Below are 52,892 nucleotides of genomic sequence, written 5' to 3'. Positions count from 1 at the left end.
TCACCGACTTCCTTTGCTGGTTAACAACCTTTCCTCAATTAACTTGGCCTTGACAATATACCGGTGTGTCGGGTGTTTGAACGGATGACAGGTTATTAACGTGATGATGTTTTCATTTTTACTGCTATGTAAGACTGATAGGTCTGCTGGTTTGACGATTTTTTTGGCGATCATCCGGTAGATCAGCTTTTCTTTTTTGGTTTCAATCGTGATAAGGTCTCCGGTTTTCACTTCTGTCAGCCGATTGAATTGCTTGCCGTACGTATAGCTTCGGTGGGCTGCGATCGCCGCATTTCCTTCTTCACCGATTGGAGTGGTGCCGGAAATGTGTCCTGCTGCAATCTTCATGTTGGATAGGCTGGCTCCTTCCAAGATCGGCAAGCGGAGATGAATTCTTTTAATTTCAAGAGTTCCGAGCAAGCTGTTCGGTAAGGGGTCTTTCCTGGCCGGTTTGGTTTCTTTTTTCGTTGCAGTAAGAACAGGACCCAGCTTTTTATAGCTGCTGACTGCCTGTTTGGTTGGCGGGTGATCCCATGATTGAAGTAAGTGGTTTTCCTTGTTCGTATAATAGTAGTTTTTTAGTTTTGGGTAACACATCGTAATGATGCCTGTGAGTATAAGTAGATATGCGATCCACTTCATCACTCAGTCCTTTTGAAAAGGATTGGGAATGATGGATTTCTTCATGAGGAGCAAAATAAGACCGGATGAAAAGATAAAGAATCCTAGAATGATAATTGGATAAGGACTTGTTTCACCTGTTTTCGGTAATGTAGATATGTCTGGGTTGCTTGATGGCGGATCAGTATGTTTTGACGGCGGTGTGTTGTTGTCTGTTGTGGTGTCATCTTGATCGGTTGGTGGACTCGTATCAGAATCGCCTGTTAACAAGACAAGTTCAAATTCTGTCTTCAGCCCCTGAAATTCATTGCCTGATTCCCAGGGAAATGAGATGGTTGCAGTAAGCTCTTCTTCTTTACGCGGTTCAAGTTTTCGTGGTTTCAATTTATGAAATTGACTCAGTGGTCCATCAAATAGAACAATAGATTTGTCTTTTAACAAAAGATGGAGCTGGTTGTAGAGTTTCTTTGAATCTTTCTTGTATTGAGCTCTCGAACTATACGAAAAAGGAACGTTGCCTTTATTTTTTAAAACAATCGTTCGAGTGGCAGAATCTCCCGGTTTCATGTTGTTAACATTGAATAGGGATCCGGAAGGGGATGTGGCAAGGTCAATTTTTACAGATGTCTTAGAAGCCCCTGTATTGCCTACTGGGTAAATAATGACGATTGTTAGCAAAATAATGGAATAAATTAGAACCAGCTTGAAAGCAGTTAGGTTTGTCTTCAATATTCTCCCACCTTCTGCAAGAGGCTAGATTAACTATTTAATAAAAATTAATTTTGAAAAAAAAAGGTGAGATTTTCTCACCTTTTTTTCAAATGACCAACCTATTTATCTAGCTTCACCATTACCTTGTTGTGCATTAAATTTCCAAGTAAGTGATAAGGAGTCTCCTTGGAATTTGTTTTGATCCTGATTATTATCAACAAAAGTAAACATTACATAGAATGTATCTTTTGTCATAGCTTTTAGTCCGCTCTTCTCTCCACGGAACCAGCCTTTTTCAACAGCATCTGGATCATTCATATTTTTTAGATCAGCAAGCGTTGTACTGTAAATAACATCATTAATTTTGTCAGCATTGTACAAGAAGTCAACTTTAATGTGTTTACCGAAATCTTCTCCTGCATTATCTCCTTTAGCATCCACTACAGAATAAGTGGTATCTAACAATACTTTTTTGATGTCAAGAGTACCATCATTTCTTAAGTCGAAAGAACGAATCATAAAATCTCCCGGTTTTAAATTACCAACGTTGATAACAGTACTAGGGTCTGTATTGATATCAAGAGTACCGGCTGCAAATGTGCTTGTTGCCTGAGCTGAATCACTGAAAAACGCATAAGTCCCCCCACCTACTAAAGACAATCCTAATGCTGCTGAAGCTACCCCTAAACCTAATTTCTTTTTCAAACTCATTTTAATTTTCCTCCCTATCCCCATTTCAATGGGTATGTAGTGTTTTTTATATTGAACCTGCAAAGATTTTTCTCTGCAGAGTTGCAACCATTAATTGCTTGCTGGCGGCGGTGTATCTTCTTTTTTTGTTACTTCCACTTCCCTTATGGCTTTCCAGATGGTGAGCACAGAGTAGATGAGAAGAAGAATTCCGGGAACGATCATCAATAAAGTGGTTCCTTTTTGGGATTGAGCAAATTCCATCCCGTATCCCACATAAGGAACGGTGAACCCTTTGTATTGTGCGACTACATTGTTGGCAAGCACTGGCTCCAAGTCAGGGGCATCATTGTTATCGCCCTTTGTTACATAACTTGTGTTCGCCCCGCTGCCTTTTACTTTGTAAATCCTGTGGGTAATCAATTTATCTTCAGAAGCCTTGAAGGTGATGACGTCGCCTTTTTTGAAGCGGGTCATGTCTCCTCCTGGCTTAACTGCTATGATTGAGCCTGTATGGATACCTGGTTCCATTGATCCTGATAAGACTGTTTTTAGTTGATATCCCAGAAAGTTAGGAGTTCCTCCTGATGCTTTTGACGAGATGACTACAAATCCCATAAACAATAGAGTTGCAAATAATACAGTTGTAACAATATTACTTAGCCATTTTTTAATTTTGATTGTCTTCATTACTATCACCTTCCTTTGGTTCTGGAACTGCCACTTTTTGATCTATCGATTTTTGCTCGGCATCTTTATTTACATTTTCTTTGTCCTGTTCAGCTTCATTGGTGTTACTATCTGTTGCTGGGTCAGGTTCTTTCGTTTCATCCTTAGCTTCCGCGGGCTTTTCAGCTGGTTTTTCCTCTGTTTTGTCTTTTCCTGAATCGTCAGATGCCGGTTTTTGTTCCTTTTCTGTCTCGTTCTCTACATTTTCTTTTTTGGCATCTTTATTTTCATCTTTACTTTTATCTTCCTCAGTATTTTGTTGGCTGCATCCAGTTACAGTAATGCCATCACTCCAAAGTTCTCCGTTACCCGGATGTCCTGGTCTCTGGAACGCTTTAAACATATAAACGCCATTTTTCGTTGGTAAATATGTAAGGGTTTCTTTTTGGTTCTTCGTTAGGGCATCCATTTGTCCGGTGTCGACTTTATTGCCACCCTTTGGATTTCCTTTTTCAGCCCACCAAACTTCGTATTTAACGGGGCCTTGCATTATTTCACCCTTATTTACTATTACAGCGCTAATGTTGCTGCATGAAGAATCTTTAGAGGCAGATAGAAACTCCAGTGAGCTTTTATCCCACTTCCCATCATCGGTCTCCCAGGTCCCGGCCTGTATAGTTCCGCTAACATTTGATGTATCATTAAAGTAGGCATTTGTAGTTCCGGTCAGGCCGTAAAGGGAGTACATGAGTGAATAAAAAATAATGCCAACTTGTAAACTTAGAACAAATACCCAATTCTTTTTTCTGAATTTCCTCAGCCGTTTGCTTCTGATGTTGTCTCCCTCCTTTTCCTAAGGACTTAGACGTTTCTGAGAACCTTGTAGTTCTTTTTAACGAACAACTTGTGTTCAGTATAGAACGAATTTACTATTTAAAAAACCTGTAAATTTGGTTATTTTTGTTCTTTTTAACGTACAAATGACCTAGTTATCTTCATAAATCGCTCGTTTTCTTAATTTTTCGTTATTTTTAAAGAACAAATCGTTCATTTTATAGAACGAATGTGATTTTGCTCTTGAAATCCCTGCTCAATCGCCTAGTATGGAGGTAGGAGGAAACGCTTACTATGAAAAAAATAACAATCATTTCAAGTATCTGTGTTGTCATTTTGCTGCTGGTCCTTATTCCTGTTCTAAAAAACAAACCGGCTCAGGAAAGCAAAACGGAGCCTGCAAGCAGCGAGAGGCAAAATAAGGACAGCATTAAAAAAACAACGGATAAACCGCCAAAAAAGACGGAACCTCAAGAAACCGTCCATACGGCTACGATCGGCGCGGTTGGGGATATTCTCATTCATGACCGGGTATACAATAAAGCGAAAAAACGTGACGGGTCCTATGACTTTAATCCGATGCTGAAAGAGGTAAAACCCTATTTGGAGAAGCCGGATATTACGGTGGCAAATCAGGAGACAATGATTGGCGGGGAAAAGCTCGGTTTATCGTCCTATCCTTCCTTCAATTCGCCTCAGGAAGTCGGGGATGCACTGAAGAAGAACGGTGTGGATCTGGTCACGATTGCGAACAACCATACACTGGATCGTGGAGAGAAAGCCATTTTAAGCGCGATCAACCATTGGAACGAGATTGGCATGCCGTATACAGGTGCTTTTCAATCATCCAAGGATCAAAGGATCATCCGTATTCTGAAGCGAAAACAGATCACCTTTTCTTTTTTGAGCTATACCTTTGGAACGAACGGCATCCCTGTACCTAAGGGCAAACCGTATCTTGTTAACCTGATCGATGTGAAGAAGATGAAAGCAGACCTTCATCAGGCAGAAAAAATTTCTGATGTTGTGGTGATCAGTCTCCACTTTGGGAACGAATACGAGAGGATGCCAAATGAGACACAAAAAGAACTTGTCCAGATGGCAGCGGATTCAGGAGCAGATATCATCATCGGGCATCATCCTCACGTGCTTCAGCCGGTTTCCTGGATAAAGAAAAAGAACGGAGAGCGGGCATTCGCAGCATATTCTCTTGGCAACTTTTTTTCCGGACAGACAGGCCCTTATAAAAACATCGGGGGTATGATGGATATCAAGGTGAAGAAGATTCAAAGAGGAAATAACGTTAAAATTGAGCTTGAAAACCCTGCATTTCTTCCCACCTGGGTTGACCGATCATGGCATGTTCATCCGATGCAGGACGTAAAAACGCAGAAAAAACAGTATCGTGAAATAAAAAAACATATGAACCAATATGTGCCTGAACTGCAGTTTTCATTTTAATAAAAAAAGGAGACCCGGTCTGATCTTAACTTCACCCCTATAAAATTGGGGGAAGATCAGGCTAGGGTCTCCTTTTTATGCTTCGCCTTTTGATTTCGGGCTCTTTGTATCGCGCTTTGGAATATCATCTGCGAACTTATCGTCAGAGAACTCTACGTCTGTCATGCTTTCTGTCGGGGTTTGATTGTTCTTGGCGGCAGCATCTTTGGAATGTTTTCTTTTAGCCATCTGGTATCGTTCCTCCTTTTAAATTCCTATATAGTGTGTGAAGAAATGGAGGATCTGATTCCAAAAGAAAAAGCATTCCGAGTAGGAACGCTAATCGCCAATGGCTTTGCTGACACAATGGTCGCAAACGGCTATTTGTCTTTCTTCCCAGCTGATAAGCTCATTGTTGCAAACCATGCAATGCTCGGACTGCATAGCCCGTTGATCTCCTTGCTGGTTTTCTTCGTTCACAAAGTCCATGATGGAATCCGCCTCCTTCTCCCCTAGTATATTCAAAAAAGAAGACTGCTTATTCTATACTATTGTTTGATATTTCTGACAAAATTCCTGCTTCTTCTAACATTATTTTTAAAAAATAAGCTATGTTAATCCATGTTGTTGTTTTAGTGGGGGTGATTGAACCGCCATATGAAAAGCAGAAGGGTATAAGCCAGCTTTTTCCCATCTGTTTTTCAGGCGCTTCATTTGTTTCACAAATCAGCCGGCTCTCCTTTTGCCGCCTTCTGTTCAATAAAGGAGAAGCTCTCCTTTTTGCAGAATGTTTTCTTCTTATACAGGAGGAATAGGATATGACCCGACTTATAAACAAAACAACATTAAAAACAAGACTGAAAAATTATATGACGGCGTATGACCGATTAGGCTATTTTAATGGCTCTGTGCTTGCAGCATATAAAGGAGAAATCTTGATTCATGAAGGATATGGTTCGGCCAGCCGGACGTTCAACATTCCGAATTCACCTCAAACCCGCTTTCCGATTGCTTCCCTGACCAAAAACTTTACGGCAGCGGCTATCCTTTTGCTTGAGGAGCAAGGTTTAATGAAACTCGATGATACCGTGGCACTTTTTATAGCGGGGCTCACCTATGCTAAACAAGTGACCATACATCAGCTTCTTTCCAACACATCTGGAGTTTCCGATTTTACCTCCCTGCAGGATTATTGGACAAAAGAGATGAGGCTTCCCGCAGATCTTACTGGACTGATCCATAGAATCAAAGACAAACCTCTTGAATTTGAGCCTGGTTCTCAATACAGCTATTGCAACTCAAATTACATTTTACTGACAGCAATTATAGAAAAGGTTTCAGGACAATCCTATGCCCATTTTCTTCAGGAAAATCTGCTAAAACCGTTTGGCCTTAAGAACACCGGTGTATTGGACGGAAGAACCATAGTTCAAAATTTGGCATCAGGTTATACGGTAAATAAAGACTTTGTGCATCCTGATTATATTGATATGAGTTTTCCACTTGGGGCATATGGTATGTATTCTACTACTGAAGATCTGTTTAGGTGGACAGAAGCTTTGTTTTCCGGAAAGGTATTGAATAAGAGGTCGCTAAATAATATGCTCACACCCTGCGAAGGCAATTATGGATATGGCTGGGGTTTTGATAAAATTGGCCAAACTGCGGCCGCCTGTCATTTTGGTGATGTGAACGGATATTGTGCTGAAATGCTGAAAAGCCTGGATGGTGAGATCACGGTGATCGTCATGAGCAATTTTAATTTAACCCCTATTACAAAAATCAATCGTGACCTGGCAAAAATAATACTGCATGAAGAAGTACGAAGTCCCGTATTTTACGAAGAACGAATTAGGGAGACTGAGATTTCTGCAACTGCACAAGGAACGTATTCTTCTAAAACGAATGATGCCTCTTTAACGCTTGAACAGGATGGAAGGACATGGCTCCTAACCATTCCAAAAAGGTATGGAGTTCCATATACAATCCCGTTACTTCTTGTATCTAAAACTGATGCTGATTATGAATTCATCTCCAGCTTCACACCTGAAAAAGTTAAAGTGATGATGAATGAGGAGAACAAAGAAATCGTGGTAATCCACGAGGACACGGACGGAATAAAAACTCATTATACAAAATATAAAGAAGCAGCTAATGGGTAAGCTGCTTCCTTTTGTTATGTTATTTATAGGTTGGTTTCAATTGTCGTTGATAAAGAGTGATCAGTTCATCAAGCTCTTGGCTGATTTTTACGATGGCAGGGTCTGAATAACTGTTTGCCGATCGGCATGACTGATATAACTTTTCCTTAACTTTCTCCATCTGATCACAGACGGATTGAAGATTACAGTTCACGGGCACTTCTTTCCTTTCCTTACCGAATAGAGCATAAACTACCTTTAATTACAATATCGGTCCATCTGGGAAAATTTACATGTATTTTTTAAGGTTTTTATAAATATTTTTGATATTTTTTTCTTACATGATCATTGTTTCTTAGTCCCAGCTAAAGCGCTCTTCCTTCCAAGGATCTCCATACATATGATAGCCATTTTTCTCCCAAAAACCTGGCGTTTCCATCGGCAGAAATTCAATGGCACGGAGCCACTTCGCACTTTTCCAGAAATAGAGATGCGGAACCACTGCACGGAGTGGATACCCATGCTCCGGCGTTAACGTTTGTCCATTGTGCGTATGAGCCAGCAAGCTGGTTTCCTTTAAAAAATCATCCAAAGGAAGATTGGTTGTCCATCCTTCTTCTGCATGCAAAAGGACGTACTTGGCCAAGGGATGAATACCAATGTCTTTTACAATTTCTTTAACAGCCACTCCTTCCCATACGTTATCCAATCTGGACCAGCCGGTGACACAATGGATATCATTCGTGGCCGATGATTTCGGAAATGCCATAAGCTCCTCGTAAGTAAAAGTTGTCGGGTTCTCCACCATTCCGTAGATTCTCAGATCCCATTCACTTAAATCCTTGTAGTAAGGAACATTACCATAATGAAGAACAGGCCAGCGGGTTGTAACATTCTGATTCGGCGGCACCCTCTCATTATCCTTTTTCTTCGGTATTTTTCCAAAAAACATGTGATGCACCTCCAATAATATCAATATGTAAACCTTATTTAAAAATTAGGTTGACAATAGTCTGTCCTCTGAATTACCATCAATATAGATAAATTACCACATGAGGTGAACCTAATGAAGTTTAGAGCGATTGATCTAACACTGGCCGCCATGTTTGCGGCATTGATGGCAGTAGGAGGTAATATTACAGCATGGATTCCTGCCCTCGTCTTTGGGCAAGTGCCTGTCACCCTTCAAACCTTCTTTTGCATTTTGGCCGGTCTGCTGCTCGGAAGCCGTCTCGGCGCTGTATCGATGATCGTATACACACTTGTCGGTCTGGCTGGTGCTCCTGTGTTCGCAGGATTCTCCGGGGGGCCTTCCATCATTTTCAAACCAACCTTCGGCTTTATTCTATCATTCATTCTTGCCGCTTATGTAGCAGGAAAAATTCTTGAGATGGCGAAAAAACCAAGCCTGCCGGTTTTCTTTCTCGCTTCCTTTGCCGGTTTGATCGTCAACTATTTTATCGGCACTACTTTTCTCTATGCCGCGCTGACAAACTGGGCAGCTGTTGAAGGTGTCACCTATCTTGGCACTTGGAAAGGAATGCTTCTGTTCCTCCCAAAAGACGTGATCCTGACTGCAGTTACCGCTGTAATCTCACCGCGAATTTATAAGGCAGTCGCTAAAAACCGCCGCAGCACATCGAATTCAAACGCAGCTTAAATACAAAGAGGTACCTCCTGAATGCGGGTGGTACCTCTTTTTTTATGCTGCTTAACCCAACATCCAGTAAGAAAGTTTTGTCAAAAAAAAAATTTTGACAATTATATGATGAATCGAATATATTATAACCAGTGGTTAGTAACCAATGGTTAGGAGTGATGTTTTATGGCAAACAAGCAAGAACTGCGTTCGGAAGAAACCAAGAAAAACATCCTTGAAGCAGCTGGAAAACTTTTTGGCAAGCGTGGATATGAAGTAGTAACGATAAGAGAAATCGCAAAAGAAGCCGGATGCTCGCACACAGCTATCTACCTCTATTATAAAGACAAAGAATCGCTGCTCCATCATTTAGCGATGCCGCTCTTACAGGAGCTTAAACTGCAGCTGGAGGATATCTCTCATCGCCAGGATGCGGGCGATTCCGCTAAATTAAAATCCATCTGCCGGACCTTTATTGAATTTTGTCTCTTGCATCAGAGTATGTACACCACATTTATCACTGCCAGTTCTTCCAGAGTGGATGAACAAAATCCAAAACTGCAGATCAACAAAGTCCGGATTGAACTTTTCCAGCTGTTAATGAGTGTATTGAAAGATGTGCTCGGTATTTCTGATAATGAACAATCCCTTGCCTTTGCCCGTATCCTTTTCTACAACCTGCACGGCATTATTAGTACCTACCTCAATCATAAAGAGCCTCTTCAAGAGCTCCTTGTTCGTCTATCACCCACCTTTGAACAAAGCGTAGAAGCCCTTTTTCTCGGTTTTCATGAAATCATAAAACAAGGAGCGAATAACCATGAAAGTTGAACAGATCTCCCCTCATATTTGGAGCCTGAAAACATGGATGATCATACCGATCCATGTCTGGGCTGTTCGCGGTAAAGAAGGAATCACTCTTGTAGACGCAGGAATTCCGATGATGGCGAAAGGAATATTGAATACGATAAATCAGCTGAATGCCGGTCCTCTGCAAAGGATATTGCTGACACACGGCCATTCGGATCATACCGGATCTATTTCAGCCATTCTGAAGGATCATGATGTTCCGGTATACGCCCATTCACTTGAAATTCCTTATCTGGAAGGTGACCTTTCCTATCCCCGCAGAAAGAAGGCTGTTGCATCGGTCTCAAAGGGCATTACCCAGCCCTTGTCTGCTGGAAACGAGGGTGAACTGGAACTCATTGATGGAATAAGACCCTACCTGACTCCGGGGCACTCTCCCGGCCACACTGTTTATTACCACGAAGAAGATCAGGTCCTTCTTGCAGGTGATCTGTTCACTTCCAAGAAAGGAAGGCTTAAAAAACCGATGCCGATGTTTACGGCTGATATGGAGGAAGCCTTCAGGAGCAGCTCCATCGTCAGCCAGCTCAACCCGAAACGTCTTGAGGTTTGCCACGGAGACAAAGTTCTTCATCCCGAAGCACAGATGGCTGACTATCGTATAAAGGCAGGAATTCAATAAGAAAGCGGGGAATCATCATGGCCATATTGGGGCCCTTTCTTTTAGGTGTGCTTTTTTTATCAGAGCTCTTTGTATTGGGAGCCTTTGGATACTGGGGATTTCACATGGTCAGCGGATTTTCGAAGTATGTTCTCTGCCTAGCTGCTCCGCTTCTGGTTGCAATCTTTTGGGGAATGCTTCTTTCTCCAAAGGCATCGATTCCGATCCCTATTTCTTTGCGTACCCTGCTTCAGCTCACTGTGTTTGCTGCTGGTGCCATTGCGCTTTATACCTCCGGACACTCTAAATCGGCCCTTATTTTTTTCCTGATCGCCAGCATTGATCTTTTGCTCATACGGTTTTTTAGATTATAAATTCTTTAGTCCCTATTTTCTTCATAAAAAATCCCGAATAATGAACGTTTTTTAGTGTCCATCATTCGGGATACAGTACATACCTAGGCTAGGTTAGAATACGTTTCTTAATAACGCTACGATAGTAAATACAATAATTAAAATAGGTATCGCTAAAATGATGTACCAAAAAATGCGTGCTGCCAATGATTTCTTTTCGCTCATAGAGAACCCCTTTACGGTTGTAGCATAAGTATTGTCCTCATTTTAATCAATATGCAGCAGTTATGTCCATTTCCTTGCACCCGAAAAAAAGAGCCCTTCACCATTTTGAAGAACTCACAAAAAGAAATTTAGGATTTATGTGTTTCTAAAAACTGCTTGCCGTACTCTCCATGGTGATGGATGGTAGCGTGTTCAATCTGAACGGTTGTATGTTTGAGTTTGTATTTGTCCTTCAGCATCTCATTAATGGCAAGAATGACACAGAACGGCTGAATGTTTTCATTAATGAAAACATGGGCGGTAAGAGAATGGTGATCACTGGTCACCGTCCATAGATGTAGCTCATGAACATCTTCTACCCCTTCTACTTGATAAATATCCGCTCGGATCGCTTCTAGATCCAAACCTTCTGGAACAGATTCCATTAGGATCATGTAGGATTCTTTTATAATCTTGTAGCCGCCTGTAAAGATGATCCCGCCGATGATCAAGCTGATCAGAGGATCAAAGAAATATAGATCGGTAAATTTAATGAGAATAGCAGAGATAATAACCCCGATTGAGCTCAGCAGATCTCCGATAAAATGCCAGAGAGCACTTTTTACATTTAAGTTTTCCTCTTCCTTCATGCTTCGGCTTAGGACAATGGTCAGCACAAGGTTCACGGTGAAGCCGATCACTGCGATGATCAGCATCAATTTAAAATCGATTGTTTCCGGCTTGATAAAACGCTTGATGCCTTCAATAAAAATACCAATGGCAATGATAGCCAGGGCAAGCCCGTTCAGAAAGGAAGCGATGATTTCAAAACGCAAAAAACCAAAAGTGAATTTGGCATTCGGCTGCCGGGTAGCGAGGTAAATGGCCAGCATGCTTAAACTGAGTGCCAGCACATCAGAGACCATGTGGGCAGAATCCGATAATAGTGCAAGTGAGTTGGAGATCAGCCCGCCGATTACTTCAACGATCGTAAAAAACAGGGTCAGCAAGAGGGTAATCCACAACGTCTTCTTTGACCGGCTCTGCACTTTTACATGTGGGAGATGGTGATAATCGTAATCAGCCATTGAACAATCCCCTTTCCTTTATGTATTTTAAAATTATTATAAAGTAATAATAATTATATTATAATACAACTCCTGGAATCCTGCAATCCTCTTTTTCTTTTCAGAGTATGTAAAAAAGCATGACAGGTGCCATGCTTTTTCTTGCTGTATTATTTGAAATTCATCGCCAGCCTGGCCAATGTCCGTACCATGACCCCGGTAGCCCCTTTTGGACCGAGGTTCGAAGGCTTGGAGGAATACGCTGTACCCGCAATGTCCAGATGGACCCAAGGGGTCTTCCCAGCGAATTCCCCGACAAACAGCCCACCGGTAATCGCGTGGCCTAACCGTCCTGTGGAGTTATTCAGATCGGCTACATCACTCGACCTCAGCATATCCTTAAAGGGCTGATGGCTTGGCAGAAGCCAAAGGAGCTCTCCTTCATGTCCTGCAGACTGGCTCACCTGTTTGAAAAACACTTCGTCGTTCGTAAGAGCTCCAGTTGTACAATCTCCCAACGCCACTACGACACCACCGGTTAATGTAGCCACATCCACCAGATAGTCAGCACCCATTTCTTTTGCATAGGTGATGGCATCCGCAAGAATCAGTCTTCCTTCTGCATCAGTATTACGGACTTCAATCGTTTTACCGCTGAGTGAAGTAAAAACATCTCCAGGCTTCATCGCCTTTCCGTTAATCAGGTTTTCACTGGACGGAATAACAAAAAGGATGTTGGTCTTTGGTTTCAGCCGCCCCACTGCTTCCATCGCTCCAAGCACAGATCCGCTTCCTCCCATATCACTTTTCATTTCATGCATGTTGGCACCCGGCTTGATGGAATAGCCGCCTGAATCAAACGTCAGGCCCTTGCCTACAAGGGCAAGAACATGATCCCACGTGTCCCGGCCTTTGTATTTCACTGTGATCATTTTTGGAGGCTCATCGGAACCTTGTGACACGGCAAGGAGCGCTCCCATGCCTAGCCGTTCCATATCCTCCCTCTCTAGAATCTCATATTCCATCCCGTATTTGATGGCAATCTCCATCGCTGCCCGAGCGAGGTCTTTCGGAGTCAATAGGTTGCCGGGAGTGTTCACAAGATTGCGTGCTGTATTGATTCCTGCACCAAAAGCATGGCCTGTCGAAAGCCCTGCACCTGTCTGGCTGTCCGAACTATATACCGTAATTTCTGTCAGCTTTTTATCTCTTTCATTGGAACGTTCCTTATAGTTTTCAAAGGCATAGCTTCCCGCCACGACTGCTTCTGCAAAAGCGTGGGCAAGTTTCTCAGAAGACAGTCTGTCGTTTTCAAAGGTTTCCAGAACGATAGCGGCTTTTTCCCGCTTTTCCCGCTTCAGCATCTGAACCGCTTTCCCGAACGCCTCTCTTATGCTCTCATAAGTTGCTTCCGCCCGCCTTCCCAATCCGATAAAATACAGCCGTTTGGCTCCCACGATGCCAAACGTATGGAGCTTTGTGACTGATTTTGCCATCACGGAAACATCCCCTTCCCGCAAAAGCTCGGTGATATGGCCATTAAAGGCCTCATCAAGTACGGCAGCAATTCCATCCAGTTTTTTGTGATCGGACCAGATGCCGATCAACAACGCATCTTCCGCATTGTCTTTATTCCAATTTGCCTTTACGGTGAACATGCACATCCTCCTTTTGCACGGTATGCTAATGTCAGTTTATTCTTCTTCAAGGTCATTTAGTAGCAGGATCAATTCTGGCAAAGCCGGCAGTTTATCCGCATCCTCAAAAGCGACACTGTCCATCTCATGAGGTATTCTTTTCAAACAGGCTTCAATAAAACGATACACCTCTTCAAGATCTATCCCCCAATAAAAAGGCCGATACTCTTGGAGGTAGTTGTGGGCGGCATGCATCATGGCTCTTGCTCCTTTTACATTTCCATACTCATAATGGTAGATCGCTACCGTCATCTGCAGCAGCCCTTTTAGAAAATAATTTCTCTTATCCGTCATCCACATTTCCTCCAGCAGATCATGGCACGTATAATAATCTCCCTCATTGAACGAAATGAAAAACTCATAGTATTCCTTCGGATAATCCATCTGTTCTCCGCCATCCCTTCCCTATTATGATAACAGAAGGCACATTATCTCCTTTCGAATGACGTCATTCATGGCAGAACTATAAGATTGCAAACAACAAAAAAAGGGTATTATGAAAGCATTAGAACAACCTTATCTCGATACATTGTAGAAAAAGGCTGCGAGGAGACGATCTATGGACCTATTTTTCAATTTTCCTTTACTTGCTTCCTTATTAGGAATATTAATGGCTCAATTCTTGAAAATACCGATTACCTACCTGGAGACAAAACAAGTGAGATGGGATTTGTTTATCAGTACAGGAGGCATGCCTAGTTCTCACTCCGCTGCTGTTACAGGGCTTGCAACAGGAGTTGCTCTCAGAGAAGGCCTGGGCAGCTCTATTTTTGCCGTTGCTGCTATGTTTGCCATTATTGTTATGTATGATGCGAAAGGAATTCGATGGCATGCAGGAGAACAGGCTGCCGTATTGAATAAGTTAGTAACTGATTTCCGGGAACATGTGGAAGTCAGCCAGGCAATGAAAAAAACTGACGTGAAAGAAAAGCACAAACAATTAAAGGAGCTTCTGGGACACCAGCCGGATGAGGTATTCTATGGCGCACTGCTCGGAATTATCCAAACACTGATTGTATACTGGCTTTTCTTCGTTCTTTAAGGGGTGACGATTCATGAGATTGATATCTATTTGTCCGAGCAATACAGAGCTTGTTGATTATCTTGGGTTAACTGAACAGCTGGTGGGGGTTGATGACTTTTCCGACTGGCCTGAACGAGTGCGCACCTTGCCTCGGCTCGGCCCTGATCTATCCATCAATATGGACATGGTCGAGGAACTTAAACCGGATCTCGTGATTGCCTCCTTAAGTGTTCCTGGTATGGAAAAGAATATAGAAGAACTGAAACGGCGCAATCTTCCGCATGTAGTTTACAACCCCAATACGCTTGAGGATATCGCTGGGGATTTAAAAGATTTGGGCAGAAGGACCGGCGTGGAGAAGCGTGCCGACTATCTCGTTTCTCAATATAAAGAAACCATTAATGAATTTCAGTCGTTTGCAGCAGGAATAAAGGAGAAAAAAAGGCTGTACTGGGAATGGTGGCCTAAGCCTGTTTTCACACCAGGAAAGCTGAACTGGCTTACTCAGATTTCACACCTTGCCGGAGCTGAGAACGTGTTCGAAGACGTTGAGCTGGCAAGTGTTCAAACAACCTGGGATGATGTTATTAAACGTGATCCTGACGAGATCTGCATCGCTTGGGTAGGAGTAAGAAAACAGAAAGTAAAACCGGAACTTCTGGAGAAACGCCCTGGCTGGGCCGATCTTAGAGCAGTAAAGGAGAACAAGGTACATATCCTTGAAGAACATCTATTCTGCCGGCCGTCACCAAGGCTGATTGACGGTTTGAAGAAACTGCATCAAGTGCTGTGGAAACAGCCGGCTCGTACAGCAAAGTAATTCATAATACAATATAAAAGCTTCAAGCCAGCGGGCTCGAAGCTTTTTTAATACAATTGTTTTCGATAGAACTGCATGGATTTTTTTTCATTCCACGTTTTGAGCTCCTGCTCGGTCAATTTCCCGGATCCTTTTTGAATCACGTAGACCTTTAACGTCTTTTTGCCCCATTTTTCATAGACGTCTTTCGTCGTCTCATAGTATAGGTCTATTCTTTTTCCCTTTATGGCTGAACCCGTATCAGCCACTACGCCAAACCCGTAATCGGGAATGAACAGAATGGTGCCGATGGGAAAAACAGCAGGATCTGCGGCAATCGTGGAATAAAGATCACGTTTTACCTTTAACCCCGATTTTGTGATCCCATAAGCGGGATGAGCTTTATTTTTTCCAGTGGACTCTATCCCTGCAGTATAGCCTGTAGCTGTTACCGTTACTGAGGGGTAGGGAGTTACATCAAAATGATCAAGTGGGGATGCTGCTGTTTCTGCTTCCGGCTCTGTTGTTACAGTAAACTCCCTATCCCAGAATGATGGGACATTCTCAAGGGCCCCGGCAATATACTTTGCCAATTCAATGTTCAATGAACGCAACAATCCATCCTGCTTACCTTTCTGTTCGGAAGATGCCCAATCTGATACATCATTAGCCTCGACACCCGAGATTGAGTGCAAGGTCGTAAGCAGAGCAAGGATAAACATAGCTGTCATCATAAGCCGTTTTATGGCAGTAGGTATAAAACGCAAACTTTCACTCCTCTCTAAAACGTAGTATTTTCCAAGAAAAGTGAGTTTTATACCGCAGAAGGGGCTTCAGCCCGGCAATGAGCATAAAAAAAAGAACCTTCTATTAATCATAGAAGATTCTAGAACATTTGATAGCCTCTGACGCGCAGCATCTTGATGGCCATGCCGGCAAAAATCGCTCCGACCATTCCGCTAACCAGGATACAAATGTCTACAGCCTGAAGATGGATAAAGTCCTCGCCGAGTTCTGCAAAACTTTTTCCGGGACTTGAAAAGTATTTAAAAAATTTCACATGATCAATAATCATAATCACGACAACCGGATAAATAACAGCCATAATCCATGTTGAACGCAGAAGCATGTTTAAAAGGAAACCGATTCCAAAGAAAAGAACGATAAATAATAGCATGGAAATAAATAATTGCGGTAAGTACATTCCTTCACCCCCATATTCAAAGCTAGTTTACTGAAATAGGGGATTAAAGTCAATATAAGGATAAAGAAAAGGGAGCACCGCATCACGGTGCTCCTTCCTTATTTATCTCTCCCTTTTTCCGCTTCCACAACACTCTTCACAAGTTTCAGAGCCACCTAGAAGAAGCTGGAAATACCCCTTACCTTCACAATATTGACACTTTTCCTGTGCTTTTGTTCTTGTTGACGATTTCATAAGATGACACTCTCCTTGTTTGAATTTTCTGATAATATATCAAGAATCCAAAAACTTGAAAAGGGAGCATTTCCGGCCATATCACCCATGTAAGCGTAAACATTTTAATTTATCATTAAATATGTCCAAATTCCATACAATTTCAACGATTATCAAAAATTTTATAAGAAGTATAGCCGAATATATCTCCAGGATTTAAATGCTCATTAACGGTTTCTTTTTTCTCATTGAGAAAATGGTGGACCATCATGGAAGTAACCGGATCATCCCTTAATTCCTCCGGAGTGAGAAACCTTGCTTCTTCAATCTCTTCTTGCTGAGGACGGATCTCTCCTCCTATATGCTCCAGCAGAAAAACGACCATATTGTCACTGATTTCGTTCTTTATGACACCAGTTCGTATACCGACCACGTTCACAGCCCTGCTCTGGATCCCTGTTTCTTCTTTCACTTCTCTTACAGCCGCCTCATCCACCGTTTCACCCGGATTCACAAACCCTGCAGGAATGGACCACTTGCCTTTTAGCCCGCCATACTTCTTTTTTACAACGAGGCATTTGCCGTCATGGATGACCAGCCCTGCCGCTGCGAGCCAGACACTTCCTCTCTTTTTCATTGTACTCATAAAATATCTCCTTTTAAAAAAGCTTATGGTTGATTTACATTCCTATCATGCATCGCATACTGATGGCGATTCAATCACACTCCATCAAATTCCAAACCAAAAAAAGAGCAGAGCCCCGAAGGACTTCTGCTCTCATCATATCATGGTGTCATTTATTAAAATAATTTAAGCTTTCCTTTTTTGATGACCATTGGTACTCCGCCAAGCAAGAAAAGGTAACGGTTATCGATGACTTTTTTCATCGCAGATGCTGTTGAACCAAATAGTTTTTTGTTTCCAACGACACCGATTGCTTCACCTTTACCAAGAGAAGCTACAGTACCTTTAATATCCGGTTTGAACTCTTCCATCTGTCCTCCGCCATTAATGAGCGTTTTCAGGTTACGGCCGATTGTATAAGCCTGCTGAATAGCGATTTGAGCTGTTGGAGGGTAAGGACGGTTAATTTCTTCATTAATAATAAGAGCACAGTCTCCAGCTACAAAGATATAGTCATATCCAGGCATGCGAAGGTCTTTCTCTACTTTTACACGTCCGCGCATTGTTTCAAAGCCAGCTTCTTCTACTAAGTGGTTACCGCGTACTCCGCCAGTCCATACAACAGTAGCTGCTTTAATTTCTTCACCGGAAGCAAGAAGAACTCCGTCTTCGCTACATTCTTTGATCGGTGTGTTTACAAGGAATTCTACACCGCGGCGTTCAAGATTATTGATTGCGTACTCAACGAGCTCTTCGTCAAAGCCTGGAAGAACATTAGGAGCCGCTTCAATATTAACGATACGGACTTTTTCACGAGGAATATCGTATTCTTTGCAAAGTTCAGGAACACGGTCAGCCAGTTCACCGACAAACTCGATTCCAGTAAATCCAGCACCGCCGACAACGATGTTGATTAGTTCTTGTTTTTGTCCTTCGTTGTTGTAACGAGCAAAGTTATATTCGATGTGCTCACGGATTTCACGGACAGAATTGATACTGCGAATGCTGAACGCATTTTCTTTCAAACCTTGGATGCCGAATGTTTCTGGGTCTGATCCAAGAGCAATGATAAGGTAATCGTACGTTAGCTCTCCATTTGCAAGAATAACACGCTTCTCATCCTTCTTGATTTCAACGACTGTATCTTGTACAAAGTTGATTTTGTTCGTGTCGATAATGTCATCAATCATGATGCGTGTTTTATCATGGTGCAGCGTACCTGCCGCATTTTCATGAAGCCATGTGGTTTGGTAGTGATAGTTGTGCTTGTTCACAAGCGTAACATCCGCATTGTTTAAACCAAGCTCTTTTTCCAGGCGGACAGCTGACATCATCCCGCCATATCCTCCACCAATAATTAATATTTTTGGCTTACTCATATGATCACTTCCAGTTCAGATTTTTTATAGTTTTACCTAACCAATAAGGAAATATGATAGACAAAAAGTTTGTGACGTATTTCACGTAGTAGGATAAAAATAAAGACGAAAACTGTCACAATTCCCCCATGTTTTTTCCTTTTTTATCTTAGTCCTTTTCTTCTTATATTTCAACCGTTTTTTGAAAAAAAGGCATAATCAGTTGACACAGTCTCCTACCTATTGTATAAATACAGCCTTACAGAACAGTCATCGACAAAGAACGTACATTGGTGGCATTATTCTTTCCTTTCCCTCTCATTCTTACTATAATGGAGGGAAGAATGAAAATATTCTCGGGGGTGGAAGTATGACAGAAGAAAATCTGTATGATGTTACGATAATTGGCGGAGGTCCAACAGGATTGTTTGCAGCATTCTATGGGGGAATGCGCCAAATGAAAGTAAAGATCATTGAAAGCATGCCACAGCTCGGGGGACAGCTCGCTGCCTTATATCCCGAAAAATACATATATGATGTAGCAGGATTTCCAAAGATTCTCGCCCAGGAGCTTGTGAATAACCTAAAAGTCCAAGCAGAGCAGTTCAACCCTGAAATTGTGCTTGAAGAATCCGTTCAAAACGTTGAGAAAAAAGAAGAACATTTTGAACTGACAACAGATAAAAATAAACACTATTCCAAAGCGGTCATCATCACAGCCGGTGTAGGAGCTTTCCAGCCAAGACGGCTGGAGCTTGACGATGCCAAAGCATTTGAAGGAAAGAACCTTCATTATTTCGTGAATGACCTTCAGGCGTTTGCAGGTAAAAAAGTTTTGATTGCAGGCGGCGGTGACTCTGCGGTCGATTGGGCACTCATGCTTGAACCTGTTGCTAATGAAGTTACACTTACCCATCGGAGGCCCAAGTTCCGCGCGCACGAACATAGTGTAGAACAGCTGCTGAGCTCAAACGTAAAAATCAAAACTCCATTTCAGATCAAAGAACTCGTGAATGACGGCGAAAAGATAACCCATGTCATTCTGGAAAACGAAGATGTGGAAGAAAAAGTTGAAGTCGATGCCGTTATCGTCAACTATGGATTCGTTTCTTCACTCGGGCCGATTAAAAATTGGGGACTTGAGATTCAACGCAACTCCATCGTCGTAAATTCAAGAATGGAGACGAACACCAAAGGAATTTATGCTGCAGGAGACATCTGTTCTTATGATGGAAAAGTAAAACTGATCGCTGCAGGTTTTGGTGAAGCACCTACCGCTATTAACAATGCCAAAACTTATATAGATCCAAAAGCAAAAACCCAGCCACAACACAGCAGCAGCTTATTTTAGGAGGAAATTCAATTTATGAATCGCCAATGGACCGAAGATGAACTTTACATTGCTGAACTGCTGCAGGATCTTCAGCGTAAGATTGGATCACTGCACATTACAGATGAATCGTTTCTTGAAAATGTTCAGGCAGCCCTCCCTGAGCTCAAGCAGCTCTTGGAAAAAGTCAAAGGCTCACTGGAATAAAGTGGTTCTTGGTTTTGCCGTGGTAAGTATGCTACAATGACATCAGCAGACAAGTTCTGCTCATAAACCCATAAATATAACCCGGTGTCGGCACACCGGGTTTTTTTCTACATAAATAAGGAGATTACAAATGAACACATTCATCATCATTGGAATTGTTTTCTTTATACTTGGTACCGGATTAATGATGGCAAGCAGCCGGAATGCCGGCAGAAAAAAGTGGATGTATATCGGGTTTTCCGTCTTATCTGACCTTATCGGGCTGTTCTTTCTTTTGTATTTGGGCAACTAAAAATCTTTTATGAAGGTGGTTAGCAGTAAGCTAAACACCTTTTTTCCTTTTTCATTTCGTTTCCGGATTATTATTTCTTTTTGAAATAGTTCTTCATTGATTGTTATGGTTTCATAATCCACCATTGCTTCCTGACCTTTAACGTAATCTTCATATGTCTTTTGCAGATAGGCTTCCGCTTCTTCCTTCGTATTGAACTCAATCTCTACCGTAAGACCTGGCCTCCCTTTGGATTGCCTGCGTATTTCGATTACATACTTCATTTATGACACACTGCAGTAAAGCAGCACCCACAGGATACTGATCAGCAAGATTCCTAGCCATCCACCCATTGCATAACCTGCTGCCATAACGAGCAGTACCGAAAAACTCGCCAGCAGCCACGACAATATGTTTCCCATGAATCGTAAATTACGGTTCATCATCTCCACTTTTTTCTCTCCCTTTACAGGTTGATTTTTTTCAAGTGGTATAAACATATTCTCTGCCGCCGGTAAAATTGCACACAGAAAAGCGAAAGTGCCCTGCTAAAGTCCGGTAAAGAAGACACGGCTCATGTTTTTATGAGCCAATGTCGCACTTATGCCCTGTGGGTACAAGCGCTGGAACCAATACACAGCCTCAGGCACTGTAGCTAGACAAAAAAAACCTCCTTGTCAGCCATCAGCGGCTTACGAGGAGGTTTTTTCTATATGATTAGCACTCTTCAGGAGTACCAGTATTGGTTGCAGTTTTAAATGAAGAACCGCATCCGCATGAAGCGATCGCGTTCGGATTATTGATTGTAAATCCTCCGCCCATCATGTTCTGCTTAAAATCAACAGTTGTACCATTTAAAATCTTGGCACTTTCATCATCCACAACAATTTTAAGGCCATTAATCTCCTCTTCATGATCATTGCTCTGGGTTTCTTTATCAAAGCCCATGCCGTATGAGAGGCCGCTGCATCCGCCGCCTTTTACACCGACACGAAGAAAAAGTCCTGATTCCTCTTCAGCTGCAAGCATCTCTTTAATTCTGCCTACTGCCGCATCTGTAAAGTTTACGATCATCTCTGTACACTCTCCTTCATTGAAGGTTTTATAACTATATTATACAAGTGCAAACCAAAACTCTCAAGGTTTAGGCTTGCTCCTTAAAATGAATTTTCTCTTTCAATCTTTAATATGAGGTTATGGGTTTCATCAATTTTACGGCTATAGCTCAATACTTGGGGATGATTCAGACCAAATAGATCAGCCGTTTTAATCATCTCTTGGCGGAGCACTTCTATCTGCTCATTATATTCGATTAGCCGTTCGCAATCAGCTACATTCATCACGGGCAACACTCCCTGGTTCAATACCTGGTGGTTCCATTATTCTACTTCATCTTCAATTTTTTTACAATATAAGACACTCAATATTATGTATTCTGCTATATTTTCACCCTTTTGTCTTTATTATTTCTAAAAAGTAAACAATCTTTAACGTTTGTTACACGAATGTGACATTGATGGTAATTCGTTCCTTCCTTGTCCTCCCAAATAAATGAGCGTATAATAGACTGCGTATTCTTCGGGCGTTTTTACTAGCTCTAGAAAAAAGCTTTTAATCAAAAAGTTTGATTTCGCGGGATTCTTTCCTGCACAATAGAACGTATATACATATTAATTGAAACGGGGGAAAAGGAATGGCAATCATTACACAAGAAACAAAAATTCAGGACATTGCTGAAAAAATCCGTAACGGTGAACGACTTTCAATTGAGGACGGCCTTTTTTTATATGAAACCAACGATATACTAGGTGTCGCTCAATTGGCGAATGAAGTGAATTCGAAGAAAAACGGCGATAATGTTTATTTTATTGAAAATATGTACATTAACCCAACCAATGTATGCGAAGCAACTTGCAGCTTCTGCGGTTTCAAGCGGAAACCTGGTGAAGAAGGCGCCTATACAATGAACGAAGAACAGCTGCTTGAGTATGTTGAAAAGCGATGGAATGATAATATCCGCGAATTCCATATTGTCGGCGGCCATAATAATGAAGTGCCTTTTGACTACTATCTGGACACCATTCGTGTTCTAAAAAAACATTATCCAAATGCTGCAATCAAAGCCTATACAGGAGCAGAAATTGAGTTTTTTGCACGCTTATCTGGTTTGTCCATGAAAGAAGTATTAGAGGAACTTGTTAAAGCAGGACTGGACACGATGCCAGGAGGCGGTGCAGAAATTCTAACTGAACGCTATCGTGAAAAAATGAGTCCGGATAAAGCTTCTACCGATCAATGGCTGGAAGCCCATGAGATTGCTCACGGTCTTGGACTTCGTACTCATGCAACCATGCTGTACGGTTCTATTGAATCAAAAGAAGAACGCTTGATTCATATGGACAGACTTCGAAAGCTTCAAGATCAAACAAACGGATTTATGGTGTTCATTCCGCTTGCGATGCAGCCAAGAACAGCTTCCATGGGGCTTACCCGGCGTACGTCAGCTTTTGATGACATGCGCACGATCGCTATCAGCCGCTTGATGCTCGATAATTTTGACCATGTTAAAGCGTACTGGATCAACATCGGTGTACAATTAACACAGATGGCCTTGACTTTTGGTGCTGATGACATTCACGGAACTTTGATTGAAGAAAGAATTTCTCACTCTGTTGGTGCCCTCACTTCTCAAGGCATTACGCGTAAAGAATTGGTGCATTTAATAAAAACAGCCAACAAGAAACCTGTTGAACGCGATACATTCTATAACATCATCAAAGAATATTAAACAAAAACTGCCGGAAGCATCCGGCAGTTTTTGTTTAAAGTAAATTCACGGAAGTAATGTCTAGCTTCAGCGCCCCAGTCCATGAGGACGCTGAAGCTTTTCTTCCTATCTTAATTTTTCTTCTGTCCAGAAGTAATCATCATCTGCGTTTAAAATGGTCAGCTTGCTGTGGCAGCATGGCATGACCAGCAGCTGCTTGATGCCTTCCTTTGCACTGTTCAGCTTTTCTTCAGAAAATGCCGTCAGAACATTGGACTTATGGCAGAACGGGCATTCATTTATATAGATATCGTCCATCATTTTATCGTAAGGCCAAGAATTCTCAAATGTCAGCATAACCACTGGCTTCTTTCTCAGAACAGCCAGATTTCCCCTCCTTGCATAGATTATTTCCTACCTATTGTATACCAGAAGACCAAGCATCTGTGTGATTTCTTTTACCCATTCTTTTCGGTTCATAACCTTATTCTATTTCCAAGGCTTTTTTCAAAAAGCTTGTTGCATTTTGAACATTTCTGCATAGAATCTTCCTTGACAAGTTGATTGGAGTGGAAGGTGCGAGACTCCTGCGGGGGTCGCGTGACAGGTAAGACCCAAAGGCGCTTGCGCCGTGGGGCTTACCGCACGCCCCGCGGAAAGCGAGCAGCCTGGAACGGAAATCAACCACTATCAAGTACAACAATGAAAACGAAATAGCAACTTCCAAAAACCCACTAAACTTTTGTAAGTCAAAATGGTTCCCAAATTCCTTTTTATGTAGTATAATAAGCAATGTATTCTACAAAAAAATAGCGATCCATCTTCGGGGCAGGGTGAAATTCCCGACCGGCGGTATTTGAAGATTCCCTCTTCATCAGCCCGTGAGCTCATGAGAAGAGCTGAAACACATCGTTTCGTTGCTTCTTGTCTGCTGATCTGGTGTAATTCCAGAGCCGACAGTAAAGTCTGGATGGGAGAAGATGACGGTGCATTGTTCAGTTCTTTTACAATAAAGAGATCTATTGTAAAACGACTGAGCCCTCGCTCAGCTGCATTCTAAGGACATACCGTTCTTAAAATGTTTATTTGATGATGCCTGACACTCTCCCTTAGCTTCTATAAAAAGCTAAGGGTTTTCTATTGTTGTCAGGGGTGCACTGCATTTGAAATCAGAGATGGCGCAACAAAAGGAGAGATTTCAACATGCAAAAGGGAAAAGTGTATAAGATGGTGGCTGTTTCCATGCTAAGCAGCATTGCGTACGTATTACAGTTATTGGATTTTCCGTTTCCAGGTCTTCCATCATTCCTGCAGATTGACTTCAGCGAAGTCCCTGCATTGCTTGCAGCGATTGTCTTCGGACCGCTCGCAGGAATTGCCGTTGAAGCAATTAAGAACTTCCTTCATTACGGAATTGTCGGCAACCTGACAGGGGTTCCAGTTGGAGAACTGGCAAACTTTATCGCTGGATCGATCTTCATTGTTCCTGTCTCCTATTTCTTCCGCAAATACCGTACTACGAAGGGCTTATCCGCAGGGTTGGTCAGTGGAACAGTCTTAATGACGTTAGCGATGGGGGTATTGAATTACGTGCTGATCCTTCCCGCTTACACATGGTTCCTGAACTCACCGCAAATGTCCGGTGATGCGATGCTGAACCTGATCTTAGTAGGGATTGCACCGTTCAATGTGATCAAAGGATTACTTATCACAATTTTATTCATTGTGTTATATACAAGGATTCAGCCTTGGCTGAACAGACAATATCAGCATTCTTAAAAAATGCAGAAAAAGCTGGCTCACTCGATGAGCCAGCTTTTCTATTGATCCAGGCAGTTTACATTAAGTTTGATCGGACAGTAAATGTTATGTTTTGGCCAGTATTTCTTTCATTTCCGCCAGTAAAATCTGTTTTTTGGCAAGTAAATTCCCGTTTTGGCCAGTTAATGCATTTATAAGTCGTTTAGAACTTCATCTTTGTTGCCAAACTAACGCTGAATATAAAAAAACACCATTTCCGCGGAGGAAATCGTGTTTTTTATTAAAACATCGGATTTTCTTCTAAAAATTTATAAACGTTCTCGACCAGCTCGTCCGGTGTTTCACCGCGTACAATTTCTCCGTTCACTAAAGCGAATAGAGAACGGGCACAGTGCCCACAATATCCGAGACAGCCGTATTCAATCACATCAAGGTCATAATCCTGTTCCAATTTCTCTAGTGCACGCTGTGAGCCGTTGGCCAGGTTGCTGACACAAAATTCGATAATCGGCTTCATCTTTTCACCTCGCCTTACTTTTCTATCCTATCTTGTACGAACAGGACAGTCAAACCCTTTAACTTGTCCCCTTCAGTTTTTCATTAAAATGGTTGAGAAATTATAGTAAAATGCTATACTTAGAAGTGTTTGAATGTGAAATCGCTTCCGTTGAAGCCTGTAGAAAACGTTGATTTACTGCTATTATTGATGAGATTAGTACACATTGTGCCATAGAAAGAAGGGAAAGACAATGAAACACCTAGTATTGCTTGGCGGAGGATATGGGGGAATGCGCCTAATGAAGCGCCTGCTCAATGCATCTGAGCTTCCATCCGACGTCCAAATTACCTTAATCGACAAGCTTCCTTATCATTGTTTAAAAACTGAATATTATGCGCTGGCTGCTGGAACGATTTCCGACCACCATATCCGGGTTCCGTTCCCTGAACATCCCCAGCTTAAGGTAAAATACGGAGAAGTGACCGGCCTTGATTTTGACGGAAAACAAATCCACCTTTTAGATGATGAAACTTTGACTTATGATGAATTAGTCATTGGCTTAGGCTGTGAAGATAAATATCATAATGTCCCTGGTGCTCCAGAATATACGCTCAGCATTCAAAGTGTGGACAAGTCCCGCGAAACCTACCAGGTATTAAATAACCTTCCGCATAATGCAGTTGTCGGTGTTGTCGGTGCAGGATTGAGCGGTGTCGAATTAGCCAGTGAACTCCGCGAGAGCCGTTCCGATTTGAACATCAAGCTTTTCGACCGCGGACCGATCATACTTAACGGGTTTAAACCGCGCCTGAGCAACTATGTACAAAACTGGTTCATTCAGCATGGTGTTGAAGTTATCAACAATTCGAATATTACGCGAGTAGAAGAAAACGTACTCTACAATCACGATACAGCCATTGAATGTGATGCCATCGTCTGGACAGCAGGCATTCAGCCAAACAAACTCGTTCGTGAACTGGATGTGGAAAAAGATGCACAAGGCCGGGTCAAACTGACTAAGTATCACCAGCTCCCAAACGACGAGAACGTATATGTGGTCGGTGACTGTGCAAGCATGCCATTCTCTCCAAGCGCTCAGCTTGCGGAAGAACAGGCAGAACAGATTTCTGATATCCTTCTTAAAAAATGGAGAAATGAACCGATGCCAGAGCTTGAAGAAATCAAGCTGAAAGGTGTTATGGGATCCCTGGGCAAGAAGAGCGGATTCGGAACGATGGGTGGAGCTTCCCTCATCGGACGTGTTCCCCGTCTTTTAAAATCCGGAATTCTTTGGCTCTATAAATATCAAAACTAACGTAAAAAAATCCATGGGATGATCTTCAATCACACCATGGATTTTCTTTTGTCTCGAAATAGCCCCTTTTATTTCTAATTATTAACTCACCAATTTAGACAACATCCCGATAGCCGTGCTGTTCCATAATTTCATAAATATCCTTCAGTCGTGGATTCCCTTCTGCTACGATTTTATTGTTGATGACAACGACCGGATAGAACAGATCTTCCTCAAGAATCTGAAGAGCAAATTTCTGGTTCTCTCCTTCTGTTGGAGAAAAGATATCCACGTATTCTATACTGAAGAGCTGATTTGGAAATTTCCGTGAGATGGCCGCTTCCAGCCATTCCGCTGTTTCTTTTGATGTAGGGAGATTCACACAGCTCGCACATTTTTGTTCCCCGCCGAATACTTTTATGATGATCTGACTCATGTCCATTTACTCACCCCAATTTGAAGTCCCCTGCTTTCTTTTATTGTAATAGATTCTGCTCCGTTAATAAAGGTGAATTCTTTTCAATGTTGTGATGCGCGCACATGGATTTTTTTATTCAAAACCCGTATAATAAAAGTAAGTTTTTAATGAAAGGAGCATTTTATTATGACTACTGAAATTTCTATGCGTGAGCAAGTTGAAGAAGTTCTAGATAAATTACGCCCATTTTTGCTTCGTGATGGCGGTGACGTTGAACTCGTTGACATCGAAGACGGTATTGTTAAAGTACGTTTGATGGGTGCTTGCGGAAGCTGCCCTTCCTCCACCATTACGTTAAAAGCCGGTATCGAGCGCGCCCTTCTTGAGGAAGTGCCTGGTGTCGTTGAATTGGAACAAGTATTTTAATTAATGCGATATGTAAAAAACCCCGCTCAATGGAGTGGGGTTTTTTATGCCGGAAGAGAAAGCTGTTCGATTCGAACTCCCTTTGAATCAGGAAGAACCATTCTGCAGACATAACCCTCAAACGCTGATGCCAGCCGTTCCCTGATGCGTTCTCCGGAACCTGCCGGCACAAAGCTGATCACTGTCGGGCCTGCCCCGCTTATGGCTGTTCCATAAGCGCCAAGGTCGTATGCTTTCTGTTTAATTGCTGCAAAATCAGGAAACCAGCACTGGCGATAAGGTTCGTGCAGCAGATCTCTTTCCATCATTTTTCCAGCCGTTTTCCAGTCGTTTGTAAGCACAGAAGCAACTAACACGTTGCTTACCGCACTCGCCTGAACTGCCTGAGCGTGAGGCAAGCTTTCGGGCAATGCTTCTCTTGCCTTGCTCGTTGAAAGCTCAAAGGACGGAATGACAAGCACCATTTCCACTGATAAATCATGGATTTGTACCGTTTCTACCGTGTTTTCTCCGTAGCTGCTGACGGCTAAGCCGCCGATCAATGAAGGGACCACATTGTCAGGATGCCCTTCCATTCTGCATGCATATAAGGATTTCTCTTTTTTAGACAAAGAGAGCGAAAGCACACGGTTTGCCCACTCTATACCAGCTACGATTGCTGCCGCACTGCTGCCAAGTCCCCTTGAAAGAGGGAGCTCGCTCTCCACTTCAATGGAGCAGCATGGCAGCTCTTTACCATGATCCTTTGCAACCAGCAAAGCTGCATCATGTATAAGATTCGTTTTTTCTCCGTTCAGTATTTGCAGTTCATTTCCAATGTAAGTGAATTTCCATTGTGAAGACGGAAACACATTCACGGTTAAGTACATTGTGATCGCCATTCCTATTGAATCAAAACCGGGTCCTAAATTTGCTGTGCTGCCCGGAACTTGGATGGAAAATGGGGAAAAGGTCATTGAAGCACACAACCCTTCATGGCCTCCCTCAGCTCTTCAATTTGATTGGAAACTTTGACCGGGTTGACAGAAACCGTCTCCATCGCTGTCTCCGGATCCTTCAGCCCGTTTCCAGTCAGCACGGCGACAACCCTTGTTCCTTTTGCGAGCTTGCCGCTTTTTACGAGTTTCCAAACGCCTGCAATGGATGAGCACGAAGCCGGTTCTGCAAAGACGCCTTCTTTTTTCGCCAGCAGATGGTATGCTTCTACAATTTCCTGATCACTGACACTGTTCACTCCGCCATTCGACTGCTGTACAGCTTCGACCGCGAAGTTCCAGCTGGCTGGATTTCCGATTCGGATTGCAGTGGCAATTGTTTCTGGATTCTTTACTACGGCATTGTTAACGATCGGGGCTGCTCCTTCCGCCTGAAAGCCTTGCATCCTCGGGAGCCCGCTTCCCTTCTTCTCGTGATATTCTTTGAATCCTTTCCAATACGCAGAAATGTTGCCTGCATTGCCTACGGGAATGGCAAGCACATCTGGTGCTGAACCCATCGCGTCCACGATTTCAAACGCGGCTGTTTTCTGTCCTTCCAGACGGAACGGATTGACAGAGTTTACGAGAGTCAGCGGCTCTTCTTCACTTAATCTGCGGACCATCTGAAGTGCTTCATCAAAATTCCCTTCGATCTCAAACACTTCCGCACCATACATTTTAGCCTGTGCCAGCTTGCCGAGCGCCACTTTTCCAGAAGGAATAACTACGATACACCGGAGCCCTGCCCTCGCCCCATAGGCAGCAGCCGCTGCACTCGTGTTACCTGTTGACGCACAGATGATGGCCTTGCTTCCTTCTTCCTTCGCTTTCGCTACGGCCATTACCATTCCCCGGTCCTTGAAGGATCCCGTCGGATTGGCTCCTTCATATTTAACGGAGAGCTCGATACCCCATTCTTTTGAAAGGTGTTCAAGAGGAATAAGCGGTGTGTTTCCTTCCAACAGAGAAAGTTCAGGTGTAGCGGCATTGACGGGTAAGAATTCCCTGTACCGATGAATTAGTCCTTTATAGCTCATTGTGCTCCTCCTTCTACTCTGTAATGGCTCTTAATTACTTTAACGACCCCTGAATCCCGTAACTGCTGATATATCTGGTCATTTTGGTGCTTTGTTGTCGTATGCGTTACGAGAACTACCTCAGCAACCCCGTCTTCACCGACTGGTTTTTGAAGCAGTTTTTCCAAGCTGACGTGATTTTCTGCAAAGACTGAAGTCAGAGAAGAAAATGTTCCTGCTTCATCTTTGACATGCAACCGGTAAAAGTACTTCCCTTTAATCTCATCTGCTTGCTTTAATTGTTTTTCAAATTGAGGAGCCACTACACTTTTTCCGTTAACGCCAAGGCGCATATTGCGAACGACTGCTACAAGGTCAGACACGATGGATGTAGCGGTAGGCAGCTGGCCGGCACCCGGACCGAAGAACATGGTCTCCCCAACAGCTTCTCCATAAATGTAAACCGCGTTATATTCGTTTTGTACAGAAGCAAGCGGATGTGTATCCGGAAGCAGCGTCGGTTCCACACTCACTTCGACTTTTCCACCATCTTTTCTTGCGTTGCCGATCAATTTCATTGAATAGCCAAACTGGCGGGCATACACTAGATCATCACTTGTAATATTGGAGATCCCCTTCACTTCCACATCATCAAGATGTATGTTCATAGAAAAACCGAGGGATGCCAGAATCGCCATCTTCCTTGCAGCATCGATTCCTTCTACGTCTGAAGTCGGGTCTGCTTCCGCATAGCCTAAGTCCTGAGCCTCTTTTAATACTTCTTCAAACGTTAAATTTTGTTTGTCCATCTTCGTTAAAATGTAGTTGGTCGTTCCGTTTACGATTCCCATCATCTTCGTGATCCGGTCTGATGCAAGGCCGTCCACAAGAGTGCGGATAATCGGAATTCCTCCTGCTACACTCGCTTCATAAAATAGGTCACACCCATTTTCTTCGGCGGCCGACAGCAATTCTGCACCATGCAGCGCCATAAGATCTTTATTTGCTGTAATCACATGTTTTTTATTGTTTAAGGCCTGCAAGATGTATTCTCTTGCTAGTTGGATACCTCCTATAACCTCAATGACAACATCTATTCCAGGGTGGTTCACAACCTCTTCAGCATTGCTTGTCAATAATTCTGGCTTAATCGTACAGGATCTTTCCTTGTCCAGATTTTGTACGAGTACTTTTTCTATGTAGACCGGACAGCCTACACGGTGAAGCAATTCCTCCTGGTGACCCTCCACCATCCGGACGACTCCGCTTCCTACTGTTCCTAGTCCTAATAATCCTACAGATACGCTTTCAACCATTGCCAACACTCCTGTCCTCACTAGAAATACATATGTTTTTATATTAAGGACAATTGTAGACCCTATTTGGGTTTGAAACAACCAGAAATATTGTAAAGATTTTGGCAGCGCTTACATTTTTGTGTGAGACAAAAAGCCTCTTTTGCTAGCTAGAGGCCAAATAGCAGGTTATTATCCGCGTTTGAAACCACCCTCTGAATGTATGATCTGGCCTGTAATCCATTCGCTTTGATCGCTGGCAAGAAAATGAACTAACCTTGCTGCATCATCGGGCATACCAACTCTTCCTGATTGGAAACGGGTAGCCAGGTGCTTATGCGTCTCTTCATTCATCCAGCCTGTGTCTGACGGTCCAGGATTAATTGCGTTTACTGTAATGCCTTGTCCCCCCACTTCCTCACTGAATGTAACTGTAAGCGCATCAATGGCCCCTTTTGTAGCAGCATAGGCAAGTTCTCCCGCCATCGGCCCTTTAGACTGTCCTGACGTCATATTAATGATCCTTCCGCCAGAAACTCCATTCCAGCGGCGGGCGAATTCCACACAAAGCATTGACGTTGCGCGAACATTGATTTCATAGTGTTTGTCCAAATGTTCTGCCGTGAACGTCGCAATCGTGTCATTTACTGAATAACAGGCGTTGTTAACAAGAATAGAAGGTGCCCCAACCGTACGTTCCGCTTCATCAAACAGCCTTGCATAGGAATCGGCCTCCGCAAGATTCAATTCCATCATTCCATGAGTCAAACCGAACTGTTTCAGCTCATGTAAGAGGATTTCAGGATCGCTTTCTTTTTTCCCCCAAGGCATTCCCTTATCATAATTCGACCAATATGTAAAAAAGACAGAAGCCCCTCCCCGGGCAAGTGTCCGGCAAAACGCCGCACCCATCCCTTCCAGCCGGCTTACTCCCGTGACAATAGCAGCTTTTCCTAACAATTCCTTGTTCATTTCTTAATCCCTCATTTATTCATGATTACCTGTATTTACAGCTGCAGGAGGCTTTAAACCCTTCAATACATGAGCAATATTACTCACAGCAAGTCTTGCCATCTTAAGGCGTGTTTCTGTACTTGCACTCCCAATGTGTGGAAGTGCCGTCAAATTAGGATGTCTTAAAAGCGGATGGTCTGGATTGATCGGCTCTTCCCGGAACACATCCAGACCTGCACCATTGATCCAGCCCTCTGATAACGCACGGTCCAGCGCCTCCTCAACCACTACTCCGCCTCGCGATACATTTATAAACAGCGCCGTATCTTTCATCTCTTAAAAGCCTTTTCATTAAATAGATCTTTTGTTTCTGGCGTAAGCGGTGTTAAACAGACAATATAATCCGATTCTTTCAGCAAGTCCTCGAATATCCGGTAAGAGAGCCCCAGCCTTTCTTCAGTTTCAATCTTTCGACGGCGGTTATGATAAAGAACCTTCATATCAAAGCCTGATGCCCGTCTAGCTACCGCTTCACCAATACGCCCCATGCCAACGATTCCTAATGTTTTATGGTGAATATCAGTACCTGCAAGAAGAAGCGGGCTCCAGCTGTTCCATTTTCCATCCTTAATATATTCTGCTGCTTCTGTAATTCTCCTCCCGGCTGCCATCAGCAATGCAAATGCCAGATCTGCTGTTGTGTCTGTAAGCACATCAGGTGTGTTGCAGACGGTCACTCCGTATTTTGAAGAAGCTTCCACATTAATATTATCGATTCCCACAGCAAGATTAGCTACAGCCTTTAGGTGCGGCGCCTGGCGCAAGAGCTCCTCATCAATTCGGTCTGAGAGCATCGTCAGCAGTCCTGCTGCCTTATTTGCCTTTTCGAGCAGAATACTGCGCGGAACCGGTTTTTCTTCTTCCATCCACATTTCCACCTCAGCGATTTCCTGCAGTTCGGCAAGTGTTTCTTGTGGTAATTTTCGCGTTATGTACACATAGGGCTTCATATCAGCACTCCAAGCTTTTTCCCTTATTTTCTCATGTTTGTCCTATCAGTTCAATTTAGGAAAGCTTAAGCGCCCTGTTAAGGTCCGACAAGCGCTGGACCTAGACAAAAGAAAAAGCGCTTCACAAAGAGCGCTTTTACGTGCTGGGGAGAAGCCAGTCAACGATTGGAATCTGAAGCCGGTCGGCAGGCAAGCCGATCGATGGAAAAAACGAGCGCAGGAAATTTTCGTTCTGCTCTTCCCTCAGCAGATATTCTGTAAATTTGTGCTGAGATAATTCTTTGCCGATCTCCCGTTCATTTTGATAGTGCTTTTCAAGCAGATCAAAATACCATACCGGATATAAAAGACGTCCGTATAACAATCTCCAGCCTTCTCTTTTTAGAGGGATTACCCGCTCGTAATCATCGAGAAACGATGTGATGCTTTCAGGAGTAAAGTTTTTTTGGTATACACAGGAACGGATCCACTCTGCAATATCACGCACAGGATGGTCGAGTACCCAGCCTGTAGGAAGCTTTATATAATCGTCATCAAACTGAAGCCATGAATTCTCCTGAAATCGCTCGTGGCATATGGAGGGGCCGGCCTCTTCTCTTATGGAATCTTCCATATTGTAATCGATGATGTACTGGATCGCATTTTCTGAAAGTCCTTCATAATAAGGAAATGTCGTTAGAAACAATTGGTCAAATTCTGTTTTTACCGGCTTTGCAAAAACTTCCCTGTACCACTCTTTGGCCTGGTCCACACGGTTCATCCACAGGACGGCCCAGCTTCCATACAATAAGCTATCCGACGTAGCCGGCGGAGGAAGTTCTCGGCCGTTTTTATGGAAGGCGGCAAGTTCTTCGCCCAGCGGCCTTTTTTCCGATGCAGTGCGGTTTGACTTTTCAATTTTGAATAATAGGATAGGTTCACCCTCAATATTGGCATTAGGGAGGTTCGACAATGTAGGAAAAAGTCCTGCGATGCCCTTCTCCCCCTTGTACCTTAAATAATCGCTGAAATAAACTATCTCTTCAATGCGGTCAATCGTAATCTTTTTCTGCGGAACGACTAAGTACTGTTCTCCCCCAGAAACAAAATAGCGATATCCACTGATGCTTCTTTTTCCATCACAATATAATTGATAATGATGATAAATGTCCCTCTCGAACATAGCCTCACCCCAACTCCTTCAATAATTATAGTCTATGACCCAACACCTTTGATGGTTATTAAAATTTGGCTGGACTCATAACTTAGGTTTGGACACATATACTATAAAAAGCTTAACGTCGTGAAAGATAAGGAGATCTTTATGAGAGAGAAAAAGGTAGAGAATGTTGAGGAAACAGCACTGCGCCTGCTCAAAGAACGGGGCGTAACATTAAAGGATATCGCCGAACTTGTTTATTTTCTTCAAGTGCCTTACCATCCTGACCTTGAGTTATCTGTCTGCCTTCAGAACGTGGAAAGGGTCGTTGCCAAACGTGAGGTGCAAAACGCTATATTGACTGGAGTACAGCTTGACATGCTCGCCGAGAAAAAGATGCTTGAAGGCCCTCTTCAGGAAATTCTAGAACGAGATGAGAGCTTGTATGGCATCGATGAAGTTATTGCTCTTTCTATTGTTAATATATACGGATCCATCGGTTTTACGAACTACGGCTTCATCGATAAACAAAAACCGGGCATCCTTGAAAAATTGAACGATAAATCCACAGGAAAAGTGCATACCTTCCTCGATGATATTGTGGGTGCGATTGCGGCTGCTGCTTCAAGCCGTCTTGCCCACCGTGCAGCCAATACTGAGTAATCAGAAGAAAACAGCTCCCTCATACGGAAGCTGTTCTTTTCATTTTATTCAAATGCTTTCCATTCATCCAGTCCATTCACCGTGTACTTCGGCTGAATATCAACCAGGCCGAGGTGCTCCTTCTGGGTTACACCCGTGTGAACAAGGAGGGTATCAAGACCAGAACGTATTCCCGCCAAGATATCGGTATCATAATTGTCGCCGATCATCAGGGTATCTTCCTTCGCTGTGCCAAGCTCTTCGAGTGCCATCTCCATAATAATCGCTTCCGGCTTACCAATAAAGGTCGGTTGTACCCGTGTGGAAACAGCCACTACAGAAGTCAGCGAGCCGTTTCCAGGCAGCAGGCCTCTTTCAGTAGGCAGAGCAATATCTCCGTTCGTGGAAATAAACCTCGCCCCATTCCTTACTGCAAGACACGCGATCGTTAATTTTTCATAGTTGATCGAACGGTCGATTCCCATGACGACAAAATCAGGCTGCTCCTCGGTAAGGGTGAAGCCTTTTTCCAATAATGCCTGTCGGATTCCTTCTTCTCCAATGCAATACACAGTTGCGTCACGTTTGATTTTTTCAATATAGTTGGCAGTAGCCATGCTTGTCGTGTACACATGATCGGAAGTGGCCGGAATTTCAAAGTTGTGCAGAACAGAAGCCACGTCTTCCTTCGTTTTTGATGAGTTATTCGTCACAAAAAGATACGGAAGGCCTCTCCTGTTAAGTTCCTGAACGAATTGCACCGCCTCTTCAATCCGTTCCTTTCCTCTGTACATCGTTCCATCCAGATCAATCAAATAGCCTTTATAAGTTTTCATTCCACAAACTCCTTTTTTCATTCACAGGTTAGTGTACCAAAAATGGGGCCATCCTAACAAAAATTTGAACCCCTTGACTCTCCGATTTCCTCTTTATGTATATTGTTCCATTTGAAGTGCGCGATAAGAAAAAAGGAGGTCATCTTATGGCTAAAAATACAAATGAAACTGTAGTTTCTGGAGTACAAAACGCATTGAATCAAATGAAACAGGAGATTGCCAGGGAGTTTGGTGTTTCTTTAGGAGCAGATACGACGTCTAGACAGAACGGTTCGGTTGGCGGCGAGATCACGAAGCGCCTCGTACAGATGGCTGAGCAACGGCTTTGAAAGAAAGTAGCTAGACATCACAACTTTTCAAGTTTTCATTGATATCAAAAAAGGGGCTGTCCAAGAAGTCTGGTAGCTGTTGATCTCCGCTCCAGGCTGCTCGCTTTCCGCGGGGCGTGCGGTGAGCCTCTTGGCGCAAGCGCCTGCGGGAGTCTCACCTGTCACGCTAGTCCCGCAGGAGTCTCGCACCTTGCACTCCAATCAACTTTTCATTGAAGATTTTTCACGTCAAAGGAGCTGCCTGAAGGTCAATTTTCGACTTTCAGGACAGCCCCTTTTTATTTCGGCGTTCCTGGCTGAAAATATTCAATTCTCTCCCGGTCAGGGCCATAGAAGAAAATATACTGAGAACCATCCGGCAACGATGTCACCTCATCTTCGACAAACAGGACGCTATGATTCTTCAGCACCTGAATTTCTTTCGAGAGATCATCTACGGTAAACGCCACATGATTCACTTTTCCTTCTTCAGCCAGCTGTCTATTGTGGCCTGCTACCAGCTCAACCAGGATCTCCCCTTCCAGTCCCAAAAATACTAGTTCGATCCCCGGCTTGGAGTGTTTCATTCGTTTGATCACATCCAAACCTATGATGTCACGGTAAAAGGAAATGGATTCTTCCAAGTTTTCAACCATAATTCCTACATGCTCAAGCTTTCTTACAGCCATACCAAACATCCCTTCCAATTTCGATTCATTCACCTGAAAATTTCATATTTGTCTTAAGTATAGTAGAAAGGGAGTTTATTGAACATAACAATTACTGGCCGCTTGGAACCGGACTGATGACCGCTAGTGCCTGCTCGAGATCATAGATAATATCATCAATCGTTTCAATGCCCACCGACAGCCTTACCATCTCAGGCGATACTCCTGCTCTAAGCTGCTCTTCCTCTGTCAGCTGCTGATGCGTAGTGCTTGCCGGATGGATGATTAATGATTTAGAATCACCGACATTCGCCAAGTGAGAGAATAACTTCACACTTTCAATGAGCTTTCTTCCTTCTTCTACCCCGCCTTTTACACCGAAAGTGAGGATGGCACCAGCACCTTTAGGCAAATATTTCTGCGCCAGCTCATTATACTTGTTATCTTCTAATCCAGGATAGTTCACCCAGTCCACAGCAGGATGTTCTTTTAAGTATTTCGCCACCTTCAGGGCATTTTCACTATGCCGTTCTACACGCAGTGCCAGCGTTTCAAGCCCTTGAATAAAGAGGAAGGAGTTAAACGGTGATACGCAAGAACCGAGGTCTCTGAGCAATTGGACACGCGCCTTGATAATATAAGCCAGCGGTCCGACTGCTTCCGTATAAACGACGCCATTATAGCTTTCATCCGGCTCCGTAAGTCCTGGGAATTTGCCGTTCGTCCAATCAAACTTACCGGAATCTATGATTAATCCTCCAATCGATGTGCCGTGTCCGCCAATGAATTTTGTAGCGGAATGAACGACAATGTCTGCTCCATGCTCGATCGGACGGCAAAGATATGGTGTTGCAAACGTATTGTCTACGATAAGCGGAACCCCTGCTTCATGAGCAATTTCTGCAATGGCTGAGATATCTGCCACGTCAATTTTCGGATTCCCGATCGTCTCGATGTAAACCGCTTTTGTCTTTTCAGTAATGGCATCACGGAAGGATTGAAGGTTATCCACTTCTGCAAATTTAAAATTGATTCCGAGCTTCGGAAGTGTATTCGCAAACAAGTTATACGTTCCGCCATATAGAGAGCCAGACGCTACAATTTCGTCACCTGCTCCCGCTATGTTTAAAATGGAATACGTAATCGCCGCCTGGCCGGATGCCACCGCCAGCGCTCCAACACCGCCTTCTAGCTTTGCAATCGTCTGTTCAAACGCATCCTGTGTCGGATTCATGATTCGGCTGTAAATGTTCCCAAACTCTTTTAAACCAAAAAGGTTGGCTGCGTGCTCCGTACTGTTGAATTGATAAGACGTTGTCTGGTAAATAGGAACCGCTCTCGCGCCTGTTGTCGGATCTACTTTCTGTCCCTCGTGCAATGAAACCGTCTCAAAACCATATTCTCTTTCTTCACTCATGTTCAATCTCTCCTTCTAAAATGTAGTGGTTTAAACAGAGGCAAGGATCTGAGTAAAATGTTAGCCAACAAGAAAAGCTGAAGTGCCCTGCTAAGGTCCGACAAGCGCTGGAGTTCTTCTCAAGCAACACGTTTTTTGTGTTGAGGGAGAAGAACGAAGATGACTAAGGATGAAAAGAAGATCTTACTTTTCATCTATCGAGGACCTTAGCTGAAAACTTAAGTTCATTTTCAGCATTGGGCACTGAAGCTGAACAATCAAAAAGACCTCTTCTAAAAGAAGAGGTCGCAGTTTTCACCGTCGGCTCTCATCTTTCAGAACATTTGCGTGTTCTGCTGAAATTAGCACCATGCATTTCTGCTGGTTGCCGGGTTTCATCGGGTCAGTCCCTCCACCTCTCTGGATAAGATACATCTGAATATTAAGTTATTTTGAATAATACTGAACTTTAATGTTGAAGTCAACCCTTTTTTTCACGATAAGGAAGGGGCAAAGTTTTTGGCACGCTCCCCCGGGCCGATGTTCGAAACTTTGCATTTTTTATTTTCTGCTGCAGTCAGCAATACCATATCGGTCTTCTGCCCTGCTCCAGTAAGAGAAAAAGTGTGGCCAGCGAGACGATGGAAAAAGAGATCACCCTCGATGAGCTCTACCTGACGTCCTTCGTGCGACAACAGAAGGAAAGAATAGAGGGCGGATGATCGTAAAAATCCAACAAAAAAATAAACCCTATTGGCGGATCAGCCAGTAGGGTTTATGCGTTTTTCTCTTCGGAAATCAAATATTTGCAATACGAGCCGCCTTTAGCAAGACATTCTGTGCGTTCCACATGGTCTGTACCGAGCATTCTCTGGAATAAAGAAAGCTCACATGAGCAGGCATTCTGATATTCATTTGCTACTTTGGCAATCGGGCAGTTGAATTCTTTTAATTCATACTGGCCGTCTTCTGTTTTTTCCCACTCGACCATATAGCCGGCTTCGTTTTGAATGTCGGCGAGTTCGGCCACCTTTTGCTCAAAGCTCTTATTCTCCATCCGTTTCTTATACTTATCATTTAAGCGGTTTTCCCGGCGGACAAACAATTCATGCACAGCTTTCTCACCGGCAATCTCCTGAATGTCTCTCATAAATTCAACGGTCAGCCCCGAATAGTTGCGCGGAAATTGTTCATCCGCAGCTTCGGAGAGCTGATACACATTCAGCGGCCGTCCCATGGCCTGGCGGACCAGGGTGGTTTCAACGAGCCTGTCTCTCTCTAATGTATTTAAGTGGCGCCTGACAGCCATCTCGGTAATCCCAAGGCGGCTGGCCATTTCAGTAACCGTCAATTTTCTATATCGCTTAAGCATATGAATGATTTCAGAACGGGTAGAGGTGTTATTAGCCATAGCCATTAACAATCACCTTCCTTACCCCTATCTTACAGCATTTGCTAGCAAAAGTACATTCTAAACAAAAATGTTTAGAAATAGGGATAGCAGCTTTTACTTCTGCTCCTCTTCAGGCAAAAATGCAGAAACAGGCCCCAATTCTTGTTCAATATAGCGTCTCACATCGGCAGGGAAACTTTCGATCGATCCAGAATTCTCCAAAAGGACCTCGGAAATTTCAGAATGGCTGACACTCGCAAAATGCTGGACCAGCATTTTGCGCAGTGATACGACCTTTTTCAATCCTTTCGCATTTTGCGCGGTGATCACTTTTTCATCCTCAAGGATATCCAATATGTCTTCATAACTGCCCGGATCCCTCATTATGAAGCCATCGATCATCGAATTACCCACATCGATCATACTTTCGATGATAACGTGAGCCGCTCGTTCAAGAGCCAGCTTTTCTACATCGCCTTCCTTGCCGGCCAGTTTCTTTGCCTGCTGATGCAATGATCCCAGATATACTAAATGGTGTTCAATTTTTTTTCTGTCAACAAAATACATATGTATCACCCTGCCTTGTCATTCTGCATAGTCCTTATTAGTTTATCACAAAATTCAAGGAGAATTACGGAAGGAGCCTCCTATTTTCTTATACCGGCTTGTCTGCTATCATGGGGAAGAAAGAAGGAAAGCCCTTGCGGCAAGGAGGACTGAATGTGGCAGAAGAACGCTTTTTTCTGTATGACGATACCGAGAAATCCGAGACACGCTTCGTAAGTTTTATGGGAACGAATACCCGATTTGACCTCGCCATTGTAAAAACAGGAAGACATTACGGCAAGAGCCTGATTCTCGATCTGCAGGGAAGCCGTTTTTCCATCATAGGAGAAGATGACCTTGAAGAAGAGGGATACTTGGAGCATGTTTTCCAGCTTAATGAGGAAGATGCACAGGAGCTTCGGGAGTTCCTATACGAAACACTATAGTTTTGCGGGAAAATTACCCACACAAAAAAAGCCATTTCATGGGCAGTTTAAAAAAGGATAGATGCCTTCTATCCTTAACCTGCCTGAAGGGAATGGTTATTTTGTATAACAAGGATAAAAAAACCTATACGGATTTCTCTAATGTGGAAACCCGCAGGCGCTATGTTCTGCCTGAAGACTTGCCTGAAGGACCATACGGATCTCCAATTAATGCAAAGCTTGGAAAATCTACTCCCTGGGAAGAAAATCAGCGGTATTACAGCGCCTTCAACTATGAATATAAAAATCTTCACGCCGGCATGGAACGCCAATATCCCGGTGCCCATCCGACGCATGATGATCCTGGAGAAGATACAGAAGAACCATACCAAAATTATAAATAAGGCAGGATAAATAACCCCTTGTTGATCAGGGGGTTATTTTCTTTAGCACAAAATAAGGACAGCCAAAGTTACAATACTCATAAATGTATTCCGGAAGCGTACTGATCTTCGTGTCATATGTCGCTTTATCATGTCCGTCTTCGAAAAAGCCGCGCAGCCTGAGCTGTTCATAGCCGATATCACCGACAAGATAATCATATTTATGTAAAATTTCGCTGTACCTTGATTTGAGCAGTTCCTCATCAAAGGCCTCTTTATTATTCTCTATCAGTTCGTAGCAATGCTCACCAATACAAATCATGAACTCACCTCACTTTTATATTTTACCATGTCCCATAAAAATACAGCCAACAATTTCTTTGTAAAAAGTTTTTTATTGTGGTCAACCTAAGGATAAGGAGGTGAATCACATGAACAAGAAAATTGCTGCATTAATGATACTATCCTTTACCCTGTTTACCGCTGCCTGCTCGGATGATGACACGAGAAAAGAAACAACAAGCGGTTATAAATTTTCCAACACCAGCTACAAAAATTACAAAAATGATAATAATACGATGGGAACCGACAGAAGATACGGGGACTTCGGCTATGTGCGACATGAATATAAGGGAGAGAACAGAAAGCCCCTCTCTGCCAATCAAATACCGAAAATGGATCGCCAAAAACTGGCTGACATGATTACTGACATGGCTGTACGCCTGCCGAACATTAAAGATATGGCTGTTTTGGTTACAGATGAAGAAGTCCTCATGGCTTACGAAACAACCAGCAAAAATCGGATGGCCATGGCGGATAATGTTAAAAAAACAGCTTTTTCCGTCGTCCCCCGCTACTACCATGTCTACGTTTCAGATAAAAAAGGCATGATCGGCAAACTCGAGCAGTACCGCTCCATCAACTATGATACTGAAAACGCCGAGGGCATCATCGAGCGATTGGTTGCACAGATGAAAAAATCTCCGCAAGGATACAAAGTAAGCGATGGCGAGAATCAGAACGGGGAAATGAAAGGCGAAAAATGAAAAGCAAATAAGAAAAGCGTAAACGACCTACAATTACTCACCCAAAACAAAAAAGCCGGACACATTAACATCCGGCTTTTTTTCTAATTAGTTGCTTTGAACCGCTTTGTTGGCAGCATTTACCTGTTCATCTGCATGGTAAGAGGAACGGACAAGCGGGCCTGCTTCACAATGCTTGAATCCTTTGCTAAGAGCAATTTTACGAAGCTCCGCAAATTCGTCTGGATGATAATATTTTTGAACTTTTAAATGTTTCTTTGTCGGCTGCAAATATTGTCCAACGGTAACGATATCGACATTGTTGGCACGAAGGTCATCAAAAGTTTCAATGATTTCTTCCATTGTTTCCCCGAGGCCGATCATAATGCTCGATTTTGTAGGAATGTTTTCGTTCATTTCTTTTGCACGGCGCAGGAACTCAAGTGTGCGCTCATACGTCGCACGGGCTCTGACTCTTGGTGTCAAGCGTCTTACCGTCTCAATATTGTGGTTCATGATATCAGGCTTGGCATCCATTAAAGTTTCCAGGTTTTCTTGAACGCCCATCATATCGGAAGGAAGAACTTCAATGGAACAGAACGGATTGCGCTTGCGAATCGCTCTAACGGTTTCCGCAAAAACAGCTGCACCTCCATCTTTCAGATCGTCACGGGCAACAGCGGTAATGACCACATGCTTCAATCCCATTTGTTCAACAGATTCCGCTACGCGTTCCGGTTCCTGCAGATCCAGTTCTGTCGGCAATCCCGTCTTTACTGCACAAAAACGGCAGGCACGGGTACACACGTCACCAAGAATCATGAAGGTTGCCGTTTTTCTTACTGCCCAGCACTCATGGATGTTCGGGCAACGCGCTTCTTCACAAACGGTATGTAGCTTCTTTTCGCGCATCATTTTTTTGAGGCCTTTATAGTTGTCGTTTGTGTTCAGCTTTATTTTTAGCCATTCCGGTTTACGGATGTGCTCTTCTTTCTTAGCCAAAATCCTCACTCCAATTCATCGTCCTGCACAAAAAAATCTTGTGCTTTAAAAGGTAGAGATACATTAGAAACTTTAACATAACTGGCGGGAAAACTCCAATCCATGATATTTCCATCATTTATATAATATGAAATTTCTTTTCCCAACCAAACTAAGGATATGATTCAGGAAAGGAGTTGAAGAACTCACCATGAAAAAATGGCTAAGACTTTTCTTGTTTGCTTCCTTGATCGGTTTTATTTTTCCTGAGCGGGAGGCCTTGGCCGCACCAACCTATAATAAAGAAGATGTACAGCGGCTGGCACTATATAAAAAGATGGAAACGGTATCGAGCATTCCCTGGTACTACTTCGCTGGTGTCGATCAGTACGAACGAAGCGTACGGCGTGCCCGAAGGGATCTTCCTGATGCTTACGGACTTGTCGGCATTTATTTTTCCCCTATTCAATGGTCAGGACCGTTAAATCCAAACATGGAGGACAAAAGCCCTGATTCCATTCGAATATTTGGCGGTGCAGGGATGGATGGGAATAATGATGGAGTCGCCGATAGGAACAATGACGAGGATTTGCTGTACACGTTTGCGAACATTATCCAGAAATACGGGTTTGATCAAGAAAATTTTAAAATTGGATTATGGGAATTCTATAGACGGGATAAGGCTGTCAGCATCATTATGGAGAATGCCCAAATTTACAAAGCCTATGGAACAGTCGCATTGAACCAGCATGCTTTCGTGGTCCCTCTTCGTTCGAATTACAGCTTCAAAAACACTTGGGGTGACCGAAGGGGATATGGCGGCCTGCGTATTCATGAAGGGACAGACATCTTTGCCGACTACGGTGTGCCGGTAAAAGCAACATCATACGGAATCGTTGAGATAAAAGGCTGGAACCGTTTTGGCGGCTGGCGGATCGGAATCCGAGACATCAATAACGTCTATCATTATTTTGCGCATCTCTCCAGTTTTAACAAATCCATTGAAAAAGGATCAATCGTACAGCCTGGAATGGTCGTAGGCTATGTGGGAAGCTCCGGGTATGGCCCGCCAGGTACGTCCGGAAAATTCCCGCCTCACTTGCACTATGGCATGTACAGAGATAACGGGTATACGGAATGGGCTTTTGATCCCTACCCGTACCTCCGAGCCTGGGAACGACAGGAGCGGACTGCAGCACGATTGCATCGCTAATAAAAAAGCCACCCGTGGGTATAAAACGGGTGGCTTTTGCATATTGCTATATTTTTTCGATCACAAGAAAATCATGGGAATATTTATTTTTTTCGTCTACAATTCCCGGTGTTTCGGAAACCAGCTTCCATTCGGATTCATCATATTCAGGAAAACATGTGTCACCATGAAAGCTTTCGTTAATCTTCGTGATATACATCCGTTGGACATGCGGCATAAACAATGAAAAAACTTCCGCACCGCCAATCACACATACTTCTTCTTCCGGCCGCTCCAGTGCCTGGTCTATCGAATGAATGACAGTGCAGCCTTCCGCTTGAAATGATTCATCTCTCGTCAGGATGATATTTTCACGGCCCGGAAGCGGTTTTCCTATGGATTGAAACGTTTTGCGGCCCATAACGATCGGCTTTTTCATCGTTACTCTTTTAAAGTGCTGCAGATCAGCCGGGAGGTGCCAAGGGAGGCCATTGCGATCACCGATCAATCGGTTCTCGTCCATAGCGAACACATAAGAAATCATACTGATACCTCGCCCTTAATCCGCGGATGGTGCTCATAATTCACGAGCTCAAAATCCTCATATTTAAAATCAAAGATAGAAGCCACTTCTGGATTTATCTTCATCAAGGGCAGCGGTTTAGGCTCTCTTGTCAGCTGCAGTTTCACCTGATCCAAATGATTCAAATAGATATGAGCATCACCGACCGTATGTATAAATTCGCCTGGCTTCAGGCCGCATACTTGAGCAATCATCAGGGTTAACAGCGCATACGATGCAATGTTAAACGGAACGCCTAGAAAAAGATCCGCTGAACGCTGATAAAGCTGGCAGGATAATTTTCCGTCAGCAACATAAAATTGAAAAAGGGTATGGCATGGCGGAAGAGCCATTTTTGGAACATCGGAAGGATTCCATGCCGAAACCAAAAGCCTTCTGGAATCCGGATTATGATTAATATCGTGAATGAGATTGGAAATCTGGTCGATCGTTTCGCCGCTTGGAGTCTGCCATGAACGCCACTGATGGCCGTAAACCGGTCCCAGATCACCATTTTCGTCTGCCCATTCATCCCAGATTGACACTCCGTTTTCATGAAGGTAGCCTATGTTCGTGTCTCCTTTTAGAAACCAGAGAAGCTCATGAATAATGGACCGCAAATGAAGTTTTTTCGTGGTCACTACCGGAAATCCCTCTTCAAGGTTATATCGCATTTGCCTTCCAAAAACAGAGATCGTTCCTGTTCCTGTACGGTCTTCTTTTCTTGTCCCATTTTCAAGGGTATCTTGAAGCAGATTCAAATATTGTTTCATTTCAGCCGAACACCTCTCTTTTCGTTACTACTATCCTACACTAAATGGTTCGGTGTTTCTAGCCGGAAAAGTTTGTCTCAATTTAATTACAATTATAAAAAATTTATCCATTTTCTTCATATCATTGTTATACTGAATGTGGAGTTAACTTGGTATTGAAATACAGGGGGGATGACCTTGGATTTCAGAAGGCTTTTACAGTGGATGTATTACTTGCAAATCGCCTTTTTTGTAAGCGGAATCTACCTATTATTAGTATACATTCTGACGAGCAATACAAAGCGCATTCAGATCATGAGCGGAGTTCTCTGCTTTAACCTCATCTCGCTTAAGCTTATGAGGGACCGTTATAAAATCTAAAAAACTGTACCCAGGGATGGAGTACAGTTTTTCTTTATACCATCTTCAGCAAGGCATCCCTTCCGGACATTCCTGCCTCGATCCCAATGGCATACGCTTCTGTTGTAATGGATTCCAGCGGCGCATTAATCAGTTGATCTATGGTTCGTACACCTACTGCTCGGCCTGCAATAATTTTTCGGTCTGAGAGCTTTTCATTCAAGAGGGCGACATCCAAAGCCCCGCACATGATATACCCTTTGTCATTATACACGGCAAGCAGGCTTGTTTTCGGCAGCTGGACGGTTACCGCTGTAAATGGGTGGCCGTCAATGATTACCGGGTTTAATTCAATCATGCTTTCCCCCCCTTTCCTCCTATATGGTATGTACAAGAGGGGAAAGAGTGCGTCCACTACTGCCCATTCATCTTCTTAAGCTTCCATTCGAGCAGATCACGAAGTGTTTCAGGCAGCATAAATGTTTTTGTTTTGTTTCTTGCGATCGCTGGATAAAGCTTGCCGAACGTAAACATATCAATGACGGCAACCTTGTATATCCCCCCATCTATTACAGGTTCACCATTCAGCCAAATGTTTTTAACATGAGACTGCTGATCTTCAAGTACCGCTTCTTCCACTGTGATGCCTGAAAACGCCATACGGCCCATGACCTTTCCTCTGAATCCGAATCCCTTAACCTCTTTATGGATCATCTCACGGCTTAAACCCGCATGGACAATTTCCTTGATCTCATCACCGGTCAGATCGACAATGCACGGATTAATCGGATGTGGACAAATCCGATGCAGATCTCCTTTTGTGACAGGGCCAGCAGGCAGACTTTCCAGAAGTGTTCCCGAATTAACCATGGAATAGGAGGTCTTGCACCACTCTTTAAGTGCGTCCGCCATCAGCTGTGCAAAAGGTGATGGCTCATACCATGAAACATGAAGAGGTTCGCTTAATACGGCTACTTCCCTCTCCAGGACTTTTTCTCCTTTTTGTTTCAGTTCATCCAGAAGCTCGGCACCTTGATTGTCCTCTGCTATATCTGTCAGTTCAATCAGCATTGCTTGTTTTGATGCAATTTTTTTTGTGGATGCATCATACTGAATATTGATTTCACCAAGATACTGACCGAATTTTCCGGTTTGTGCGATCAAAGTACTATTTATCCTTTTTCCTTCTGGGAGCACATGGTGTGTATGGGCACCGAGGATAAGGTCAATTCCGCTTATTTCCTTGGCCATTCTTTCATCAAAGTTTAATCCTAGATGCGAGAGAACAATGACAAGATCACAGCTGTTTTTCAAATCAGCGATAATCTCAGGCAGAATCTTGAACGGATCTTCCACCCGCCACCCTAAAGAGTGATAAAAAGCCTGAAAAGCTACCGTGGCTCCCGTAACCCCTATTCGAATTCCATCCTCTGTCGTGAACACTTCAGAAATTTTTGCCCAATGAGGGCGTTCTCCCTCTTCATTAAAAAGGTTTGCTGCCAGTACCGGAAAATCAGCTTCGGTATAAAGAGAATAAAGTTCCTCTTTTGTAAGTGTGATTCCCTCATTATTTCCGATAGTTACCGCATCTGCACCAGCCTGATTAAGAAGGAGCGTATTCCCTTGTCCAAGCGTTCCTTCTGTCAGTGAATTGGCACGGTCCATAAAATCCCCGCAATCAAAATAAAGCAAGGTCTGTCCTTTTGCGGGAAATTCTGCCCTGCCTGTTTTTATCTGCTTTACGATACGCGGCCAATATTCAAAATGGCTGTGTACATCATTGGTGTGATAAATTTTTAATGTATTTAGCATATTGCCCCCTGAACCTTAAGAACCTGCCCTAATTATCAGCAGCAGGCCATTTCATGCGTCATTTTCACTATGAAATCGAATGACTGTTACTAATCAGTATAAACCAAATGGCGTTGTGCCACCCCTTTTTAAAACAAATCAAGCTGTCTCGGAGATAGCCCTTCATAATCAAGGCTCAGCATATCGATAAACTTCCTGGCGTTATCTGCAGCATCGCCTCCAGAATTGTTGTTGAACAATATGACGATCTCCTTAGACTGTTCACTCAATTTTTCAACATGCTGCTTCCATTCAGCAAGTTCTTTATCATTGTACCGATATAAATACCGAACTTCTCTCCAGTTTTCCTGGCCGTGATTGTTCCAGCCATGAACATTCCTTCCATGCATTCGAATGATGGTAAGCGCTGAAGACGTTGGTTCGATTACAGCAGGGACCGATCCCTGGCCCGCTTGAGGTTCATCACAAATCGTATGAATCCAGCGTTCTTCTCTCATAAACTCCACCGTCTTTTCTCTCATTTCAGGCATAAACCATGATTGATGGCGAAATTCAAGAGCAACCGGGATGCCCTCCATCATTTCCCTCGTAAACCTTAGCATCTGTACACTTTCCTTATTGCATTCAAACCAAGGCGGATACTGAAAAAGCACTGCCTTCATCTTACCTGACTCGATCACAGGCTGGATGGAGGCTTTAAATAAATCAAACATTTCTTTTGTCGATTCAAAAGGAATCTTGCCACGAGAATGTCCCGTCATTCCTTGGTAGGCTTTAATGATAAACGAAAAACGGTCCGGTGTGTCCTTTATCCATTTTTGATAATTTTTTAACGGCTGGATGGCATAGAAGGAGGAATCAACTTCCACAACCGGAAAAAAGCCGCTGTACAGCTTTAATTTTTCAGTGGATTTCGTCCCTTCCGGATATAAAGACTGGTGGTCCCCCCAGCCCGTTACTCCAATCAGTATCATAGTCCTTCTCCTCATTATGAATGGTTACTCTCTCTATTCCCCAAAATTTCATTATGTAAAAAAAAGCGAACCCATAGTGGCGTTCGCTTTTTGATTTGCTATATTAGCCGATAGAACCTTCCATCTCGAATTTGATTAATTGCCGTTTTCAAAATGTTTTAAAGAGATGGAAAAACCTTGATAAATCAACGTTTTTCCCTTTTTCATTTTCAGAACGGTATCAAGTTTTTCAAACTCAATCGGCACGAAATCGGCACGCGAGAATACCTAATAAAACATATTTATATTAATGTTTTGAGTGAATTTATACTAACATAAAGTTGATTTGGAAGATAGTTAGAAGATGTATTATCCCTTTAAAAAATGGACCCAAAGAAAACATAGAGGAAAGGAGAATAACGATGAGTAGAGAAGTGCTAAAAAAACGCATTCATCAGCATTTCGACAGAAAAAAGATTAAGGATGAGCAGCTCGAAACATTGCTGGTACGTTCCATCCTGTCCCTGAAAAAGGAGAAGGGACAACACGGTAGGAGGATGATCGTTGGAAGACATCCTTAATTCCGCCCTACCATACTCATGTAAATCATACTCATGTAAATAAATTAGGTAAAAGAAATGGTAAACGGATTATCTTTTGAGCCATTCAAGGGATAGGAGCATCAGCCATCCCGGCTCCAATAACAAGCAATATAATTTTCTACTTCATAATGAACAAAGAGTAAAAGGCAACGTATAAGCAATACTAAGAAGGAAGTTTTTTAATAAAGGAGGGAATGCAATGACAAGTCGCAATGGCAGCAAAGGAAGCCAAAACCAAGGTTCACCACAAGCACAATACAATCAAGAATTTAGCAGTGAGTTTGTGAGTGGGAATGATAACAAAGGAAAAGAATATCGTTCTAAAAAGGGTAGTAAATCAAAGAGTGATCCAAAGGAAAGCGGAGCTTAAAAAAATCGTGAGGTATACGCCTCACGATTTTTTATGCCTACTGCTGAAAAGCATCAGAATCTGACTCAATGGGATGTTATTCCGTTGCTTGTTCTAGTTGTTCGGGAATGCCTACTACCTGCAATCCAAAAATGAACGAGCTAAATATATTGATAATTGGTGGGAAATCGTGAATTGGAGAGAAGTGGAGCAACTATACAGAAAGCGTTATTGCCTTTTGGCAGTTTAATTGCTCGTAAAGCTTGAACATGACGTGATAGAGCGGAAGAAATAAATACTGTCCGTTTAACATTTGAAACCATTATCTTGGCTATTATGATAGAAATCCGAGAAACACGAAATTGGGGATGCCGTCATCTTTTCCTGCGAGCACTACAATACGTTGAACAGAACTACTCAGTGATATAACCCCAAAATAGCAAATGGCGTTGTTCAGGTACGATATTTGCCATTCCGTTTGACTGATGTACTCCCACAATGAACAACCCAAACCTGAAGAGCAGAAAAGCTGCGGGTATAAATGAAGCGATAAAAGGAAAAACAGAAGGGTTTGTAAGAACTCGTTCTGGGGCTTTTTATACCCGCCATTAAAGCATTGGATATATTCTGTTGCTGTATGAAATTTAAAATCAGTATATAGTCTAGTTGTACCTTCAGGATGCTCATCATTTACCGGCCACCGAAGGCCGTTATACTTTTCTAACTTGATTTTTGGACAGTGTAGTAAGTAAGTTCTCCAACGTTTCATAAGTAAATTTCAACACTCAGTGATTTTGCAACTTAAGGGCTTATGTTCCTTCCTGTCCTTCCCGAGTAATAATGTACGTGTCCGTTATTAAAGGTGGTTGTTCCAGAAAACTCATGATAATGTGTCCCATCGCCCAGATGGACAGCAGGTCCCGTCTCTCCTGAAAATCCATGAACATGCCCATTTGCAAAAGTGGTTTTTCCCTCATAGTAATGAACATGAGTAATGGTGTTATTTACTGGTGTTGTTGTTCCCTGTACGTTGTGCGAATGTCCATTATTTATCGTCGTTTCCGTGGCATATTGATGTCGATGAAGAACTCTTTCATTCCATTCTATTTGTTCAATATCATGCTCGTGCACAGAACCCCTCCTCTTACTTGAAATACATCTGAATATATCTATGTAACAAATTAAAAACGTATAACTCCAATCCTTATTTACACAATTAAATTTATGGCAAGTTCCTTGGTGTAATGACCGTCTCTTTGATTCACGTAATCTATAAATCCATCACCCAAGTTATAACTTTGGATGGCGGTTTTTAGATCACCCTTTGCTTTTTTTAGTTGCTGTGCGTGTTTTCCAAAAACATCTATTCTTATACCGTTGACATACCATCTAAAGGCAGCTGAATCTTAAATTAAAGAACCCTTTAGTTTAAGTACGCTGGTGCGGAAAATGGTGCAATGCTTTTTCAGATTCACCGGCGCTAATTTTGTACTAATAGAACATTCTAATCATATTCTTATAAAAGAAAAGAATAAGAAGGAGTGTAGTTAGTTGATTAAAGTTAAGGTTAGTTTACGGCCCATTGTAAGTAAGGTAAATTTACCCACTGTTTTGAAAACAACTATACTTCCGGGTGACTCAATTGAAAGATTATTTATTGCAACCCAGGTAGGAGAGATCTTTTACATAGGAAACTCAAGTTTAAGGACTTTTTTAGATATTCGCCCGCGAATCATAAAACTAGGTGATTCTGAACTAGGTGTTTCTGGTAGTGGATATGATGAACGGGGATTGCTAGGGCTAGCGTTTCATCCAGAATTTTATTATAACGGTCTGTTTTATCTTCATTATTCAGTTGCTGGAACACAAGGTCCAGGTGCTCTTCCTGAACCTTTTATGCCTAACCCGTGTGATCCCAGAACTTTAAACCTAAGATGGATAAATAGAGAAACTCAATATGATCATATTGATACCGTTGAAGAATGGATTTTACAATCGAATGGTCAACCTCAAAAACGAAGGACATTACTTAACTTAAGAAGACCATTTTTTAATCATAATGGTGTCAATAGCTTAAACTTTTCACCTGAAACAGGAAAACTTGTTTTAACAACCGGAGATGGTGGATCAGGCAATGATCCATTTAATTTAAGCCAGGATGATATGGAAATCGCCGGTAAAATAATTGAAATTGATGTAGTTAAGAATACATTTACCTATAATCCACCTGTAGTCACACGTTTTAATGAACTTCCCGCACCTATTCAGGAAACGCTTACGGTAATTGCCAAAGGGGTTCGCAATATACCAGGCATCTCATTTCAAAGGTTTAATAATCAGTATATCAAATATGCAGGAAATGTCGGACAGGATTTGGCAGAGTCCATTTTTTCATTCGTTGATTATAAACCAATCCCGGTTACTCAGCTTATTCAAGCTTCTTTAATGAATTCTGAACCTGACCAAGAAGGATTTATTAACTTTGGCTGGCGAGGGTGGGAAGGTGCTTTTCCTGCTTCGATGATAAGGGGCTGTTCTGCAAATCCGACTTTGGATGAGAAAACAATGGCTTATTACAATGAAGCAGTAAAAACTTCAGTGAGGCGTCTTCAGCCCTTAACTTGTTATTTTCATAAAGATCCCCGACCCGATAAGTTTGGAGGAACTGCACTTACAGGAGTGCAAGCATATATGGGGAATGGAATCCCCGATTTAATGGGAAGCGTTGTGTTTACCGATCTTGCCCGGGCAGAAGAATCTCAATCTCCGGTTAGAGGGGTTTTAGCTTATACCAGGGTAAGAACAGATTGTAAACTAAATGATTTTAGTGTTATTAAAACCGATTATAATTTTGGGTCTCAATCAGCTTATTTTGTTAATCTGGGAACGAATCTGGATCAAACCAGACTATATTTAGGGGTTTATGGCTCTATGAAAGTGACTGATTTTAACCAAGGCACTGTTTTTGAAATTGTTCCATGATTCATAATTATAAAATTCTACTTAATACCAGATAAATCTCTTTCTTGGATTTAATTCGAAATATAAAACAAACTAGAGAGCAATCATACTCCGAATTCGAATAAAAAAGGGGCTGTCCAGAAAGTCGAAAATTGACCTTCAGGCAGCCCCTTTTTGGCTTGAAAAATCTTCAATGAAAAGTTAATTGAAGTGGAAGATGCGAGACTCCTGCGGGACTAGCGTGACAGGTGAGACTCCCGCCGGTGCTTGCACCAAGAGGCTCACCGCACGCCCCGCGGAAAGCGAGCAGCCTGGAACGGAAATCAACAGCTTACAGACTTCTTGGACAGCCCCTTTTCAGACTTTATCCGATAGGTGTGTGAAGTCGTTTACAGTATCGATGTAGCACGGGATCTCACAGAGCAATTCGAGCTTGATCTTAGTGATTCGTTGCAGTTGACCATGGAAGATTTACAGCAGCGCTCTCTTTCACATCGGATAATTCAGCAGGGAGCTCGCCTGCTTTCTCCATTGTTATAAGTAAAATGTAAAAGAAAAAGCATGGGACCCATTTAATTTTACTTTTCCCGGTATGTAAGAAAACATGATGCTGTCTTCACATA

The 52,892-nt window shown here is 42.8% G+C and carries 69 protein-coding genes, 3 pseudogenes and 2 riboswitches; of the genes and pseudogenes, 28 read left to right on the top strand and 44 right to left on the bottom strand.

What is annotated here, in order from left to right; translation table 11 throughout:
* The 5 genes from M1K46_RS20695 to tapA form a co-directional block, all read right to left on the bottom strand.
* Nucleotides 1-642: a class D sortase gene (locus tag M1K46_RS20695; protein WP_256227519.1), complete on the bottom strand. Its 642-nt coding sequence runs from the start codon at nucleotides 640-642 to the stop codon at nucleotides 1-3.
* A 3-nt stretch (nucleotides 643-645) separates the two neighbouring features.
* Entirely contained in the window at nucleotides 646-1,350 is a 705-nt protein-coding gene (locus M1K46_RS20690; RefSeq protein WP_256227518.1) for an LPXTG cell wall anchor domain-containing protein, read from the bottom strand.
* A gap of 105 nt (nucleotides 1,351-1,455) precedes the next feature.
* A complete protein-coding gene (locus M1K46_RS20685) occupies nucleotides 1,456-2,043 on the bottom strand; it encodes a CalY family protein (protein WP_256227517.1) in 588 nt (195 codons plus the stop codon).
* 90 nt (nucleotides 2,044-2,133) lie between these two features.
* A complete protein-coding gene (sipW, locus tag M1K46_RS20680; RefSeq protein WP_256227516.1) occupies nucleotides 2,134-2,712 on the bottom strand; it encodes a signal peptidase I SipW in 579 nt (192 codons plus the stop codon).
* A complete protein-coding gene (tapA, locus tag M1K46_RS20675) occupies nucleotides 2,693-3,511 on the bottom strand; it encodes an amyloid fiber anchoring/assembly protein TapA (protein ID WP_256227548.1) in 819 nt (272 codons plus the stop codon). The genes sipW and tapA overlap by 20 nt, the downstream gene beginning before the upstream one ends.
* 308 nt (nucleotides 3,512-3,819) lie before the next feature.
* Here tapA and M1K46_RS20670 point away from each other — a divergent pair, with 308 nt between their 5' ends.
* A complete protein-coding gene (locus tag M1K46_RS20670; RefSeq protein WP_256227515.1) occupies nucleotides 3,820-4,986 on the top strand; it encodes a CapA family protein in 1,167 nt (388 codons plus the stop codon).
* 75 nt (nucleotides 4,987-5,061) lie between these two features.
* Here M1K46_RS20670 and M1K46_RS20665 read toward each other — a convergent pair whose 3' ends face one another.
* Together M1K46_RS20665 and M1K46_RS20660 are read right to left on the bottom strand one after the other, a co-directional pair.
* On the bottom strand, nucleotides 5,062-5,214 hold the full coding sequence (locus M1K46_RS20665; protein WP_156316334.1) for a hypothetical protein: 153 nt from the start codon (nucleotides 5,212-5,214) through the stop codon (nucleotides 5,062-5,064).
* A gap of 90 nt (nucleotides 5,215-5,304) precedes the next feature.
* A complete protein-coding gene (locus M1K46_RS20660; protein WP_248253621.1) occupies nucleotides 5,305-5,454 on the bottom strand; it encodes a hypothetical protein in 150 nt (49 codons plus the stop codon).
* Between the two features lie 329 nt (nucleotides 5,455-5,783).
* On the opposite strand from M1K46_RS20660, the gene M1K46_RS20655 reads away from it, so the two are divergent.
* Nucleotides 5,784-7,127, top strand: a complete 1,344-nt coding sequence (locus tag M1K46_RS20655; RefSeq protein WP_256227514.1) for a serine hydrolase domain-containing protein — start codon at nucleotides 5,784-5,786, stop codon at nucleotides 7,125-7,127.
* Nucleotides 7,128-7,146: 19 nt separating this feature from the next.
* Here the strand turns inward: M1K46_RS20655 and M1K46_RS20650 are convergent, their stop codons facing one another.
* A complete protein-coding gene (locus M1K46_RS20650) occupies nucleotides 7,147-7,320 on the bottom strand; it encodes an aspartyl-phosphate phosphatase Spo0E family protein (RefSeq protein WP_082316160.1) in 174 nt (57 codons plus the stop codon).
* Between the two features lie 141 nt (nucleotides 7,321-7,461).
* Complete coding sequence (locus tag M1K46_RS20645) at nucleotides 7,462-8,058, bottom strand: sulfite oxidase-like oxidoreductase (RefSeq protein ID WP_256227513.1); 597 nt, start codon at nucleotides 8,056-8,058, stop codon at nucleotides 7,462-7,464.
* A gap of 114 nt (nucleotides 8,059-8,172) precedes the next feature.
* Between M1K46_RS20645 and M1K46_RS20640 the strand changes: the two genes are divergently transcribed.
* From M1K46_RS20640 to M1K46_RS20625, 4 genes are all read left to right on the top strand, one after another.
* Nucleotides 8,173-8,766 carry a biotin transporter BioY gene (locus M1K46_RS20640; protein WP_256227512.1) on the top strand — a complete coding sequence of 198 codons (594 nt, stop codon included), beginning with the start codon at nucleotides 8,173-8,175 and terminating at the stop codon, nucleotides 8,764-8,766.
* A gap of 165 nt (nucleotides 8,767-8,931) precedes the next feature.
* Nucleotides 8,932-9,576 (top strand): TetR/AcrR family transcriptional regulator, encoded by a 645-nt coding sequence (locus M1K46_RS20635; protein WP_091003389.1) that lies wholly within the window; start codon nucleotides 8,932-8,934, stop codon nucleotides 9,574-9,576.
* Entirely contained in the window at nucleotides 9,566-10,237 is a 672-nt protein-coding gene (locus tag M1K46_RS20630; protein ID WP_256227511.1) for an MBL fold metallo-hydrolase, read from the top strand. The genes M1K46_RS20635 and M1K46_RS20630 overlap by 11 nt, the downstream gene beginning before the upstream one ends.
* Nucleotides 10,238-10,254: 17 nt before the next feature.
* On the top strand, nucleotides 10,255-10,590 hold the full coding sequence (locus M1K46_RS20625; protein WP_062233240.1) for a YrdB family protein: 336 nt from the start codon (nucleotides 10,255-10,257) through the stop codon (nucleotides 10,588-10,590).
* A gap of 332 nt (nucleotides 10,591-10,922) precedes the next feature.
* Here M1K46_RS20625 and M1K46_RS20620 read toward each other — a convergent pair whose 3' ends face one another.
* The 3 genes from M1K46_RS20620 to M1K46_RS20610 form a co-directional block, all read right to left on the bottom strand.
* A complete protein-coding gene (locus M1K46_RS20620; RefSeq protein ID WP_091003383.1) occupies nucleotides 10,923-11,861 on the bottom strand; it encodes a cation diffusion facilitator family transporter in 939 nt (312 codons plus the stop codon).
* A gap of 149 nt (nucleotides 11,862-12,010) precedes the next feature.
* A complete protein-coding gene (locus tag M1K46_RS20615) occupies nucleotides 12,011-13,498 on the bottom strand; it encodes a leucyl aminopeptidase (protein WP_256227510.1) in 1,488 nt (495 codons plus the stop codon).
* A 36-nt stretch (nucleotides 13,499-13,534) separates the two neighbouring features.
* Nucleotides 13,535-13,921, bottom strand: a complete 387-nt coding sequence (locus M1K46_RS20610; RefSeq protein ID WP_256227509.1) for a DUF309 domain-containing protein — start codon at nucleotides 13,919-13,921, stop codon at nucleotides 13,535-13,537.
* Nucleotides 13,922-14,096: 175 nt separating this feature from the next.
* Between M1K46_RS20610 and M1K46_RS20605 the strand changes: the two genes are divergently transcribed.
* Nucleotides 14,097-14,579, top strand: a complete 483-nt coding sequence (locus M1K46_RS20605) for a divergent PAP2 family protein (protein WP_091003375.1) — start codon at nucleotides 14,097-14,099, stop codon at nucleotides 14,577-14,579.
* Between the two features lie 13 nt (nucleotides 14,580-14,592).
* The gene (locus M1K46_RS20600) at nucleotides 14,593-15,381 is read left to right on the top strand and encodes a cobalamin-binding protein (RefSeq protein WP_091003372.1); all 789 of its coding nucleotides are present in this window, start codon (nucleotides 14,593-14,595) and stop codon (nucleotides 15,379-15,381) included.
* A 47-nt stretch (nucleotides 15,382-15,428) separates the two neighbouring features.
* Here the strand turns inward: M1K46_RS20600 and M1K46_RS20595 are convergent, their stop codons facing one another.
* The 5 genes from M1K46_RS20595 to M1K46_RS20575 all read right to left on the bottom strand — a co-directional run bounded on the left by M1K46_RS20595 (nucleotide 15,429) and on the right by M1K46_RS20575 (nucleotide 18,781).
* Nucleotides 15,429-16,118, bottom strand: coding sequence for a 3D domain-containing protein (locus M1K46_RS20595; RefSeq protein WP_309144599.1), 690 nt, complete (start codon nucleotides 16,116-16,118; stop codon nucleotides 15,429-15,431).
* 128 nt (nucleotides 16,119-16,246) lie between these two features.
* Nucleotides 16,247-16,564, bottom strand: a complete 318-nt coding sequence (locus M1K46_RS20590) for a YuiB family protein (RefSeq protein WP_256227508.1) — start codon at nucleotides 16,562-16,564, stop codon at nucleotides 16,247-16,249.
* A gap of 102 nt (nucleotides 16,565-16,666) precedes the next feature.
* A complete protein-coding gene (locus tag M1K46_RS20585) occupies nucleotides 16,667-16,798 on the bottom strand; it encodes a YuiA family protein (RefSeq protein ID WP_175501778.1) in 132 nt (43 codons plus the stop codon).
* Between the two features lie 142 nt (nucleotides 16,799-16,940).
* Nucleotides 16,941-17,414 carry an NUDIX domain-containing protein gene (locus M1K46_RS20580; protein ID WP_053358493.1) on the bottom strand — a complete coding sequence of 158 codons (474 nt, stop codon included), beginning with the start codon at nucleotides 17,412-17,414 and terminating at the stop codon, nucleotides 16,941-16,943.
* A 164-nt stretch (nucleotides 17,415-17,578) separates the two neighbouring features.
* On the bottom strand, nucleotides 17,579-18,781 hold the full coding sequence (locus M1K46_RS20575) for an NAD(P)/FAD-dependent oxidoreductase (protein WP_053357323.1): 1,203 nt from the start codon (nucleotides 18,779-18,781) through the stop codon (nucleotides 17,579-17,581).
* A gap of 349 nt (nucleotides 18,782-19,130) precedes the next feature.
* On the opposite strand from M1K46_RS20575, the gene M1K46_RS20570 reads away from it, so the two are divergent.
* The 3 genes from M1K46_RS20570 (at nucleotide 19,131) to M1K46_RS20560 (ending at nucleotide 20,589) form a co-directional block, all read left to right on the top strand.
* Nucleotides 19,131-20,111: an NAD(P)/FAD-dependent oxidoreductase gene (locus M1K46_RS20570; RefSeq protein ID WP_256227507.1), complete on the top strand. Its 981-nt coding sequence runs from the start codon at nucleotides 19,131-19,133 to the stop codon at nucleotides 20,109-20,111.
* A gap of 15 nt (nucleotides 20,112-20,126) precedes the next feature.
* Entirely contained in the window at nucleotides 20,127-20,297 is a 171-nt protein-coding gene (locus M1K46_RS20565) for a hypothetical protein (RefSeq protein WP_156316332.1), read from the top strand.
* A gap of 130 nt (nucleotides 20,298-20,427) precedes the next feature.
* A complete protein-coding gene (locus tag M1K46_RS20560) occupies nucleotides 20,428-20,589 on the top strand; it encodes a hypothetical protein (protein ID WP_156316331.1) in 162 nt (53 codons plus the stop codon).
* On the opposite strand, the gene M1K46_RS20555 is transcribed toward M1K46_RS20560, so the two are convergent.
* The 4 genes from M1K46_RS20555 to M1K46_RS20540 form a co-directional block, all read right to left on the bottom strand.
* On the bottom strand, nucleotides 20,586-20,852 hold the full coding sequence (locus M1K46_RS20555; RefSeq protein WP_256227506.1) for a hypothetical protein: 267 nt from the start codon (nucleotides 20,850-20,852) through the stop codon (nucleotides 20,586-20,588). The two genes, M1K46_RS20560 and M1K46_RS20555, sit on opposite strands and share 4 nt — an antisense overlap.
* Nucleotides 20,853-21,020 (bottom strand): hypothetical protein, encoded by a 168-nt coding sequence (locus tag M1K46_RS20550; protein WP_156418874.1) that lies wholly within the window; start codon nucleotides 21,018-21,020, stop codon nucleotides 20,853-20,855.
* A gap of 265 nt (nucleotides 21,021-21,285) precedes the next feature.
* Entirely contained in the window at nucleotides 21,286-21,642 is a 357-nt protein-coding gene (locus M1K46_RS20545; protein WP_256227505.1) for a HesB/IscA family protein, read from the bottom strand.
* A gap of 83 nt (nucleotides 21,643-21,725) precedes the next feature.
* Nucleotides 21,726-21,908, bottom strand: coding sequence for an aspartyl-phosphate phosphatase Spo0E family protein (locus tag M1K46_RS20540; protein WP_256227546.1), 183 nt, complete (start codon nucleotides 21,906-21,908; stop codon nucleotides 21,726-21,728).
* 353 nt (nucleotides 21,909-22,261) lie between these two features.
* Here M1K46_RS20540 and mqnE point away from each other — a divergent pair, with 353 nt between their 5' ends.
* Nucleotides 22,262-23,356 carry an aminofutalosine synthase MqnE gene (gene mqnE, locus M1K46_RS20535; RefSeq protein WP_256227504.1) on the top strand — a complete coding sequence of 365 codons (1,095 nt, stop codon included), beginning with the start codon at nucleotides 22,262-22,264 and terminating at the stop codon, nucleotides 23,354-23,356.
* 105 nt (nucleotides 23,357-23,461) lie between these two features.
* On the opposite strand, the gene M1K46_RS20530 is transcribed toward mqnE, so the two are convergent.
* Nucleotides 23,462-23,692, bottom strand: coding sequence for a hypothetical protein (locus tag M1K46_RS20530; protein ID WP_053357316.1), 231 nt, complete (start codon nucleotides 23,690-23,692; stop codon nucleotides 23,462-23,464).
* A 458-nt stretch (nucleotides 23,693-24,150) separates the two neighbouring features.
* A riboswitch (FMN riboswitch) is annotated at nucleotides 24,151-24,321 on the top strand.
* Between the two features lie 217 nt (nucleotides 24,322-24,538).
* Here M1K46_RS20530 and M1K46_RS20525 point away from each other — a divergent pair.
* Complete coding sequence (locus tag M1K46_RS20525) at nucleotides 24,539-25,114, top strand: ECF transporter S component (protein ID WP_053357315.1); 576 nt, start codon at nucleotides 24,539-24,541, stop codon at nucleotides 25,112-25,114.
* Nucleotides 25,084-25,293: a hypothetical protein gene (locus M1K46_RS20520; protein WP_256227549.1), complete on the top strand. Its 210-nt coding sequence runs from the start codon at nucleotides 25,084-25,086 to the stop codon at nucleotides 25,291-25,293. The genes M1K46_RS20525 and M1K46_RS20520 overlap by 31 nt, the downstream gene beginning before the upstream one ends.
* 83 nt (nucleotides 25,294-25,376) lie before the next feature.
* On the opposite strand, the gene M1K46_RS20515 is transcribed toward M1K46_RS20520, so the two are convergent.
* The gene (locus M1K46_RS20515; RefSeq protein WP_256227503.1) at nucleotides 25,377-25,613 is read right to left on the bottom strand and encodes a YuzB family protein; all 237 of its coding nucleotides are present in this window, start codon (nucleotides 25,611-25,613) and stop codon (nucleotides 25,377-25,379) included.
* 232 nt (nucleotides 25,614-25,845) lie between these two features.
* Here M1K46_RS20515 and M1K46_RS20510 point away from each other — a divergent pair, with 232 nt between their 5' ends.
* The gene (locus M1K46_RS20510; RefSeq protein ID WP_053357313.1) at nucleotides 25,846-26,910 is read left to right on the top strand and encodes an NAD(P)/FAD-dependent oxidoreductase; all 1,065 of its coding nucleotides are present in this window, start codon (nucleotides 25,846-25,848) and stop codon (nucleotides 26,908-26,910) included.
* Nucleotides 26,911-27,004: 94 nt separating this feature from the next.
* Here the strand turns inward: M1K46_RS20510 and M1K46_RS20505 are convergent, their stop codons facing one another.
* On the bottom strand, nucleotides 27,005-27,331 hold the full coding sequence (locus M1K46_RS20505; protein ID WP_062233208.1) for a YuzD family protein: 327 nt from the start codon (nucleotides 27,329-27,331) through the stop codon (nucleotides 27,005-27,007).
* Between the two features lie 162 nt (nucleotides 27,332-27,493).
* Between M1K46_RS20505 and M1K46_RS20500 the strand changes: the two genes are divergently transcribed.
* Nucleotides 27,494-27,733, top strand: coding sequence for a NifU family protein (locus tag M1K46_RS20500; RefSeq protein WP_053357311.1), 240 nt, complete (start codon nucleotides 27,494-27,496; stop codon nucleotides 27,731-27,733).
* Nucleotides 27,734-27,777: 44 nt separating this feature from the next.
* Here M1K46_RS20500 and thrB read toward each other — a convergent pair whose 3' ends face one another.
* From thrB to yutH, 6 genes and pseudogenes are all read right to left on the bottom strand, one after another.
* Entirely contained in the window at nucleotides 27,778-28,689 is a 912-nt protein-coding gene (gene thrB / locus M1K46_RS20495; RefSeq protein ID WP_256227502.1) for a homoserine kinase, read from the bottom strand.
* Entirely contained in the window at nucleotides 28,686-29,747 is a 1,062-nt protein-coding gene (gene thrC, locus M1K46_RS20490; RefSeq protein WP_053357309.1) for a threonine synthase, read from the bottom strand. Before thrC ends, thrB begins: the two co-directional genes overlap by 4 nt.
* Nucleotides 29,744-31,042, bottom strand: a complete 1,299-nt coding sequence (locus M1K46_RS20485) for a homoserine dehydrogenase (protein WP_256227501.1) — start codon at nucleotides 31,040-31,042, stop codon at nucleotides 29,744-29,746. Before M1K46_RS20485 ends, thrC begins: the two co-directional genes overlap by 4 nt.
* A 171-nt stretch (nucleotides 31,043-31,213) precedes the next feature.
* On the bottom strand, nucleotides 31,214-31,993 hold the full coding sequence (locus M1K46_RS20480) for an SDR family oxidoreductase (protein ID WP_256227500.1): 780 nt from the start codon (nucleotides 31,991-31,993) through the stop codon (nucleotides 31,214-31,216).
* A 15-nt stretch (nucleotides 31,994-32,008) separates the two neighbouring features.
* Nucleotides 32,009-32,985 (bottom strand): annotated as a pseudogene (locus tag M1K46_RS20475) (2-hydroxyacid dehydrogenase).
* A gap of 136 nt (nucleotides 32,986-33,121) precedes the next feature.
* Entirely contained in the window at nucleotides 33,122-34,147 is a 1,026-nt protein-coding gene (gene yutH, locus M1K46_RS20470; RefSeq protein WP_256227499.1) for a spore coat putative kinase YutH, read from the bottom strand.
* A gap of 141 nt (nucleotides 34,148-34,288) precedes the next feature.
* Here yutH and M1K46_RS20465 point away from each other — a divergent pair, with 141 nt between their 5' ends.
* The gene (locus M1K46_RS20465; RefSeq protein WP_053357304.1) at nucleotides 34,289-34,786 is read left to right on the top strand and encodes a phosphatidylglycerophosphatase A family protein; all 498 of its coding nucleotides are present in this window, start codon (nucleotides 34,289-34,291) and stop codon (nucleotides 34,784-34,786) included.
* A 44-nt stretch (nucleotides 34,787-34,830) separates the two neighbouring features.
* Here the strand turns inward: M1K46_RS20465 and M1K46_RS20460 are convergent, their stop codons facing one another.
* Nucleotides 34,831-35,601 carry a TIGR01457 family HAD-type hydrolase gene (locus M1K46_RS20460; RefSeq protein ID WP_256227498.1) on the bottom strand — a complete coding sequence of 257 codons (771 nt, stop codon included), beginning with the start codon at nucleotides 35,599-35,601 and terminating at the stop codon, nucleotides 34,831-34,833.
* Between the two features lie 146 nt (nucleotides 35,602-35,747).
* Between M1K46_RS20460 and M1K46_RS20455 the strand changes: the two genes are divergently transcribed.
* A complete protein-coding gene (locus M1K46_RS20455) occupies nucleotides 35,748-35,930 on the top strand; it encodes an alpha/beta-type small acid-soluble spore protein (RefSeq protein WP_256227497.1) in 183 nt (60 codons plus the stop codon).
* A gap of 278 nt (nucleotides 35,931-36,208) precedes the next feature.
* On the opposite strand, the gene M1K46_RS20450 is transcribed toward M1K46_RS20455, so the two are convergent.
* From M1K46_RS20450 to M1K46_RS20435, 4 genes are all read right to left on the bottom strand, one after another.
* Nucleotides 36,209-36,598 (bottom strand): VOC family protein, encoded by a 390-nt coding sequence (locus tag M1K46_RS20450; RefSeq protein WP_256227496.1) that lies wholly within the window; start codon nucleotides 36,596-36,598, stop codon nucleotides 36,209-36,211.
* 91 nt (nucleotides 36,599-36,689) lie between these two features.
* Entirely contained in the window at nucleotides 36,690-37,994 is a 1,305-nt protein-coding gene (locus M1K46_RS20445; protein ID WP_062233183.1) for a homocysteine synthase, read from the bottom strand.
* Between the two features lie 304 nt (nucleotides 37,995-38,298).
* Nucleotides 38,299-38,404: riboswitch (SAM riboswitch) on the bottom strand.
* 344 nt (nucleotides 38,405-38,748) lie between these two features.
* Nucleotides 38,749-39,390: a helix-turn-helix transcriptional regulator gene (locus M1K46_RS20440; RefSeq protein ID WP_091003332.1), complete on the bottom strand. Its 642-nt coding sequence runs from the start codon at nucleotides 39,388-39,390 to the stop codon at nucleotides 38,749-38,751.
* Nucleotides 39,391-39,480: 90 nt separating this feature from the next.
* Nucleotides 39,481-39,933 (bottom strand): DUF86 domain-containing protein, encoded by a 453-nt coding sequence (locus M1K46_RS20435; protein WP_256227495.1) that lies wholly within the window; start codon nucleotides 39,931-39,933, stop codon nucleotides 39,481-39,483.
* Between the two features lie 155 nt (nucleotides 39,934-40,088).
* Here M1K46_RS20435 and M1K46_RS20430 point away from each other — a divergent pair, with 155 nt between their 5' ends.
* Both M1K46_RS20430 and M1K46_RS20425 read left to right on the top strand, forming a co-directional pair.
* The gene (locus tag M1K46_RS20430; RefSeq protein WP_231689220.1) at nucleotides 40,089-40,358 is read left to right on the top strand and encodes a DUF3055 domain-containing protein; all 270 of its coding nucleotides are present in this window, start codon (nucleotides 40,089-40,091) and stop codon (nucleotides 40,356-40,358) included.
* Nucleotides 40,359-40,450: 92 nt separating this feature from the next.
* A complete protein-coding gene (locus M1K46_RS20425; protein WP_175501776.1) occupies nucleotides 40,451-40,741 on the top strand; it encodes a hypothetical protein in 291 nt (96 codons plus the stop codon).
* A 25-nt stretch (nucleotides 40,742-40,766) separates the two neighbouring features.
* Here the strand turns inward: M1K46_RS20425 and M1K46_RS20420 are convergent, their stop codons facing one another.
* A complete protein-coding gene (locus M1K46_RS20420; protein WP_053357299.1) occupies nucleotides 40,767-41,042 on the bottom strand; it encodes a YutD family protein in 276 nt (91 codons plus the stop codon).
* Nucleotides 41,043-41,151: 109 nt separating this feature from the next.
* Here M1K46_RS20420 and M1K46_RS20415 point away from each other — a divergent pair, with 109 nt between their 5' ends.
* Entirely contained in the window at nucleotides 41,152-41,766 is a 615-nt protein-coding gene (locus M1K46_RS20415) for a YhcN/YlaJ family sporulation lipoprotein (protein WP_256227494.1), read from the top strand.
* Between the two features lie 87 nt (nucleotides 41,767-41,853).
* Here the strand turns inward: M1K46_RS20415 and lipA are convergent, their stop codons facing one another.
* Nucleotides 41,854-42,747 (bottom strand): lipoyl synthase, encoded by an 894-nt coding sequence (lipA, locus tag M1K46_RS20410; RefSeq protein WP_053357297.1) that lies wholly within the window; start codon nucleotides 42,745-42,747, stop codon nucleotides 41,854-41,856.
* Between the two features lie 190 nt (nucleotides 42,748-42,937).
* Here lipA and M1K46_RS20405 point away from each other — a divergent pair, with 190 nt between their 5' ends.
* Nucleotides 42,938-43,939 (top strand): M23 family metallopeptidase, encoded by a 1,002-nt coding sequence (locus M1K46_RS20405; protein WP_256227493.1) that lies wholly within the window; start codon nucleotides 42,938-42,940, stop codon nucleotides 43,937-43,939.
* Nucleotides 43,940-43,985: 46 nt separating this feature from the next.
* Here the strand turns inward: M1K46_RS20405 and M1K46_RS20400 are convergent, their stop codons facing one another.
* On the bottom strand, nucleotides 43,986-44,462 hold the full coding sequence (locus M1K46_RS20400; RefSeq protein WP_091003325.1) for a dihydrofolate reductase: 477 nt from the start codon (nucleotides 44,460-44,462) through the stop codon (nucleotides 43,986-43,988).
* Nucleotides 44,459-45,253: a thymidylate synthase gene (locus tag M1K46_RS20395; RefSeq protein ID WP_256227492.1), complete on the bottom strand. Its 795-nt coding sequence runs from the start codon at nucleotides 45,251-45,253 to the stop codon at nucleotides 44,459-44,461. Before M1K46_RS20395 ends, M1K46_RS20400 begins: the two co-directional genes overlap by 4 nt.
* A gap of 177 nt (nucleotides 45,254-45,430) precedes the next feature.
* On the opposite strand from M1K46_RS20395, the gene M1K46_RS20390 reads away from it, so the two are divergent.
* A complete protein-coding gene (locus M1K46_RS20390; RefSeq protein ID WP_062233164.1) occupies nucleotides 45,431-45,613 on the top strand; it encodes a hypothetical protein in 183 nt (60 codons plus the stop codon).
* Nucleotides 45,614-45,647: 34 nt separating this feature from the next.
* Here M1K46_RS20390 and M1K46_RS20385 read toward each other — a convergent pair whose 3' ends face one another.
* The 3 genes from M1K46_RS20385 to M1K46_RS20375 form a co-directional block, all read right to left on the bottom strand.
* Nucleotides 45,648-45,950: a YunC family protein gene (locus M1K46_RS20385; RefSeq protein ID WP_062233161.1), complete on the bottom strand. Its 303-nt coding sequence runs from the start codon at nucleotides 45,948-45,950 to the stop codon at nucleotides 45,648-45,650.
* A gap of 56 nt (nucleotides 45,951-46,006) precedes the next feature.
* The gene (locus tag M1K46_RS20380) at nucleotides 46,007-47,404 is read right to left on the bottom strand and encodes a bifunctional metallophosphatase/5'-nucleotidase (RefSeq protein WP_256227491.1); all 1,398 of its coding nucleotides are present in this window, start codon (nucleotides 47,402-47,404) and stop codon (nucleotides 46,007-46,009) included.
* 128 nt (nucleotides 47,405-47,532) lie between these two features.
* A complete protein-coding gene (locus M1K46_RS20375; protein ID WP_256227490.1) occupies nucleotides 47,533-48,378 on the bottom strand; it encodes a DUF72 domain-containing protein in 846 nt (281 codons plus the stop codon).
* Between the two features lie 401 nt (nucleotides 48,379-48,779).
* Between M1K46_RS20375 and M1K46_RS20370 the strand changes: the two genes are divergently transcribed.
* The 3 genes and pseudogenes from M1K46_RS20370 to M1K46_RS20360 all read left to right on the top strand — a co-directional run.
* Nucleotides 48,780-48,938, top strand: a complete 159-nt coding sequence (locus M1K46_RS20370) for a hypothetical protein (protein ID WP_256227489.1) — start codon at nucleotides 48,780-48,782, stop codon at nucleotides 48,936-48,938.
* Between the two features lie 220 nt (nucleotides 48,939-49,158).
* On the top strand, nucleotides 49,159-49,329 hold the full coding sequence (locus M1K46_RS20365; RefSeq protein WP_053357289.1) for a hypothetical protein: 171 nt from the start codon (nucleotides 49,159-49,161) through the stop codon (nucleotides 49,327-49,329).
* Nucleotides 49,330-49,371: 42 nt separating this feature from the next.
* Nucleotides 49,372-49,558 (top strand): annotated as a pseudogene (locus M1K46_RS20360) (Fe-Mn family superoxide dismutase); the annotation flags it as partial.
* Between the two features lie 551 nt (nucleotides 49,559-50,109).
* On the opposite strand, the gene M1K46_RS20355 reads toward M1K46_RS20360, so the two are convergent.
* Both M1K46_RS20355 and M1K46_RS20350 read right to left on the bottom strand, forming a co-directional pair.
* Nucleotides 50,110-50,439 (bottom strand): YmaF family protein, encoded by a 330-nt coding sequence (locus M1K46_RS20355; protein WP_053357288.1) that lies wholly within the window; start codon nucleotides 50,437-50,439, stop codon nucleotides 50,110-50,112.
* 77 nt (nucleotides 50,440-50,516) lie between these two features.
* Complete coding sequence (locus M1K46_RS20350) at nucleotides 50,517-50,675, bottom strand: lysozyme family protein (RefSeq protein WP_256227545.1); 159 nt, start codon at nucleotides 50,673-50,675, stop codon at nucleotides 50,517-50,519.
* A gap of 184 nt (nucleotides 50,676-50,859) precedes the next feature.
* Here M1K46_RS20350 and M1K46_RS20345 point away from each other — a divergent pair, with 184 nt between their 5' ends.
* Complete coding sequence (locus M1K46_RS20345; protein WP_256227488.1) at nucleotides 50,860-52,290, top strand: PQQ-dependent sugar dehydrogenase; 1,431 nt, start codon at nucleotides 50,860-50,862, stop codon at nucleotides 52,288-52,290.
* Nucleotides 52,291-52,644: 354 nt separating this feature from the next.
* Nucleotides 52,645-52,809, top strand: a pseudogene (locus tag M1K46_RS25775) (phospholipase D-like domain-containing protein); the annotation flags it as partial.
* Nucleotides 52,810-52,892: the final 83 nt, after the last annotated feature.

This window comes from Fictibacillus sp. WQ 8-8, assembly GCF_024494405.1.
In the GTDB taxonomy this organism is placed as follows: domain Bacteria; phylum Bacillota; class Bacilli; order Bacillales; family Fictibacillaceae; genus Fictibacillus_C; species Fictibacillus_C marinisediminis.
Note: the sequence above shows the minus strand (reverse complement) of the source record. Positions and strands in the feature narration are given on the sequence as shown.

Coding starts and splice junctions, on each gene's coding strand:
- M1K46_RS20435 (WP_256227495.1), bottom strand. CDS start 39,933: ATGTATTTTGTTGACAGAAAAAAAATTGAACACCATTTAGTATATCTG.
- M1K46_RS20370 (WP_256227489.1), top strand. CDS start 48,780: ATGAGTAGAGAAGTGCTAAAAAAACGCATTCATCAGCATTTCGACAGA.
- M1K46_RS20640 (WP_256227512.1), top strand. CDS start 8,173: ATGAAGTTTAGAGCGATTGATCTAACACTGGCCGCCATGTTTGCGGCA.
- M1K46_RS20545 (WP_256227505.1), bottom strand. CDS start 21,642: ATGATCGTAAACTTTACAGATGCGGCAGTAGGCAGAATTAAAGAGATG.
- M1K46_RS20485 (WP_256227501.1), bottom strand. CDS start 31,042: ATGGTTGAAAGCGTATCTGTAGGATTATTAGGACTAGGAACAGTAGGA.
- M1K46_RS20625 (WP_062233240.1), top strand. CDS start 10,255: ATGGCCATATTGGGGCCCTTTCTTTTAGGTGTGCTTTTTTTATCAGAG.
- M1K46_RS20630 (WP_256227511.1), top strand. CDS start 9,566: ATGAAAGTTGAACAGATCTCCCCTCATATTTGGAGCCTGAAAACATGG.
- yutH (WP_256227499.1), bottom strand. CDS start 34,147: ATGTTCGAGAGGGACATTTATCATCATTATCAATTATATTGTGATGGA.
- M1K46_RS20425 (WP_175501776.1), top strand. CDS start 40,451: ATGGTTATTTTGTATAACAAGGATAAAAAAACCTATACGGATTTCTCT.
- M1K46_RS20585 (WP_175501778.1), bottom strand. CDS start 16,798: ATGAAATCGTCAACAAGAACAAAAGCACAGGAAAAGTGTCAATATTGT.
- M1K46_RS20400 (WP_091003325.1), bottom strand. CDS start 44,462: ATGATTTCTTATGTGTTCGCTATGGACGAGAACCGATTGATCGGTGAT.
- sipW (WP_256227516.1), bottom strand. CDS start 2,712: ATGAAGACAATCAAAATTAAAAAATGGCTAAGTAATATTGTTACAACT.
- M1K46_RS20590 (WP_256227508.1), bottom strand. CDS start 16,564: ATGTACTTACCGCAATTATTTATTTCCATGCTATTATTTATCGTTCTT.
- M1K46_RS20450 (WP_256227496.1), bottom strand. CDS start 36,598: ATGGCTGTAAGAAAGCTTGAGCATGTAGGAATTATGGTTGAAAACTTG.
- thrC (WP_053357309.1), bottom strand. CDS start 29,747: ATGAGCTATAAAGGACTAATTCATCGGTACAGGGAATTCTTACCCGTC.
- M1K46_RS20560 (WP_156316331.1), top strand. CDS start 20,428: ATGAACACATTCATCATCATTGGAATTGTTTTCTTTATACTTGGTACC.
- M1K46_RS20565 (WP_156316332.1), top strand. CDS start 20,127: ATGAATCGCCAATGGACCGAAGATGAACTTTACATTGCTGAACTGCTG.
- M1K46_RS20685 (WP_256227517.1), bottom strand. CDS start 2,043: ATGAGTTTGAAAAAGAAATTAGGTTTAGGGGTAGCTTCAGCAGCATTA.
- M1K46_RS20385 (WP_062233161.1), bottom strand. CDS start 45,950: ATGATTGAATTAAACCCGGTAATCATTGACGGCCACCCATTTACAGCG.
- M1K46_RS20455 (WP_256227497.1), top strand. CDS start 35,748: ATGGCTAAAAATACAAATGAAACTGTAGTTTCTGGAGTACAAAACGCA.
- M1K46_RS20445 (WP_062233183.1), bottom strand. CDS start 37,994: ATGAGTGAAGAAAGAGAATATGGTTTTGAGACGGTTTCATTGCACGAG.
- M1K46_RS20525 (WP_053357315.1), top strand. CDS start 24,539: ATGCAAAAGGGAAAAGTGTATAAGATGGTGGCTGTTTCCATGCTAAGC.
- M1K46_RS20655 (WP_256227514.1), top strand. CDS start 5,784: ATGACCCGACTTATAAACAAAACAACATTAAAAACAAGACTGAAAAAT.
- M1K46_RS20500 (WP_053357311.1), top strand. CDS start 27,494: ATGACTACTGAAATTTCTATGCGTGAGCAAGTTGAAGAAGTTCTAGAT.
- M1K46_RS20570 (WP_256227507.1), top strand. CDS start 19,131: ATGACAGAAGAAAATCTGTATGATGTTACGATAATTGGCGGAGGTCCA.
- M1K46_RS20415 (WP_256227494.1), top strand. CDS start 41,152: ATGAACAAGAAAATTGCTGCATTAATGATACTATCCTTTACCCTGTTT.
- M1K46_RS20615 (WP_256227510.1), bottom strand. CDS start 13,498: ATGTTCACCGTAAAGGCAAATTGGAATAAAGACAATGCGGAAGATGCG.
- M1K46_RS20610 (WP_256227509.1), bottom strand. CDS start 13,921: ATGGATTATCCGAAGGAATACTATGAGTTTTTCATTTCGTTCAATGAG.
- M1K46_RS20405 (WP_256227493.1), top strand. CDS start 42,938: ATGAAAAAATGGCTAAGACTTTTCTTGTTTGCTTCCTTGATCGGTTTT.
- M1K46_RS20600 (WP_091003372.1), top strand. CDS start 14,593: ATGAGATTGATATCTATTTGTCCGAGCAATACAGAGCTTGTTGATTAT.
- M1K46_RS20670 (WP_256227515.1), top strand. CDS start 3,820: ATGAAAAAAATAACAATCATTTCAAGTATCTGTGTTGTCATTTTGCTG.
- M1K46_RS20420 (WP_053357299.1), bottom strand. CDS start 41,042: ATGATTTGTATTGGTGAGCATTGCTACGAACTGATAGAGAATAATAAA.
- M1K46_RS20375 (WP_256227490.1), bottom strand. CDS start 48,378: ATGATACTGATTGGAGTAACGGGCTGGGGGGACCACCAGTCTTTATAT.
- M1K46_RS20575 (WP_053357323.1), bottom strand. CDS start 18,781: ATGAGTAAGCCAAAAATATTAATTATTGGTGGAGGATATGGCGGGATG.
- M1K46_RS20460 (WP_256227498.1), bottom strand. CDS start 35,601: ATGAAAACTTATAAAGGCTATTTGATTGATCTGGATGGAACGATGTAC.
- M1K46_RS20645 (WP_256227513.1), bottom strand. CDS start 8,058: ATGTTTTTTGGAAAAATACCGAAGAAAAAGGATAATGAGAGGGTGCCG.
- M1K46_RS20695 (WP_256227519.1), bottom strand. CDS start 642: ATGAAGTGGATCGCATATCTACTTATACTCACAGGCATCATTACGATG.
- M1K46_RS20395 (WP_256227492.1), bottom strand. CDS start 45,253: ATGAAACAATATTTGAATCTGCTTCAAGATACCCTTGAAAATGGGACA.
- M1K46_RS20530 (WP_053357316.1), bottom strand. CDS start 23,692: ATGCTGACATTTGAGAATTCTTGGCCTTACGATAAAATGATGGACGAT.
- M1K46_RS20540 (WP_256227546.1), bottom strand. CDS start 21,908: ATGAATGTAGCTGATTGCGAACGGCTAATCGAATATAATGAGCAGATA.
- M1K46_RS20515 (WP_256227503.1), bottom strand. CDS start 25,613: ATGAAGCCGATTATCGAATTTTGTGTCAGCAACCTGGCCAACGGCTCA.
- M1K46_RS20660 (WP_248253621.1), bottom strand. CDS start 5,454: ATGGACTTTGTGAACGAAGAAAACCAGCAAGGAGATCAACGGGCTATG.
- M1K46_RS20635 (WP_091003389.1), top strand. CDS start 8,932: ATGGCAAACAAGCAAGAACTGCGTTCGGAAGAAACCAAGAAAAACATC.
- thrB (WP_256227502.1), bottom strand. CDS start 28,689: ATGACCTTTTCCCCATTTTCCATCCAAGTTCCGGGCAGCACAGCAAAT.
- M1K46_RS20380 (WP_256227491.1), bottom strand. CDS start 47,404: ATGCTAAATACATTAAAAATTTATCACACCAATGATGTACACAGCCAT.
- M1K46_RS20555 (WP_256227506.1), bottom strand. CDS start 20,852: ATGAAGTATGTAATCGAAATACGCAGGCAATCCAAAGGGAGGCCAGGT.
- M1K46_RS20605 (WP_091003375.1), top strand. CDS start 14,097: ATGGACCTATTTTTCAATTTTCCTTTACTTGCTTCCTTATTAGGAATA.
- M1K46_RS20510 (WP_053357313.1), top strand. CDS start 25,846: ATGAAACACCTAGTATTGCTTGGCGGAGGATATGGGGGAATGCGCCTA.
- M1K46_RS20580 (WP_053358493.1), bottom strand. CDS start 17,414: ATGAAAAAGAGAGGAAGTGTCTGGCTCGCAGCGGCAGGGCTGGTCATC.
- M1K46_RS20480 (WP_256227500.1), bottom strand. CDS start 31,993: ATGAACAAGGAATTGTTAGGAAAAGCTGCTATTGTCACGGGAGTAAGC.
- M1K46_RS20465 (WP_053357304.1), top strand. CDS start 34,289: ATGAGAGAGAAAAAGGTAGAGAATGTTGAGGAAACAGCACTGCGCCTG.
- M1K46_RS20620 (WP_091003383.1), bottom strand. CDS start 11,861: ATGGCTGATTACGATTATCACCATCTCCCACATGTAAAAGTGCAGAGC.
- M1K46_RS20665 (WP_156316334.1), bottom strand. CDS start 5,214: ATGGCTAAAAGAAAACATTCCAAAGATGCTGCCGCCAAGAACAATCAA.
- M1K46_RS20365 (WP_053357289.1), top strand. CDS start 49,159: ATGACAAGTCGCAATGGCAGCAAAGGAAGCCAAAACCAAGGTTCACCA.
- M1K46_RS20440 (WP_091003332.1), bottom strand. CDS start 39,390: ATGGCTATGGCTAATAACACCTCTACCCGTTCTGAAATCATTCATATG.
- M1K46_RS20505 (WP_062233208.1), bottom strand. CDS start 27,331: ATGGACATGAGTCAGATCATCATAAAAGTATTCGGCGGGGAACAAAAA.
- mqnE (WP_256227504.1), top strand. CDS start 22,262: ATGGCAATCATTACACAAGAAACAAAAATTCAGGACATTGCTGAAAAA.